General features: G+C 62.7%; 60 protein-coding genes (1 of these 60 only partly in view). 25 read left to right on the top strand and 35 right to left on the bottom strand.

Annotated elements, in window-relative coordinates; genetic code table 11:
- A protein-coding gene (gene typA / locus GR183_RS09300; RefSeq protein ID WP_160775321.1) for a translational GTPase TypA crosses the window boundary here: on the bottom strand, positions 1-60 show its 5' end (the start). It extends 1,758 nt beyond the left edge of the window; the window shows 60 of its 1,818 coding nt (coding positions 1-60); it begins with the start codon at positions 58-60; its stop codon lies beyond the left edge, outside the window.
- A gap of 248 nt (positions 61-308) precedes the next feature.
- On the opposite strand from typA, the gene GR183_RS09295 reads away from it, so the two are divergent.
- The 4 genes from GR183_RS09295 (at position 309) to folK (ending at position 3,591) form a co-directional block, all read left to right on the top strand.
- Positions 309-797, top strand: a complete 489-nt coding sequence (locus tag GR183_RS09295) for a MarR family winged helix-turn-helix transcriptional regulator (protein WP_160775320.1) — start codon at positions 309-311, stop codon at positions 795-797.
- Positions 798-832: 35 nt separating this feature from the next.
- The gene (locus GR183_RS09290) at positions 833-2,029 is read left to right on the top strand and encodes a multidrug effflux MFS transporter (protein ID WP_244313658.1); all 1,197 of its coding nucleotides are present in this window, start codon (positions 833-835) and stop codon (positions 2,027-2,029) included.
- Positions 2,030-2,263: 234 nt separating this feature from the next.
- A complete protein-coding gene (gene folP / locus GR183_RS09285; RefSeq protein WP_202395938.1) occupies positions 2,264-3,106 on the top strand; it encodes a dihydropteroate synthase in 843 nt (280 codons plus the stop codon).
- Entirely contained in the window at positions 3,103-3,591 is a 489-nt protein-coding gene (gene folK, locus GR183_RS09280; protein ID WP_160775319.1) for a 2-amino-4-hydroxy-6-hydroxymethyldihydropteridine diphosphokinase, read from the top strand. The genes folP and folK overlap by 4 nt, the downstream gene beginning before the upstream one ends.
- A gap of 7 nt (positions 3,592-3,598) precedes the next feature.
- Here folK and GR183_RS09275 read toward each other — a convergent pair whose 3' ends face one another.
- From GR183_RS09275 to GR183_RS09265, 3 genes are read right to left on the bottom strand one after another with little or no spacing between them, the layout of a single operon-like run.
- Complete coding sequence (locus GR183_RS09275; protein WP_160775318.1) at positions 3,599-4,534, bottom strand: prephenate/arogenate dehydrogenase family protein; 936 nt, start codon at positions 4,532-4,534, stop codon at positions 3,599-3,601.
- Between the two features lie 35 nt (positions 4,535-4,569).
- A complete protein-coding gene (gene hisC / locus GR183_RS09270; protein ID WP_160775317.1) occupies positions 4,570-5,691 on the bottom strand; it encodes a histidinol-phosphate transaminase in 1,122 nt (373 codons plus the stop codon).
- A 6-nt stretch (positions 5,692-5,697) separates the two neighbouring features.
- A complete protein-coding gene (locus GR183_RS09265; protein ID WP_160775316.1) occupies positions 5,698-6,609 on the bottom strand; it encodes a chorismate mutase in 912 nt (303 codons plus the stop codon).
- A gap of 121 nt (positions 6,610-6,730) precedes the next feature.
- Here GR183_RS09265 and metX point away from each other — a divergent pair, with 121 nt between their 5' ends.
- Together metX and metW are read left to right on the top strand one after the other, a co-directional pair.
- Positions 6,731-7,951, top strand: a complete 1,221-nt coding sequence (gene metX, locus GR183_RS09260; protein WP_160775315.1) for a homoserine O-acetyltransferase MetX — start codon at positions 6,731-6,733, stop codon at positions 7,949-7,951.
- Positions 7,948-8,598 (top strand): methionine biosynthesis protein MetW, encoded by a 651-nt coding sequence (gene metW, locus GR183_RS09255; protein WP_160775314.1) that lies wholly within the window; start codon positions 7,948-7,950, stop codon positions 8,596-8,598. The genes metX and metW overlap by 4 nt, the downstream gene beginning before the upstream one ends.
- A gap of 5 nt (positions 8,599-8,603) precedes the next feature.
- Here metW and GR183_RS09250 read toward each other — a convergent pair whose 3' ends face one another.
- Entirely contained in the window at positions 8,604-9,383 is a 780-nt protein-coding gene (locus GR183_RS09250; protein WP_160775313.1) for a methyltransferase domain-containing protein, read from the bottom strand.
- Between the two features lie 191 nt (positions 9,384-9,574).
- Here GR183_RS09250 and gloB point away from each other — a divergent pair, with 191 nt between their 5' ends.
- Both gloB and GR183_RS09240 read left to right on the top strand, forming a co-directional pair.
- Positions 9,575-10,366 carry a hydroxyacylglutathione hydrolase gene (gene gloB, locus GR183_RS09245; RefSeq protein ID WP_160775792.1) on the top strand — a complete coding sequence of 264 codons (792 nt, stop codon included), beginning with the start codon at positions 9,575-9,577 and terminating at the stop codon, positions 10,364-10,366.
- 24 nt (positions 10,367-10,390) lie between these two features.
- Complete coding sequence (locus tag GR183_RS09240) at positions 10,391-10,852, top strand: cupin domain-containing protein (protein ID WP_160775312.1); 462 nt, start codon at positions 10,391-10,393, stop codon at positions 10,850-10,852.
- A gap of 111 nt (positions 10,853-10,963) precedes the next feature.
- Here the strand turns inward: GR183_RS09240 and GR183_RS09235 are convergent, their stop codons facing one another.
- From GR183_RS09235 to GR183_RS09210, 6 genes are all read right to left on the bottom strand, one after another.
- Positions 10,964-12,529 carry an OpgD/OpgG family glucan biosynthesis protein gene (locus GR183_RS09235; RefSeq protein ID WP_160775311.1) on the bottom strand — a complete coding sequence of 522 codons (1,566 nt, stop codon included), beginning with the start codon at positions 12,527-12,529 and terminating at the stop codon, positions 10,964-10,966.
- Between the two features lie 193 nt (positions 12,530-12,722).
- On the bottom strand, positions 12,723-13,016 hold the full coding sequence (locus GR183_RS09230; RefSeq protein WP_160775310.1) for a YciI family protein: 294 nt from the start codon (positions 13,014-13,016) through the stop codon (positions 12,723-12,725).
- Positions 13,017-13,128: 112 nt separating this feature from the next.
- Entirely contained in the window at positions 13,129-14,712 is a 1,584-nt protein-coding gene (locus GR183_RS09225; protein ID WP_160775309.1) for an MBL fold metallo-hydrolase RNA specificity domain-containing protein, read from the bottom strand.
- Between the two features lie 258 nt (positions 14,713-14,970).
- Complete coding sequence (locus GR183_RS09220) at positions 14,971-16,020, bottom strand: adenylate/guanylate cyclase domain-containing protein (protein ID WP_160775308.1); 1,050 nt, start codon at positions 16,018-16,020, stop codon at positions 14,971-14,973.
- The gene (locus GR183_RS09215; RefSeq protein ID WP_160775307.1) at positions 16,020-16,406 is read right to left on the bottom strand and encodes a DUF1987 domain-containing protein; all 387 of its coding nucleotides are present in this window, start codon (positions 16,404-16,406) and stop codon (positions 16,020-16,022) included. Before GR183_RS09215 ends, GR183_RS09220 begins: the two co-directional genes overlap by 1 nt.
- Before the next feature lie 11 nt (positions 16,407-16,417).
- The gene (locus tag GR183_RS09210; protein WP_160775306.1) at positions 16,418-16,984 is read right to left on the bottom strand and encodes a SiaB family protein kinase; all 567 of its coding nucleotides are present in this window, start codon (positions 16,982-16,984) and stop codon (positions 16,418-16,420) included.
- 228 nt (positions 16,985-17,212) lie between these two features.
- Here GR183_RS09210 and GR183_RS09205 point away from each other — a divergent pair, with 228 nt between their 5' ends.
- The 3 genes from GR183_RS09205 to GR183_RS09195 all read left to right on the top strand — a co-directional run bounded on the left by GR183_RS09205 (position 17,213) and on the right by GR183_RS09195 (position 21,004).
- Positions 17,213-17,491, top strand: coding sequence for a transmembrane 9 family protein (locus GR183_RS09205; protein ID WP_160775305.1), 279 nt, complete (start codon positions 17,213-17,215; stop codon positions 17,489-17,491).
- 6 nt (positions 17,492-17,497) lie between these two features.
- On the top strand, positions 17,498-18,979 hold the full coding sequence (locus GR183_RS09200; protein WP_160775304.1) for a SpoIIE family protein phosphatase: 1,482 nt from the start codon (positions 17,498-17,500) through the stop codon (positions 18,977-18,979).
- Between the two features lie 225 nt (positions 18,980-19,204).
- Complete coding sequence (locus tag GR183_RS09195) at positions 19,205-21,004, top strand: DEAD/DEAH box helicase (protein ID WP_160775303.1); 1,800 nt, start codon at positions 19,205-19,207, stop codon at positions 21,002-21,004.
- Here GR183_RS09195 and GR183_RS09190 read toward each other — a convergent pair.
- Positions 21,001-22,446, bottom strand: coding sequence for an aminotransferase class V-fold PLP-dependent enzyme (locus tag GR183_RS09190; protein WP_160775302.1), 1,446 nt, complete (start codon positions 22,444-22,446; stop codon positions 21,001-21,003). The genes GR183_RS09195 and GR183_RS09190 overlap by 4 nt on opposite strands.
- 113 nt (positions 22,447-22,559) lie before the next feature.
- Here GR183_RS09190 and GR183_RS09185 point away from each other — a divergent pair, with 113 nt between their 5' ends.
- Positions 22,560-23,021 carry an Lrp/AsnC family transcriptional regulator gene (locus GR183_RS09185; protein WP_202395936.1) on the top strand — a complete coding sequence of 154 codons (462 nt, stop codon included), beginning with the start codon at positions 22,560-22,562 and terminating at the stop codon, positions 23,019-23,021.
- A gap of 19 nt (positions 23,022-23,040) precedes the next feature.
- Here GR183_RS09185 and GR183_RS09180 read toward each other — a convergent pair whose 3' ends face one another.
- Complete coding sequence (locus GR183_RS09180) at positions 23,041-23,439, bottom strand: YchJ family protein (protein ID WP_160775301.1); 399 nt, start codon at positions 23,437-23,439, stop codon at positions 23,041-23,043.
- Between the two features lie 74 nt (positions 23,440-23,513).
- On the opposite strand from GR183_RS09180, the gene GR183_RS09175 reads away from it, so the two are divergent.
- Entirely contained in the window at positions 23,514-24,491 is a 978-nt protein-coding gene (locus tag GR183_RS09175; RefSeq protein WP_160775300.1) for an endonuclease/exonuclease/phosphatase family protein, read from the top strand.
- Positions 24,492-24,494: 3 nt separating this feature from the next.
- Here the strand turns inward: GR183_RS09175 and GR183_RS09170 are convergent, their stop codons facing one another.
- Entirely contained in the window at positions 24,495-25,139 is a 645-nt protein-coding gene (locus GR183_RS09170) for an alpha/beta hydrolase (RefSeq protein WP_160775299.1), read from the bottom strand.
- Between the two features lie 140 nt (positions 25,140-25,279).
- On the opposite strand from GR183_RS09170, the gene GR183_RS09165 reads away from it, so the two are divergent.
- Positions 25,280-25,861 carry a VOC family protein gene (locus GR183_RS09165; RefSeq protein WP_160775790.1) on the top strand — a complete coding sequence of 194 codons (582 nt, stop codon included), beginning with the start codon at positions 25,280-25,282 and terminating at the stop codon, positions 25,859-25,861.
- On the opposite strand, the gene GR183_RS09160 is transcribed toward GR183_RS09165, so the two are convergent.
- Complete coding sequence (locus GR183_RS09160; protein ID WP_160775298.1) at positions 25,855-27,144, bottom strand: DUF2254 domain-containing protein; 1,290 nt, start codon at positions 27,142-27,144, stop codon at positions 25,855-25,857. The genes GR183_RS09165 and GR183_RS09160 overlap by 7 nt on opposite strands.
- A gap of 39 nt (positions 27,145-27,183) precedes the next feature.
- Positions 27,184-27,825, bottom strand: coding sequence for a DNA-3-methyladenine glycosylase family protein (locus tag GR183_RS09155; protein WP_160775297.1), 642 nt, complete (start codon positions 27,823-27,825; stop codon positions 27,184-27,186).
- Between the two features lie 87 nt (positions 27,826-27,912).
- Here GR183_RS09155 and gluQRS point away from each other — a divergent pair, with 87 nt between their 5' ends.
- On the top strand, positions 27,913-28,800 hold the full coding sequence (gluQRS, locus tag GR183_RS09150; RefSeq protein WP_160775296.1) for a tRNA glutamyl-Q(34) synthetase GluQRS: 888 nt from the start codon (positions 27,913-27,915) through the stop codon (positions 28,798-28,800).
- A gap of 7 nt (positions 28,801-28,807) precedes the next feature.
- Here gluQRS and GR183_RS09145 read toward each other — a convergent pair whose 3' ends face one another.
- Positions 28,808-29,743, bottom strand: a complete 936-nt coding sequence (locus GR183_RS09145) for an AEC family transporter (RefSeq protein ID WP_208999798.1) — start codon at positions 29,741-29,743, stop codon at positions 28,808-28,810.
- 216 nt (positions 29,744-29,959) lie between these two features.
- Between GR183_RS09145 and GR183_RS09140 the strand changes: the two genes are divergently transcribed.
- On the top strand, positions 29,960-31,135 hold the full coding sequence (locus GR183_RS09140) for a response regulator (protein ID WP_160775294.1): 1,176 nt from the start codon (positions 29,960-29,962) through the stop codon (positions 31,133-31,135).
- 23 nt (positions 31,136-31,158) lie between these two features.
- Here GR183_RS09140 and GR183_RS09135 read toward each other — a convergent pair whose 3' ends face one another.
- The 3 genes from GR183_RS09135 to GR183_RS09125 all read right to left on the bottom strand — a co-directional run bounded on the left by GR183_RS09135 (position 31,159) and on the right by GR183_RS09125 (position 34,663).
- Complete coding sequence (locus GR183_RS09135; protein ID WP_244313657.1) at positions 31,159-33,057, bottom strand: L,D-transpeptidase family protein; 1,899 nt, start codon at positions 33,055-33,057, stop codon at positions 31,159-31,161.
- A 293-nt stretch (positions 33,058-33,350) separates the two neighbouring features.
- A complete protein-coding gene (locus GR183_RS09130) occupies positions 33,351-33,992 on the bottom strand; it encodes a LysE family translocator (RefSeq protein WP_160775292.1) in 642 nt (213 codons plus the stop codon).
- Positions 33,993-34,054: 62 nt separating this feature from the next.
- Positions 34,055-34,663 (bottom strand): 2-hydroxychromene-2-carboxylate isomerase, encoded by a 609-nt coding sequence (locus tag GR183_RS09125; protein ID WP_160775291.1) that lies wholly within the window; start codon positions 34,661-34,663, stop codon positions 34,055-34,057.
- 121 nt (positions 34,664-34,784) lie between these two features.
- On the opposite strand from GR183_RS09125, the gene GR183_RS09120 reads away from it, so the two are divergent.
- Positions 34,785-35,627, top strand: coding sequence for a phosphatase PAP2 family protein (locus tag GR183_RS09120; RefSeq protein ID WP_160775290.1), 843 nt, complete (start codon positions 34,785-34,787; stop codon positions 35,625-35,627).
- A gap of 94 nt (positions 35,628-35,721) precedes the next feature.
- Here the strand turns inward: GR183_RS09120 and GR183_RS09115 are convergent, their stop codons facing one another.
- A complete protein-coding gene (locus GR183_RS09115; protein WP_160775289.1) occupies positions 35,722-36,177 on the bottom strand; it encodes a baeRF12 domain-containing protein in 456 nt (151 codons plus the stop codon).
- Positions 36,178-36,224: 47 nt separating this feature from the next.
- Positions 36,225-36,689, bottom strand: coding sequence for a low molecular weight protein-tyrosine-phosphatase (locus GR183_RS09110; RefSeq protein ID WP_160775288.1), 465 nt, complete (start codon positions 36,687-36,689; stop codon positions 36,225-36,227).
- Between the two features lie 95 nt (positions 36,690-36,784).
- Between GR183_RS09110 and GR183_RS09105 the strand changes: the two genes are divergently transcribed.
- The gene (locus GR183_RS09105) at positions 36,785-37,078 is read left to right on the top strand and encodes a 4a-hydroxytetrahydrobiopterin dehydratase (protein WP_160775287.1); all 294 of its coding nucleotides are present in this window, start codon (positions 36,785-36,787) and stop codon (positions 37,076-37,078) included.
- Between the two features lie 8 nt (positions 37,079-37,086).
- Here the strand turns inward: GR183_RS09105 and GR183_RS09100 are convergent, their stop codons facing one another.
- A complete protein-coding gene (locus GR183_RS09100; RefSeq protein WP_160775286.1) occupies positions 37,087-37,320 on the bottom strand; it encodes a sulfurtransferase TusA family protein in 234 nt (77 codons plus the stop codon).
- Between the two features lie 83 nt (positions 37,321-37,403).
- On the opposite strand from GR183_RS09100, the gene GR183_RS09095 reads away from it, so the two are divergent.
- Positions 37,404-37,955 carry a DUF924 family protein gene (locus GR183_RS09095; protein ID WP_160775285.1) on the top strand — a complete coding sequence of 184 codons (552 nt, stop codon included), beginning with the start codon at positions 37,404-37,406 and terminating at the stop codon, positions 37,953-37,955.
- A gap of 13 nt (positions 37,956-37,968) precedes the next feature.
- Here GR183_RS09095 and GR183_RS22255 read toward each other — a convergent pair whose 3' ends face one another.
- On the bottom strand, positions 37,969-38,751 hold the full coding sequence (locus tag GR183_RS22255; protein ID WP_160775284.1) for an AEC family transporter: 783 nt from the start codon (positions 38,749-38,751) through the stop codon (positions 37,969-37,971).
- A gap of 15 nt (positions 38,752-38,766) precedes the next feature.
- Positions 38,767-38,970 carry a hypothetical protein gene (locus tag GR183_RS09085; protein WP_160775283.1) on the bottom strand — a complete coding sequence of 68 codons (204 nt, stop codon included), beginning with the start codon at positions 38,968-38,970 and terminating at the stop codon, positions 38,767-38,769.
- Positions 38,971-39,372: 402 nt separating this feature from the next.
- Here GR183_RS09085 and GR183_RS09080 point away from each other — a divergent pair, with 402 nt between their 5' ends.
- From GR183_RS09080 to GR183_RS09070, 3 genes are all read left to right on the top strand, one after another.
- A complete protein-coding gene (locus GR183_RS09080) occupies positions 39,373-39,711 on the top strand; it encodes a P-II family nitrogen regulator (protein WP_160775282.1) in 339 nt (112 codons plus the stop codon).
- Positions 39,712-39,737: 26 nt separating this feature from the next.
- Complete coding sequence (gene amtB, locus GR183_RS09075; RefSeq protein ID WP_160775281.1) at positions 39,738-41,084, top strand: ammonium transporter AmtB; 1,347 nt, start codon at positions 39,738-39,740, stop codon at positions 41,082-41,084.
- A 279-nt stretch (positions 41,085-41,363) separates the two neighbouring features.
- Positions 41,364-42,578 carry an ammonium transporter gene (locus GR183_RS09070; RefSeq protein ID WP_160775280.1) on the top strand — a complete coding sequence of 405 codons (1,215 nt, stop codon included), beginning with the start codon at positions 41,364-41,366 and terminating at the stop codon, positions 42,576-42,578.
- Between the two features lie 90 nt (positions 42,579-42,668).
- On the opposite strand, the gene GR183_RS09065 is transcribed toward GR183_RS09070, so the two are convergent.
- From GR183_RS09065 to GR183_RS09030, 8 genes are all read right to left on the bottom strand, one after another.
- A complete protein-coding gene (locus GR183_RS09065; RefSeq protein ID WP_160775279.1) occupies positions 42,669-43,556 on the bottom strand; it encodes a cation diffusion facilitator family transporter in 888 nt (295 codons plus the stop codon).
- Between the two features lie 220 nt (positions 43,557-43,776).
- On the bottom strand, positions 43,777-44,451 hold the full coding sequence (locus tag GR183_RS09060) for a DUF1223 domain-containing protein (RefSeq protein ID WP_244313656.1): 675 nt from the start codon (positions 44,449-44,451) through the stop codon (positions 43,777-43,779).
- Positions 44,452-44,675: 224 nt separating this feature from the next.
- Positions 44,676-45,299, bottom strand: coding sequence for a DsbE family thiol:disulfide interchange protein (locus GR183_RS09055; RefSeq protein ID WP_160775277.1), 624 nt, complete (start codon positions 45,297-45,299; stop codon positions 44,676-44,678).
- Positions 45,296-45,484: a heme exporter protein CcmD gene (gene ccmD, locus GR183_RS09050; RefSeq protein ID WP_160775276.1), complete on the bottom strand. Its 189-nt coding sequence runs from the start codon at positions 45,482-45,484 to the stop codon at positions 45,296-45,298. The genes GR183_RS09055 and ccmD overlap by 4 nt, the downstream gene beginning before the upstream one ends.
- 8 nt (positions 45,485-45,492) lie before the next feature.
- Positions 45,493-46,251, bottom strand: a complete 759-nt coding sequence (locus GR183_RS09045) for a heme ABC transporter permease (protein WP_160775275.1) — start codon at positions 46,249-46,251, stop codon at positions 45,493-45,495.
- Positions 46,252-46,377: 126 nt separating this feature from the next.
- A complete protein-coding gene (locus tag GR183_RS09040) occupies positions 46,378-47,709 on the bottom strand; it encodes an HlyC/CorC family transporter (RefSeq protein ID WP_160775274.1) in 1,332 nt (443 codons plus the stop codon).
- Between the two features lie 27 nt (positions 47,710-47,736).
- Positions 47,737-48,870 carry a 3-dehydroquinate synthase gene (gene aroB, locus GR183_RS09035; RefSeq protein WP_160775273.1) on the bottom strand — a complete coding sequence of 378 codons (1,134 nt, stop codon included), beginning with the start codon at positions 48,868-48,870 and terminating at the stop codon, positions 47,737-47,739.
- Positions 48,867-49,484 carry a shikimate kinase gene (locus GR183_RS09030; RefSeq protein ID WP_160775272.1) on the bottom strand — a complete coding sequence of 206 codons (618 nt, stop codon included), beginning with the start codon at positions 49,482-49,484 and terminating at the stop codon, positions 48,867-48,869. The genes aroB and GR183_RS09030 overlap by 4 nt, the downstream gene beginning before the upstream one ends.
- Positions 49,485-49,674: 190 nt before the next feature.
- On the opposite strand from GR183_RS09030, the gene GR183_RS21660 reads away from it, so the two are divergent.
- Positions 49,675-49,818, top strand: coding sequence for a hypothetical protein (locus GR183_RS21660; RefSeq protein ID WP_202395934.1), 144 nt, complete (start codon positions 49,675-49,677; stop codon positions 49,816-49,818).
- Positions 49,819-49,884: 66 nt separating this feature from the next.
- Complete coding sequence (gene xerD, locus GR183_RS09025; protein WP_160775271.1) at positions 49,885-50,808, top strand: site-specific tyrosine recombinase XerD; 924 nt, start codon at positions 49,885-49,887, stop codon at positions 50,806-50,808.
- A gap of 6 nt (positions 50,809-50,814) precedes the next feature.
- Here the strand turns inward: xerD and GR183_RS09020 are convergent, their stop codons facing one another.
- On the bottom strand, positions 50,815-51,867 hold the full coding sequence (locus GR183_RS09020; RefSeq protein WP_160775270.1) for a hypothetical protein: 1,053 nt from the start codon (positions 51,865-51,867) through the stop codon (positions 50,815-50,817).
- 119 nt (positions 51,868-51,986) lie between these two features.
- Entirely contained in the window at positions 51,987-53,039 is a 1,053-nt protein-coding gene (locus GR183_RS09015; RefSeq protein WP_160775269.1) for a MaoC family dehydratase, read from the bottom strand.
- 208 nt (positions 53,040-53,247) lie between these two features.
- Between GR183_RS09015 and GR183_RS09010 the strand changes: the two genes are divergently transcribed.
- Complete coding sequence (locus tag GR183_RS09010; protein WP_160775268.1) at positions 53,248-53,916, top strand: carbonic anhydrase; 669 nt, start codon at positions 53,248-53,250, stop codon at positions 53,914-53,916.
- Positions 53,917-53,931 lie beyond the last annotated feature (15 nt).

Raw genomic sequence — 53,931 nt, 5'->3', positions numbered from 1 at the left:
GATAAGCGTGGTCTTGCCATGGTCGACGTGCGCGATGATCGCGATATTGCGAAGGTTCATGAAAGCTCCAGGAGCGTGCCGGTCATAATCAGGCCCAAGCGCCAAGGCAAACGGCCATCCGGCCGTCCGGCGGGGCACACTCGAGCGCATGGGATGTTTCGAGATGGCGCCTTCTAGCCCATTTCCGTGACGATTTGAACGCAAAACCGCAGATGGCAGGGCATTGCATAGCCGACATGCGCAAATCGCCGTTGCCATACGGTAAGGATTGCGAATAATAAGGCTGACTTACTATTTTCGGAGTCCCCATGTCGGCAACGCAATATGAAACGCTCGGCTTCGTGCTGGCCGACCTGTCGCGGCTGTTCCGCAAGCACTTCGAAGCCGGCCTGCTCAAGTCCGGGATCGGGCTGACGCCGGGCGCCGCCCGCGCGCTTGCCTATGCCTATGTCTACGAGGGAATGCGCCAGCGCGATCTTGCCGAACGCATGGGCGTGGAGCCGATGACGCTTGTAGGCTTTCTAGACCAGTTGGAAGGCAAGGGCCTGATCGAGCGCGCCGCCGACCCGAACGACCGGCGCTGCAAGCTGATCCGCGCGACCGCGAAGGCCGAAGCGACGATAGCCGATATCCGGGAGGTCGGCGCCAGCGTGCGCAGCGTCGCCACCGAAGGCATGGATGCGGAGGAAGTCGAAACACTGCGCCTCACGCTGCTTCATCTTCGCGACAAGCTCCTCGCAAAGCCGGCAAATGCCGCCAAACGCAGCAAGGTTCCGGAACTCGAGGGCTCGGCATGAACCAGCCAATGCCGGCAACCGCCAGCAAGACTCTGATGAGCGAGCGCAAGACGGCGGTCATCGGCGCGATCCTCGTTGCCCTCGGCCCCGTTTCCATGGCGCTCTACACGCCCGCGATGCCGCGGCTCGTGGAGGTTTTCGGCACCGACATCTCCTCCGTCAAACTCACGCTGACGATCTATTTCGCCGGTTTCACGCTGGCCCAGCTCATCTGCGGCCCGCTGTCGGACGCTTTCGGGCGTCGGCCCGTGGTGCTCGCCTTTTCCGGGATCTATCTTGCCGGCAGCTTCATCGCCTATGCGGCTTCCAGCATCGAGGCGCTGCTTGTCGCGCGCCTCCTGCAGGGCATAGGCGCTTCCGCCGGCATCGCGATCTCGCGCGCCATCGTCCGCGACCAGTTCGTCGGCCAGGCCTCGGCGCGCATCATGAACCTGATCGGGCTGATGCTCGCCGTCGGACCGGCGCTTGCGCCCACGATCGGCGGTCTGACGCTGGAGGCGCTCGGCTGGCGGGCGATCTTCCTGGAAATGGTGATCTATGGGCTTGCCATCGGCGCGCTGGCGCTGTTCTTCATGGAAGAGACCAACAGCTTCAGGGACCGCAAGCACGTCTCGCCGAAGCGGCTCGCCTCTTCCTATCTTCGGCTTTTGCGCGAACCTCGCTTCTTGAAGCCCTCGATCATCCTCGGAACGACGCTCGGCGGCATCTACACGCTCGCGACGATCCTGCCCTTCGTCATCATCGACAAGGTGGGCCTGACGCCGTCGCAATTCGGCTACTCGATGATGTTGCAGTCGGGTTCGTTCTTTCTGGGATCGCTCGTTACACGCAATCTGCTGAAGCGCCACACGGCGGAGCGGATAGTGCCCGCCGGCATGGCGTTGATCTTCATTGCCATCATGGCAATGGCGGTATTGGCCCGTTTCGAGGATCTGACGCTCTGGCACGTGATGGGTCCGGTTGCGATTTTCGCCTTCGGGATCGCCGTCATTCTGCCGTCGATGTCGACGAAAGCGCTTTTCCCCTTTCCCGAGATCGCAGGCGCGGCTTCAGCGATGATGGGTTTCTTCCAGATGGGCGGGGGCCTGCTCGGCAGTTTCGCCGCCGTTCTCATCGGCGATCCCGTAGCCGGCCTCGGCATCGTCGTACCCGTCATGGGCGCGATCGCCCTTGTCCTCTCCCTGATGCCGGATGCGCCCTATCCCGAGCCCGCCGGAGAACCTGGCGAATAGCCGGGCGGCCCGGTTCTCTCCGGCTTCGAACGAACGCGCGACAATACCTGCGATGTCGCTTGGCGACAGAATTTCGACGTTTCGGCGCCTCTCCCTCGAAGGGACCGGCGATATCAAGGAAACGAAACCTCTCGCCCCTTGACCTCACCGGCGTATGGAGCCATCACCATCGGCCTCTAACACGCCGCAGCCGAACGGCGAAGTTTGTCGAAGCCGGCAGGAACGATGGGCGCCATGACGACTTCAGATTCGAAAACGCTCGGATTCGGAGCGCCGAAGCTGGCGCTTCCCCTTCCCGCGATCATGGGGGTGCTGAACGTCACGCCCGATTCCTTTTCCGACGGCGGACGCCACGACGCGCCCGACCTTGCCATCGCGCATGCACGGATCATGGTGGAGGAAGGCGCGGACATCCTGGATATCGGCGGCGAAAGCACACGCCCCGGTGCAACTCCCGTCCCGGCGGACGAGGAATGGCAGCGCATCGCACCGGTGATCGGCAAGATCGTCGCCCTGGGCGTGCCGGTTTCGATCGACACCTACAAGGCGGAAACGGCGCGCCGTGCCGTCCACGCAGGCGCGAAGATCGTCAACGACGTCTGGGGCTTGCAGAAGGACCCCGCGATGGCCAAAACGGTTGCCGAACTGGGCGTTCCCGTCATCATGATGCACAATCGCGAGGCGGCGGATGCGAATATCGATATCCTGGCCGATATCGACCGTTTCTTCGAACGCTCGATGGAACTCGCGGAGAAGGCAGGCATTCCCCCCTCCTTCCGGATGCTCGACCCCGGCATCGGTTTCGGCAAGACGATCGACCAGAATTTCCTGATCCTGAATCGGCTTGAAACGCTCGCCAAACACGGCCTGCCGCTTCTGGTCGGCGCGTCGCGCAAGAAAATGATCGGTGCGGTTCTGGATGTGCCGACCGACGACAGGCTCTACGGTTCGCTTGCCGTCCACACCATCGCCATGCACAAGGGGGCGGCAATCATCCGCGCCCACGACGTGAAACCCCACAAGGATGCGGCACGCCTTGTCGCCGCGATCCACCGCGAAAGCGCTTCCGAAAAATGATTGACACGACCCGCGCGGCACTCGGCCTCGGTTCCAACATCGGCGATACGAAAGCGAATCTCGACGAGGCGCTGCGCCGCCTTTGCGAAATCGACGGTATAAGGTTGAGCGCTCGTTCGAGCGACTATCGCACCCCGCCCTGGGGGCCAGTCGAGCAGGACGACTTCCGAAATGCCTGCGCGGTCGTGGAGACGACGCTGTCGGCCCGTACGCTCCTCGACCGGTGTCTTGACGTGGAGCGCGAGATGGGCCGTGTGCGCGACCAGCGTTGGGGTCCGCGCCTGATCGATATCGACGTTCTCGTCTATGGCGATGCAAAGGTGGACGAGGAAGGGCTTTCCATCCCCCATCCGCGCATGGGCGAGCGCGCCTTCGTGCTGGTTCCGCTTGCCGAAATCTGGCCGGATGCCCCGATAGGCGACGGCCGCACGGCGGCCGAGGCCCTGAAGGATTGTCCGGGCAAGGAAGACGTCACCCGGCTTTGAATGGCACCTATTCTCCGGCTTCCGCCTGTGCCATGTCGCGCCCGAAGTTCGGGACGGCGGTATCCTGCCCCGCCTCGACGATGGAGCGGCGGATTTCGCGCGTACGCGTGAAGATGTCGAAAAGCTTGTCCCCGTCGGACCAGCGGATCGCCCGTTGCAGGGCGGCCAGGTCCTCGGAAAAGCGCGCCAGCATCTCCAGGATCGCATCCTTGTTATAAAGGCAGACGTCGCGCCACATGGTCGGATCCGATGCGGCAAGGCGCGTGAAGTCGCGGAAACCGGACGCGGAATACTTGATCACTTCCGACTTGGTGACCGCCTCCAGATCGTCCGCCGTTCCAACGATGTTGTAGGCAATGATATGCGGCAGATGCGAGACAATGGCGAGCACCAGGTCATGGTGTTCGGCATCCATCGTATCGACAGTCGAACCGCAACCTTCCCAGAAGGCGGTGAGCCTCGCAATCGCGGCAGGATCCGTTCCCTCGGGCGGGGTGAGGATGCACCAGCGGTTGCGGAACAGTTCGGCGAAGCCTGCATCCGGACCGGATTGCTCCGTGCCGGCGATCGGATGACCGGGAATGAAATGCACGCCTTCGGGAACATGCGGTGCCATCTGCTCGATGACGGAACGTTTGGTCGAGCCCGCGTCGGTCAGGATCGCGCCGGGCTTCAGCGAAGGCGCGATCCATTTGGCGACAGCCCCGCTGGCCCCGACCGGCACGGAGACGATGACGAGATCGGCATCCTCTACCGCTTCGCCCGCATCCAGGCAATATCGGTCGCCAAGCCCGAGCTCTTCCGCCCGCCTCAGCGTTTCGGCCGAGCGGGTGGAGATCACTATTTTCTCGGCAAGCCCCTCCTTTCGCGCAACGCGCGCGAGCGAGGAACCGATCAGGCCGATACCGATAAGGGCTAGACGGCGAACGAGCGGAGCTGACATGAGGTGAGCTTCAATTCCTTTTACGGTCAGGCGGTTCAGGCGCCCATGAATTCCTTGAGGGTTGCGATAACGTCGCGGTTGGCCTCCTCCGTGCCGATCGACATGCGAAGGGCATTGGGAAGGCCATAGGCAGAGACCTGACGCAGGACGCAGCCGCGCGCGGAAAGATAGAGATCCGCATCAGCGGCCGTCTGGCCCACGCCCTCGGGGAAGTGGATGAGAATGAAATTGCCGACGCTCGGCGTGACCTTCAGGCCAAGACCTTCGATTTCACGCGTCACCCAAGGCAGCCACTTTTCGTTGTGCTCCACCGCATGCTCGACGAACGCCCGGTCCTCCATCGCCGCGATACCGGCGGCCATGGCAGCCGAATTCACATTGAAGGGGCCGCGAATGCGGTTTAGCGCATCGATGACGTGATCCGGCCCGTAGGCCCAGCCAAGGCGGAGCGCCGCAAGGCCGTAGATCTTGGAAAACGTGCGCGTCATTAGAACGTTGTCGGCGGTCGCCGCCAGTTCCACGCCCGCCTCGTAGTCGTTGCGGCGCACGTATTCCGCATAGGCCGCATCGAGGACGAGAAGCGTATGAGCCGGCAGGCCGGCATGCAGGCGGCGTATCTCGCTGAACGGCAGGTATGTGCCGGTCGGATTGTTCGGGTTGGCGAGGAAGACGACCTTCGTGCGCCCGGTAACGCGCTCAAGGATCGCGTCGACATCCGCGGTCATGCCCTTTTCGGGCGCGACGACCGGCGTTCCGCCGGCACCCAGGATCGCGATCTTGTAGACGAGGAAGCCGTATTCGCTGTAGATCGCCTCGTCGCCCGGGCCGATATAGGCACGCGCGACAAGCTCCAGGATCTCGTCCGAACCGGTGCCGCAGATGATGCGGTCGGCGTTGAGCCCGTTGACGCGCGCGATCGCCGCGCGCAGGTCGGTCGCCGCACCGTCCGGATAGTGCTCCAGGTGATCGAGCGAACGCAGCGCCTCGATCGCGCGCGGGCTCGGCCCCAGCGGCGTTTCGTTGGACGAAAGCTTGTGCAGCTTGTCGCCGCCCGTCGCCTTCGAGCGGCCGGGAATATAAGGCGCAATCTCCAGAACGCCGGGGCGCGGCACGGGGCGCTTTGCCGCGCGGTCGGAAGCAACGTCGGTCATGGTCATCGTCACTCAGCTTTCTTTCTCGTCCCACGTCTCGTCTGCGGCTTCGTCGATATCTATCGGCGCGGCATAGGCGCCAACCCTCCGAAGGGTGTCGGGTTCCGCTCCGGCTTCGGCGCACAGGCGCGCGACATCACCGGCGGAATGATCTCCGCGCGCCGCAATCAGCGCATCCACCCCCTCGGAAGTCCGGTGAAAAGCCAGCACCTCCAGTCCGCCGGCCATCAGCCGCCCGGGCAGCGCGCCCCGCCAGCGCGCGTCATAGGCGGCAACGTCCCGCTCTTCCGCGCCGGTGCTCTGCGCCACGACGATCAGCGGCATGTCGGCCGGGCGCTCCTCCGCGACGAGGAAGGGCAGCCGCGCAACGATTTCCGGCGCCGGCGCGCCGAGGCTGCGCCACCAGGGCAGATCGGCGCGCTCATCGAGCCTGATCAGGCCCAGAGCCCTGTCGTTTTCAGCGACCGCGCGGATCACGTCCGGCGCGTCACCCGCCGCTTCAACAGGAATTGAAAAGCCGAAATGATAGCGCACCGCCTCAAGAAGTGCCGCCGGGTCTTCCGCCGTCTCGCAATGGATTTCAATATCCCCGGCAGCGGCGGCGGCAAGCGCCCGCCAGACGGGCTCCAGCGTCGTTATCGGGGCATCGGCCTTGTAACGCTCCACGCAGGCGCGCAAAGCCTCGTCGAGGCTTTCGCAAAAAAGCCCCCGCGCTCCGCCGGAAGTGGCCGGATTTCCGAGGATTTCCCGCGAAACGGCAAGGCGCTCGCCGATAAGCGCCTGCAAGTCCGCATCGATCTTCTCAAGCCGCAAGGCGGCATCCGCAATCGACGCGCTGCCGCCGCCTCCGGCCCTCAGATCGTTCCTTTTCCCGTCGCTCGGCACGTCGCTCGCCTTCTTCGCCGCGTTTCTCAGGCGCAGCATTCATAGGTAACGGGGGCGGTGAAAGCAAAAGAAAACGTTGACGGGCAGGCAGCCCGGGCCTACCTCAGTTTCCCCTCGCGCCGGTTGCACGGGCGAATAAGGGGTTGTACGAACAAACGCCATGACGAGCACCACCAGCAAAGCAGACGAAAGCGGCAGCGAAGGCGTCACGCGACTTGTCGCGCAGAACGAGGCGGACAACCCCTCGAGCAAGAAGATCGTCTTCGGCGCGGACCAGGCGCTTGCACTCGATGCCGGCGAAGAACTCGGCCCCTGGCAGATCGCCTATGAAACCTACGGAACGCTGAACGCCGAACGGACGAACGCCGTACTCGTCTGCCATGCGCTCACCGGCGATCAATACGTCGCCTCTCAAAACCCCATAACGGGCAAGCCCGGCTGGTGGTCTCATATGGTCGGACCCGGGCGGCCGGTCGATACCGACAAATATTTCGTCATCTGCGCCAATGTGCTGGGCGGGTGCCTCGGCACCACCGGCCCCGCCTCCGCAAACCCTGCGACCGGCAAGCCCTGGGGGCTCGATCTTCCGGTCGTGACCATTCGCGACATGGTACGTTCGCAGGCCCGGCTTATCGACCATCTCGGCATCGACACGCTGTTTGCCGTCATCGGCGGCTCCATGGGCGGCATGCAGGTGCTGCAATGGGCCGCAAGCTACCCCGAGCGCGTATTCTCCGCCCTGCCGATCGCGGCGGCCGCGCGTCATTCCTCGCAGAACATCGCCTTTCACGAGGTGGGCCGGCAGGCGGTCATGGCCGATCCGAACTGGGCCGGCGGCGCCTACCACGAAAAAGGGCTGAGGCCTTCAAAGGGTCTCGCGGTCGCGCGCATGGCCGCACATATCACCTATCTTTCGGATGCCGCACTGCACCGCAAGTTCGGGCGAAACCTGCAGGACCGCGAAGCGATCAGCTTCGGCTTCGATGCCGATTTCCAGATCGAGAGCTACCTGCGCCACCAGGGCATGACCTTCGTCGACCGGTTCGACCCCAACAGCTATCTCTATGTGACGCGGGCGATGGACTATTTCGACCTTGCCGCCGATTACGGAGGATCGCTGGCGCGCGCTTTCCTGCACTCGCCGACGCGCTTCTTCGTCATGTCGTTTACCTCCGACTGGCTGTTTCCGACGGTCGAAAGCAAGGTTGTCGTGAAAGCGCTGAACGCGGCGGCCGCCAACGTTTCCTTCGTGGAAGTGGAAAGCGACCGCGGCCACGATGCCTTTTTGCTCGACGAGCCTGAGATGTTCCGCACGATCCGCGGCTTCCTGACCGGAGCGGCGAACGCGCGGGGTATTCCGGCTCCGGGAGGCGGGCTATGACCGCCGTATCGTCAGCCCTAATCGAGGAAAACGGCACGCTGCAAAAGGCGGTGCGCGGCGACCACAGGCTCGTCTGCGATCTGGTGACCCAGGGCGCGCGGGTCCTTGACGTCGGTTGCGAGGACGGGGCACTGCTGGACCTCTTGACGCGCGAACGCGGCGTCGACGGAAGAGGCATGGAAATCAGCCAGGCCGGGGTGAACGCCTGCGTCGCACGCGGTCTTTCCGCCGTCCAGGGCGATGCCGACAGGGACCTTGTCGACTATCCGGACAATGCGTTCGATTTCGTCATCCTGAGCCAGACGCTGCAGGCGACGCGCGAGCCGAAGACGGTCTTGAAGCAATTGTTGCGCATCGGTTCGAACGTGATCGTCTCCTTCCCGAACTTCGGCTACTGGAAGAACCGCCTGCAACTGCTCTTCTACGGCCGCATGCCGGTGACCGACTACCTGCCCTATTCCTGGTACGACACGCCGAACATCCACTTCTGCACGATTCGCGACTTCGTGGCGCTTTGCGAAGAGGTCGACGCGAGGGTCGTCAAGGCAATGGCGCTCAACGACATGGGCCGCAAGGTCGGCTTCAACGCGCCGTGGTGGGTGTGGAACCTCGTCGGACAGCAGGCCGTGTTCCTGCTGAAACGCTAAAAAACTCAAGTTGATATGCGCGGCTTTTGAGCTTCCGGGTGGCGGCTGCGCCCGTTCAGGCCCGCTGCCCCCTGGGGGATGAAGACGGGCCTTGGAGCGCGCACGCGCTTGCCTTCGCCTGCCGCGAGGCCCCGGAAGAGTTGCTTTTCCGCCTCGATCACGAGAAGCCCGGCGAAAGCCGGCCAGAGCCTGCGGCCGATCCGTTCCCATGTGCGCGCCGACCTCAAGAGAAATCGCGAACGCGTCGGCGGCAGGAAAAGCGCCTCGTCGCTTGCCGAGACCTGAAACTGGCAATCCTTCAGGAGCGCCTCGAGCTGCCCTCGCGAATATGGACGCCCATAGCCGAAAGGCGAGGTTTCGGTGCGCGCCCATAGCCCCCGGCGGTTGGCGACGACCACCACGAGCTTGCCACCGGGCACCAGAACCCGCCAGGCATCGTGCAGGAGCTCCAACGGGTCGCGGCAATGGTCGATGGCATGCACCACGAGAATGCGGTCGAACATGCTGTCGGGAAAAGGAAGGTTGGTTTCGTCCACGAGCGTCGCGGCATTGTCGCGCTCGCGCGGCCAGGCAACCACGCCTTGTGCTGCTGGCATCGCCGCGATGGTGCGCTCCGCCTCGTCCATGAAAGGGCGAAGGTACGGCCCGGCATACCCGAGGCCGAGCAGGCGCTGGCCCGCGACCGTGGGCCAGGCGGCGCGCAGGCGCTGTCCCACCAGGACGCGCAGCATGCGCCCCAACGGCAAATCGTAGAACGTCTTTAGATCGACGACGTCGAGAAACATGGTCAGCCCCTGCCGCTTCCCGGGCAGGCCGGCCGGCAATGCCGAAGGCCGCTTCGGGACCAATGGATTGAACCGTTCCTTACCCTGGAACGCAACATTGAATGCGCGATATCCGCTGCGAGCTTGCCGTGACGCCAATGCTTTGTCAGTCTCCCGAACATCTTTCGACAGTCCTTTACGAGGAGACGACCATGTCCACCGACACACCCCGCTTCGAGATCAAGCAGTTTCCATGCCTCAGCGACAATTTCGGCGTGCTCATCCACCTGCCCGACAGCGGACGCACCGTCGCTTTCGACGTTCCCGCCGCCGGACCATATCTCGAAGCGCTGGAACAAACAGGCTGGAAGCTGACCGATATCCTGATCACCCACCACCATTGGGACCACGTTGAAGGATTGAGCGAACTGAAGGAGGCGACGGGCGCGAAAGTCGTAGCCCCGAACATCTCCAAAGGCAAAATTTCCGACGTCGATTCCTATGTGGAAGATGGCGACCATGTCATGATCGGCGACCTGGAATTTGCCGCGGTCGGCACGCCGGGTCATACACTTGACCAGATATCGTGGTGGGCGCCTGCCGCGAAATTCGCGCACACTGGCGACACGCTGTTTTCCGTCGGCTGCGGACGCGTGATGGAAGGCGACATGGAGATGATGTCGGCCTCGCTTGAAAAGCTCGCCCGCCTGCTGCCGGGCGATACGAACATCTACTGCGGTCACGAATACACGACAGCCAACGTGAAATTCGCCCTGACGGTCGACGCGGACAATCCCGCGCTTGCCCGCCGCGCCAAGGAAGTCGCCGACCTGAGGAATGACGGCAGGTCCACCCTGCCGACGACGATGGAACAGGAACTTGCCACCAACCCGTTCCTGCGCACGAACGATCCGTCGATCCGCAAGGCGATCGGCAAGGAGGGCGCATCGTCGGCGGAGGTTTTCGCGGAACTTCGCACGCGCAAGGACAACTTCCGCGGCTGAGAAAGGCTCAAGCAGGAGGCCGCCATGACGCCGGACCGCATTGCCGCATTGCCCGATCTTTCGGTCGATCAGGTCGTAAAGCTTCTTCAGATGGAGCCGCACCCCGAGGGCGGCTTCTACAAGGAGACGTTTCGCGATCCCCAGTGCGACGAGGCGGGGCGGGCTGCCTCCACCGCGATCTACTATCTCCTGCCGGGCGGAGCCGTTTCCGCCTGGCACCGGGTCGATGCCGTGGAAATCTGGCATTGGTATGCGGGTGGGCCGCTTATCCTGTCTATTGCCGAAAAGGAGGGGAATCGGCAGGAACTTACCCTCGGCCCCGACCTTGCCGGCGGCGAGCGCCCGCAAGGCGTCGTGCCCCGGCATGCCTGGCAATCGGCGAGAAGCCTCGGCCCCTGGACGCTCGTTGGCTGCACCGTCGCGCCCGGCTTCGAATTCTCCGGTTTCGAAATGGCGCCAGAAGACTTTAGAGCGCGTCTTGTTTAATCGAAATCACCAGACGCGCTCTATCTATTTGATATTGCGCATGTCCTTGCCCCAAAACCGGTTCCCACTTTTGGGGGACATGCTCTAAGCCCTGAGGGTTTCTGCGCGAGGTTATTGCAAGGTGGCCTTGTCCGACTTCACATACGAAGGGATAAGCTGGCCGAGCCAGGTTTCCGACAGAACGTCTTCACCCCTCTTCAGGTAGACGCGCGCTTCCACAGGCTCGCTACCTTCGATCTTCGCGTCGAAGATCAGCCGCCAGCGGTCGGTGCCGACGACGGGCAGGAGATAAGGATTGATCGGCTCTCCGCGTGAAAGCTCGACCAGCGGTTCGAGGCCGTCCTCGCGGCCAAGGCCCTTCAGCGCTTCGCCCTCGAAATCGAGGACGACCTTCGCCTGCCCCTTCGGTCTCGGCTGACCCGGCACGCCGCCCTGGCCGATGCGGGTTGCGACGACGCGCGATCCGGCGCCCGCTTGCGGATGGGCGTCGGCCCAGCGCATGCGATAGGAAAACTCCAGAGCATCGCCCTTTTCCGGCATTTTTTCCGGTGACCAATAGGCGACGATATTGTCGTAGATCTCGTCATCCGTCGGCAACTCGACAAGCTGCACCATGCCCTTGCCGAAGGGCTTCAGCGGTTCGATCCAGACCGAAGGCCGGCGGTTATAGAAGACACCGTCGTCCTGATAGTTCTCGAATTCCCGATCGCGCTGCGCAAGGCCGAATCCCTTCACATCGCCGACATAGAAACTGGACGTGCGGATTATCTTCGGATTGTTCAGCGGACGCCAGATGCGCTCGCCATTCCCGGCAAGGATCGCAAGGCCGTCCGTGTCATGCACTTCCGGCCGCCAGTCGGCGGCGGAAGGGCGGTTCGCCTCCGAATACCAGTACATGCTGGTTAGCGGCGCAATGCCAAGGCGCTCCACCTTTTCCCGAAAAAAGAGCCTGGCATCCACATCGACGATCTGGCCCTCGCCATCCCTGTTTTGAAGCTCCATACGATATGCGCCAACGACACTCCTGCTTTCCAGAAGCGCATATATCGTCATGGTGGCGCCGTCTTCCTCCGCCCCGCCCAACCAGAATTCCGAAAACCGCGGGAACTCCTCCGGCGATGCAAGGCCCGTGTCGATGGAAAGCGCACGCGCTGACTGGCCGTATTGCCGTGATGCGCCGTCCGTGCGGAAATAGCTGGCGCCGAGGAAGGATATCCAGTCGGTCTTGAGATCCTTGCGCATCACGCGAAAGCCGGCAAAGCCGATGTCGTCGGGCAACTTTCGGGCCGGACTATCCTCCGGCATGTCGAAGTAATCCGGCGAATAGAGGAGTTCGCGGGCGTTTCCGCCCTCCACCAGATGAAGCTTCACCGGCTCCTTGAAGTAGCGGCCCATGTGAAACATCTGCACCGGAACGCCGTCGGCAATGTCGACCGTGTGCTCCTTGTCGAAGACGATCTTCCAGTGAGCGTCATAATCGATGGCTTCCAGCGCCTCGCTCGCGCGGATTTTCGCCGGCTCATATGGCTCCTCAGCCAATCCCTTCGCCCGCTCGGCCAGAAGATCGAAGGAAAACGCTTGCCGTTCCCCGAGTTCAACCGATGCCGCGGGCAGAACTGCGACGGCGGAAATGAAACCGGCAACACAGAGCCGGGCAGCGGCGCGGAAAAAGCGCATGGAAACCTCGTAACCTGAAACGATCCAAATTATCGTCAGGCCACTGTGAAGCGCGCGATTGTGGCGGATCGTTGTTTTCGCTACGTCAGAGACGAGGATTTGCTATGTGAACCTGCTGTTCGAATGGTAAGCCCCGCGGTACTCGCCGGCGCAGAGCCAATTTCTAAAAAAATATTATCGGGACTATCGCCCCTCAGATCGTGACCTCTTTGTCGATTGCCTTTCCCCAAAAGAAGATTTTGAAACGGCGATGATCCGGGCAAAAATACGGGTCTTCCAAGACAAGTTGCACGACTTCGTCATAAGTTTCTGCCTCGACAATCCACAATCCACCAACAAATGGCGCATCCGGAACCGGTCGAAGTCCGCCACCAACAAGTATCTTATCCGAGTTCTTCTCCAGATAGGCGATATGTTCACCGCCGAATTTACGGCGATGAACGAGCATTCCCGGAGTATCCTCGAAAACTACAGCCCAACGCGTCATCTTAAACCTCCGAAAATTCGATATTTCTGTAATCTCAGAGGTCTATAATTGATTCCGCCCCCAACTACAAAACTCGCCATGGTGAGACCGCTCGGGCTCACTCAACATCGGCTCAACCTCCCAAGGCCTCCTGCAACTCTTTCAACAGCGCTTCCCGCTCGTGCGGATCTTCCATGCCCTCAAGACGGTTCGACAGCGCAAGGCTGAATTCCGCGTACTGGTTGTGCCAGTCGTGGGCAAGTGCTGCGTCGTCGATACGCTGCGCCGCGCGGCCCTTGGACTGGGCGGTGCCGGCCACAAGCTCGAAGGTCTCGTCGAACATCGGCAGCAGGATCTTTTCAAGCTCCAGCCCCTTTTCGCCAAGCAACAGGCGCAGGTTCATGCGCGCTTCCTGTTCGCCGTGATTGAGGAAAAGCCCACCGACGATGGGGCTGCGCTCCATTATCCAGTCGACAAGCTCGCTGCGGTCGGCATGGGCTGAGTAATTGCCAATCTGGCGGATGGTCGCGCGCACCTTGTACTCCCGGCCATGGATGCGAACATCCTTGCGGCCCGACAGGATGATCTGCCCGAGCGTTCCCGGCGCCTGATAGCCGACGAAGAGAATCGTCGCCTCCTTGCGCCAGATATTGTTCTTCAGGTGGTGCTTGATGCGCCCGGCCTCGCACATGCCGCTGGCCGAAATGATGATCGCGCCGCCCGTCACGCGGTTGATCGCCTTGCTTTCCTCCACGCTTTTGACGAGCCGGAAGCGCGGATCGCGGAAAAGCTCCGCCTCGTCGATATCGATATCGTCGAAGGTGTGGGCATAGCGAATGAAGACCTCCGTCACCTTGTTGGCGAGCGGAGAGTCCAGGAAAACGGCTGTCGGGGGAATTTCCTTTTGCTTTAGAAGCACGCCGATGTCGTGCAGCAGCTCCTGGCTGCGTTCCACGGCAAAAGAGGGGATCACGACATTGCCGCCCCGCTCCAGCCCCTCCACCAGTTCCTTTCTCAGGGCCTCGCGGCGCTTTTCAAGCGTATAGTCCTCCCGGTCGCGGTCGCCATAGGTGCTTTCGCAGATCACGTAGTCGAAGCCTTCGCCGGCTTCAGGTTCGGGGTAGAAAGCCTTTTCGTCCGGGCCGATGTCGCCGGAAAACAAAAGGCGCAGAGTGTGCTCGTCCCCGTCTTCCAGGATCTTCAGTTCGACGGAAGCGGACCCCAGGATATGACCCGCGTTCCAGAAGCGGGCAGAAACGCCGGGCGCCGGCTCGAACCATGCTTCGAAATCGCACGGCTCGATCTGCTTCAGCGCCTGTTCGGCGTCCTCCATGCGGTAGATCGGCTGGATCGGCGATGCGTTGCGCCGCTGCTTGCGCCGGGAGATGCGCTCGGCCTCCGATTCCACGATGGAGGCGGAATCCGGCAACATGAACTCCAGCAGGTCGCGGGTCGCGGCCGTTGCATAGATAGGCCCGCGAAAGCCATGGTGGATGAGCTTCGGCACCAGCCCGGTGTGGTCGATATGGGCATGCGTCAGAATGACGAAATCGAGCGAGGCCGCCTCGAAGGGAAAAGGCTTTGCATTGAGTTCACGCACCGAGCGGTTGCCCTGGAACATGCCGCAGTCGATCAGGAACCGGCAATTCCCGGTCTGAACCTGCGAGCAGGATCCCGTCACCGTTCCCGCCGCACCGAAGAAGGAAAGCTCCGCCATCTCCACCACCCCGCATGTCGTTCCTAGTGGTTTGCTTCCATCACTTGCATCCCCCTGCCGCAATCTCGGTTGCAAATGATGGAAGCTCTAAAACCACTATGTAACTATTTGTTTCTAGTGGAGCTTTTGAATTCGACATTTGAGCGAGAGCATCGCTGCAACCGGGACTCAAATGTCAAATTCGCTCCACTAGCATCCGAAGTCCGACAGCTTGCGATGGTTTACGTTACGGAGCAATCGTTCAAGTATCGCCTGTTCTTACCCGCCCAGCGCGTCGAGCGCCCTGCGCAGGAGTGCGGCACTTTCCTCCCGTTCGTCCGGGCCCATTCTTTCAGGCTCCAGATGCATGCGGAAATGGGGGCTGTCGGCAACGATCCGGCGGGATCGTTCTGCCTCGCCCGCAAGGCCTATCACTCTGTAGACGGCGACGGGATAGGCCACGCCCTTGACGCGGAGCGAACCGACCTCCTCGCATTCAACCTCGTCGCGGATATGCGCGTAGGTTTCGTAGGAAATATAGATCTCGCCTGCACCTGCCTCGTGCTCGAGGCGCGAGGCGACGTTCACCGCCCCACCGATGATCGTATAGTCCATCCGGTCTTCGCTGCCGAAATTGCCGACCGTGCAATATCCGGTGTTGATGCCGATCCGGCAGGCGAGCGCTTCGCGTATGCCCTGGTCGTGCCACTCGCCTTGCAGGTCCTGCAGGCGCGCCTGCATGGCGATCGCCATTTTCACGCAGGCAAGCGCATCCTCGCGCACGCCGCGCGTTTCCGGATCTCCGAAGAAGATCATGATCGCATCGCCGATATATTTGTCGATCGTCGCCCCGAATTCGAGCGCGACCCGCGACATCTCGGTCAGATACTGGTTGAGAAGGAGGGTGAGGTCCTCCGACTCCATTTTGTCGGTCAGCTCCGTGAAGCCGGCGATGTCGGAAAAAAGCACCGTCAGCTTTTCGCGCCGGCTCGCAAGCTTCACCTCCTGCCGTCCGGAGAAGATCGATCCATAGACCTGCGGCGAAAGATACTTGGAAAGCTTGGCCGAAAGCGCCTCCAGCTCCTGATTCTTGCGTGAAATCTCGTCAGCCGCTTTCTGGCGCTGTTCCGCAAGGGCGTTAAGCTCGAGTTCGTTGCGGTCGCTCAGCCGCATCATGCGCCGGGTCGTCTTGAAAAGCTTGCGGTATTCGGAAAGCAGCTTTTCGAAAGCCGCGCGGGCTTCTGCATCGGCAGGCGCGGTTTCCGCCAGCAGCCTTTCCGCCGCCGCGATAACCTTCTCCTCCCTGGCAAACAGATCGGTGGTCGCCATCAGCGTGAAATGTTCTCGAGGTGGAAAACCGCGTGTTGCAGATCTTCGCCGAACTCCTCTCCAAGTTCGTGCATCGTCTCGTCCTGCGGATCGTAGAACCAGTGAACGTCGACGCTCATGCCGGCACCGGCCGCTTCGTCGAGCTTTTCCATCAGCATCATGATCGCCTTGGCGCTGCTGCTGTTGAAATAGATAAGTTCGAAATCGAAGCGGCAAGCCCCGGAGGTGCGCCCGTCGAGATAACGGTCGAGCGCTTCCAGGAGCGAGCTGTAGAAACTCGTCACGTCCTCCGGATAGGATTCGCCGCTGATCCTCAGGTGGTTGTTGCGAAAGTCGAATTCGACAGCCGGCGTGCGCGTCGTGGCGGGAATCTCGAGATTTTCCATATCCACCCCGCTCAGATCGTGGCTTTCAACGCGAAGAAAGCGAGCTTGCCGTCGATATCCATGAAATCGAACTCGATCGGGCTCGACGCCCGGCGCGCGATTTCGATAAAGCCGATGCCCGCACCCTTGCTGTGTTCGTCCGGTCCGCTTCGAAGTTGCTCCTTGTAGGCGAATTTCAGCTGCTCGCGGTTCATCGCCTGGATGGCTGAAAGCCGCTCGCGCATGCGCGGCACGTCGGACTTCATCACCAGATTGCCGGCGTGGACGACGTAATCCGCCCCCTCCTGCCCGATCGTCAGGATACCGTAGCGCAACTCCGCCGGGTGGTCGGCCGACGGCGGCAGGTCGGGCGAGGGAAGCTGCTCCACCGAGTAGCGGATGATATTCTGCATCTGCTCGACGAAAACGGCGAAAACGCTGCGGATCGTCTTGGTGTCCGCATCCTCTATCGCAAGCTTCTTCTTCAGCGCGTCGCCCACGCCGCTCAGAACGTTTTCAGTAACATAGCCGCTATAGGCGAAGACTATCCCGCGCTCGCGGAGATCCTTTTTCAGCCCGTAAAGTTCATTTGCAAGCATCCACCTTCTCCGGGCCGGCCATTCGCGCAGGAACGGACTGGGATCCACTTTGCCAGTCAAATCCAGGCTCGCCGTCTTCGCAAGAAAATGATAGCATAAAAAACAGTCTAAGACGCGAGGGTCGTAGAAATGAAAATACTCGCACTTCTCGTCTTCGCTTGGCTGGCGATTTCCCCTGCTAAATCAGAAGAACTCAACACAGAACTTCAGGTTAAGTTGCAGACAGCCATGCTGCAATTTACGGAATCAATCCTCCTTGACGGTGGATACAGCTACGTCGACACAAAGGAAGGCGCACTGAAGACCGTTTTTCCGGCAAACGTTCACCCGTTCATCGTCACGATGGGAGACGACTATTTCGTCTGCTCGGAAATGATCGACGACGCCGGCAACACGATCAACGCCGATTTCCTCGTGCGCCGTATCGATGACCAGTACAGGGTCGTCCAGCTGATCCTGGACAATCGGCAGGCCGTCCAGGGCGCGATCTCCAAGCTCGGCAAGTAGCGTCTCGTGAAGACGCTGGGGGGCGGTATCACCGGGCTCGTTCGCCGACGGATATTCTTCAAGTATATCCTGGCGACGATCCTGATTGGCGTTGCGATGAACACGCTGATCCTCGCCTTCTACTATCAGCAGCGGCAGGCGGAACAGACCGGCGAGGTGGCGGCCGAAATCGCCACGATTTCGAACCGCGTCGCAGGTCCCGCCGCCGCGCTTGCGCAAAGGGGCGAGGCGGCGGACGCGCGCGAATTGCTGTCGGTCTTCGCCGCTTTCTACTATGTCATCTGCGCCGATCTTTATACCGCGAACACCGACACGCCGGCGGCATCATGGCCCGTCGTCGGTTGCTCCCGCATCAAAAAGCTTGGCAGAACGCTCGATGTTCCCCTTCCCATCGTCGGCAAGGACGCGCGGATGCACGTCAGGATCGATCCCGACAAGCTGGCGATGGATCTGCTCTACGAATTCCTCGTTCTGGTGGCGCTCGGTGTCGCGGGCGGGCTTGCGCTGACGTTCGCGGGCGTGGCCGCCTTCCTCTGGTTCATCAATCGCCCGCTTTCGCTCATGCTGGGGGCAATCGAGAAGTTCGAGCGCTTCGGCGACCCGCAAAAGGTCGACTATCGCGCCGAAGACGAAATCGGCAAGGTGGTCGCGAGCTACAACATGATGCTCGACCGCGAGGTCGAGCGGGTGAGCGAAATCCGCGAAGCACACAAGGCCATATTGGACAGCGTGACCTATGCCACGCGCATCCAGCAGGGCCTCTTGCCCACGCAGGAACAGGTTTCGGAGGCCTTCAGCGAGGCCGCCGTGCTCTGGCAGCCGCGCGACCTCGTCGGCGGCGACATCTACTGGGTCTTTTCCAGCGGGGAACGCACTACCGTGGCGCTCCTGGATTGCACGGGCCACGGCGTTCCGGGCGGGTTCATGACGATGCTCGCCATCGCCACGATCGAACGCATCTTCACCGAAAACGAGAGCCTGACCCCAGGCGCGATCCTGACCATGCTGAGCGACCTTACACGGGGTCTCCTCAACCAGGATACCGAGGAAGCCTCATCGAACGACGGAATGGACGCCGCGATCTGCCAGATCGATTCCGGCACCGGAAAGGCGACCTTCGCCGGCGCGCGGCTTTCCCTTCTTGTTCTAAAGGAGGGAAAGGTCGAGCGGATCAAGGGCGACAAGATCAGCCTCGGCTATCCCGACACGCCGAAATCGCCCCGCTTCACCGAAAGGACATTCCCTGTCGACGCGAACTCCACCCTCTTTCTGATGAGCGACGGCATGACCGACCAGATCGGCGGGAAAAAGCGCATCGCTTTCGGTTATCGGCAGGCGATGAGGCTGATCGAAACGCACGCCACGCAGAGCCTTGAGGAAATCCTGAACGCCCTGGAAGAGCGGCTCAACGACTATGCGCGCAATGAGCCACGCCTCGACGATCTCACGGCCGTCGCCTTCCGACCGCGCGTCACATCGGGCGCGTAACTTGCCAAACGCTGAAAACCTCCCGGCGGTTGCCCGGTCCCCGGCGCCGACGCGTCATTGACGCTTCCGCCCACAACCGATAGAAGCCAAGGCATCATGCCGGAATATCCGGGCTGGCAAAGCGGTCTTCCGGGCGGCGCTCCACATTGGAGCGATGAGCCACTCGAATATCATCTGCGCCGATGCAAACCTTGCACGCATAACGTTTCCTGAAAGCGAAAGACGATGCCCCTCATCGAAGGTGCTCACCCGGCGCTCGCAAGAGCGCTTGAAAAGCGCGGTTATACCGAACTTACGTCCATCCAGGCCGCGGTCCTCGAGATAGAGACGCCGGACGCCGATCTGCTCGTCTCCGCGCAAACCGGCTCGGGCAAGACGGTGGCCTTCGGGCTTGCGATCGCTCCTACCCTGCTCGGGCGGGAAGAAAGCTTTTCCGGCGCCGGGGAGCCGCTGGCCCTGGCGATTGCGCCGACCCGCGAACTGGCACTTCAGGTCGCGCGCGAGTTCGAATGGCTTTACGCCGGGACGGGCGCCAGGATATCCACCTGCGTTGGCGGCATGGACATGCGCAAGGAGCGGCGCGCGTTGGCGCAAGGCGCGCATATCGTCGTCGGCACACCCGGGCGCCTGCGCGATCATGTCGAGCGCGGCTATCTGGATCTTTCCGCCCTTCGCGTCGTCGTCCTGGACGAGGCCGACGAGATGCTCGACCTCGGATTTCGCGAAGACCTCGAATTCATTCTCGACGCAGCGCCCGACAACCGCAGGACACTGCTGTTTTCCGCGACCGTCCCGCGCCCGATCGTGCAGCTCGCCAAGCGTTTCCAGAAGGATGCGCTGAGGCTGTCGACGATCGAGGAGCAAGCTCCGCATGGCGATATCGACTATCGGGCCTATCCGGTCGCGCCGGTGGATCGCGAAAACGCCATCGTCAACGTGCTGCGCTTCCATGAAGCGGAAAGCACCATCATTTTCTGCGCAACGCGCGAGGCGGTGAAGCATCTTTCCGCGCGGCTCGCCAATCGCGGTTTTTCCGTCGTCTCGCTGTCGGGAGAACTGAGCCAGAGCGAGCGTACCCATGCCCTTCAGGCGATGCGCGACCGGCGGGCCCGCGTTTGCGTCGCGACCGATGTCGCCGCCCGGGGTCTGGACCTGCCGAACCTCGATCTGGTGATCCACGCCGATTTGCCGACAGGGCGCGCGGCACTCCTTCACAGGAGCGGACGAACCGGGCGTGCGGGCCGCAAGGGCGTCAGCGCGGTCATCGTGCCCTATACCCGGCGGCGCGGCGCGGAGCGGCTGTTTGGCGGCGCAGGCGTGGAAGTGAACTGGACACAGACCCCGACGGCGGACGATATTCGCGTCCGCGACAGGGCTCGTATCCTGGACGATCCTTCGCTGATCGGAGAAACCGGCGAAGAGGACGCCTCTCTCGCCGCCGAGCTTTTGGAAAAGCATGGCGCGGAGAAAATCGCCAGCGCCTACCTGCGTCTTCTTCAAGCGCGCTACCCGACGCCGGAGGATCTTATCGAGGCCGTTCCCGCCAGGCGGGAGGAAGGCGAGCGCCGGCGCGGCAAGGACCGGCCGGACAGGGCCGCTGGACAGGGATCCAAGGGGGATGGCGCACAGCGCCAGCCCAATTTCGAGGGCGGCGTGTGGTTTCGTGTATCGCTCGGCCGCAAGCACCGCGCCGATCCGCGCTGGCTGTTGCCGATGATCTGCCGTGCCGGACACGTTACCAAGCGAGACGTAGGCACGATCCGCATCAACGAGGCGGATACGCGTGTGGAGATATCGCCCGAGGCGGCAGACCGGTTCTGGCAGACCATCGTCGTGAACGGCACGGGCGAGAAGAACGTGAAGATCACCCTTTCCGACGAGGGCGAGCACACACCTTCCCGTGGCCGCGCCGGACACGGGAAGCCGAAGGGTCGCAAGCCAGCCGGGCAGGAGAGAACATCCGGAAAACCTTCCGCCAGGAAATTCAAGGCCAAACCCCGCCGGAAGAAGCCCGCGAACGACTAGGCAATCGCCTCGGCTTCGTTCTCGTGCCGAAAGCGGGCAGTGGCCTCGTCACAGCGATAATACGGCCAGTATTCTCCTGCCACTCTGGTCAATTCGGTGACAGAGCGCAGAATGAAATCGACGGTTTCATCGTCGATCAGATAGCCGAAATTAAGCCGGCACCAGCCCGGCTTCTCGATCTCGCGACCTGAAAGGATGGCCTCCCGCATCACATCCGACGCCTCGCGGCCGATGCCGAGCAGGCGATGAGCGTAGGGCCCCGCGCAGGCGCAGCCGCCACGCGCCTGGATGCCGAACAGGTCGCTCAGCATGCGCGTCGCAAGCTGCTGATGGATCGGCTGGCCGTTTTCCTCAAACAGACGGAGCGAAAAGATCGGCAGACGGTCGCGCCGGTCCGAGGCCAGTATCTCGATGCAAGGGTGGCCTTTCCACGCGGCGAACGCGCGTTCGGCCAGTTCGCTGTCACGCCGGGCGATGAAATCCTCGCCGACGGCATCCTTCACAATGAAGGCGAGCGCGGCGCGGATATCGCCGATGACATTGGGTGTGCCCGCTTCCTCGCGCGCAGCAAGCGAGCCTGCGTAGTCATGCCCCCATGGCGAAACGAACGAGACGGTGCCGCCGCCCGGCCATGTCGGGCGCGACCGGCTGACTGCGGTGTTTCGTACGATCAGCACTCCGGAGGCGCCCGGTCCACCCGGAAACTTGTGCGGCGAAAGAAATACCGCATCCTTTTCAAGCCCCTCACCGGGGTTCATGTCGATCGGCAGATACGGCCCGCCGCCTGCGTAGTCCCAGACGGCAAGGGCGCCATAGCGCTTCAGGAGCGCGGTGACGGCGTCCACGTCGGCCTTGATGCCCGTCACGTTGGAAGCAGCCGAAAACGCGCCGATCACGAGGCGCTCGGCCGGTTGGCGCACGAGCATGAGTTCCAGCTCGACCAGATCGGGGCCGCCGCCGTCCGCTTCCGGAATTTCGACGACCTCGGCACGGGATTCCCGCCATGGCAGGATATTCGAATGGTGCTCGTAGGGCCCGATCAGTACCAGCGGGCGGATCGCCCGTGAGCCGTCGAACGCCAGCAAAGAGACCAGGCGGTTGACCGCACTCGTCGCACCTGCACCGGTGAAGATCACCGTTTCGCCCGGTCCGGCATTGACGGCCTTGGCGATAATGCTGCGCGCCTCGTCTCTCAGCGCCGTCATCCTCGCGCCGCAGAAGGAGGCTTCCGTATGGCTGTTGGCATAATATGGCAGCACATGTTCGGCGATGAAATCCTCCACCGGCCGAAGAGCGCGGCCCGACGCCGTATAATCCGCATATACGAGGGGATGTTCGCCGAAGGGGCCGGGCACGGGCACGCCTTCGCCGATAAGGCCGCGTCGCAGCCTTGCGACGACGTCATCTGCATCAAGTGAAGAGCGAAAGCCTGCCAGATCCATTTTCGACCGTCCTGTCATCGAATTGCCAGGATCAGGCTATGCGAAACAGCGTGGGATTGATTTTACATTTTTAGATCAATTACGCTGAAACATGTGAATCTATTCGACGGAATATGGATTTGTTCGATCAATTCAACAAGGCGATCCTGCGCCTGCTGCAGCGGGACGGATCGCTCACGCAGCGCGAAATCGCCGAGAAGGTGAACCTTTCCGCCAACGCCTGCTGGAACCGCATCCAAGCGCTGAAGCGCGACGGCATCATCCTCGGCCAGACCACGCGCCTTGACCGGGACAAGCTCGGTCTCGGTCTCGTCGTCTTCGTCATGGTGAGGACGCGCCACCACTCCATCGAGTGGCTGACGGAATTCCGCCGGCACGTGTCATCGATCCCGGAAGTGATCGACTTCTACCGGATCGGCGGCGACTACGACTATCTGCTGAAGGTCGTGGCGGAGGATATGGCAGGCTACGACGCGGTCTACCGGCGCCTGATCTCGGGCGTGGAACTTGATTCCGTTACATCCTATTTCGCCATGGAAGCGATAGAGGAACAGCGTCCCTTCCCGATCGATTGAACACACCGTCCTGTCTCAGTCAGCTTTCCGGCAGGCCCTCGACGTAGTACCAGCGCCCGCTTTTCTTTCGGAAAAGGCTGAGTTCTCGGTGTTCGTGCATGTCGCCGCCGGCAAAAAAGCGGGCGATGAAAAGCACCGTACCCCTTGCGTCGTCCTTACCCCCGGCCTCCGATTTCAGGACCGAAAGCCCCACCCATGCGCTCTCGGTTGCCCAGCGCTCGGCCGCCTGCTTGTCGAAATGCCGCCGCTTCGCGGGCCACAGCGTTTCTTCCAGATAGTCCATCTCCCGGCGCACATAGGCAGAATATCGCGAGCGCATCAGCTCTTCCGCCGTTTCGGGCACGCCTTCGCCTGAATGAAAGCGCCCGCAGCAGGCGTCGTAATCGCGTTTCGAGCCGCAGGGGCAGGGATCAGGCATGCCGAATGCTTCCGATTTGCTATCATGGCTTTAAGCTACGTTTGATTTATCGGTTCGCGGGCGTGCGGGGCAAGATGCGGGCAGCCACTTTCAACCTGGAATCCTTCGGCTCCGAAAAGCTGGAACCGGAAGAGCTTGCCCCACGCATCGCGGCCCTTCGTCCGCAGCTGGAGGCGCTTGAGGCCGACATCCTCTGCCTTCAGGAAGTGAACGCCCAGCATGTGGACGGGCAGGACATTCGCGCCTTCACCGCGCTCGACGCACTGCTGAAGGGCACGCGCTACGAGACCTTCCACAGGGTCTGGAGCCTGCGCGCCGACGGCAAGGGCCCGGCGGACCGGCACAGCATCGTAATAGTCTCGCGCCATCCTCTGGAAGCCGCGCAATCGCTCTGGTGGCAAAGGGTCGACCCCCCGCTCTGGCGCCCCGTCCAGGCCACCCCCGCTTTGCCCGGGCGCGAACCGTTTTCCTTCGACCGGCCGATCCTGCAAACGGCGGCACGCCTGCCGGACGGGCGGAAGCTGCATCTCTTCAGCGTTCACATGCGCGCGCCCATCGCAGCACCGATTCCCGGCGGCAAGGCAAGCGCCCATGCCTGGAACACCGCCCCCGCCTGGGCGGAGGGCCTGTTCCTCGCCTCGATGAAGCGTATCGCCCAGGCCCTGGAACTCCGGCTTGCGATAGATGCGGTTTTCGATGCCGAGGACGACCCGCTGATCTTTGCCGCCGGAGACTTCAACGCAGGCGGGGTCGAGCCGGCGCTCAGGATCATCGCGGCCGATCCGGAGGAAACCGGAAATCCGGCGCTTCGGCATCGCCACATGCGCCTCCTGGACCGCGATATCGACAAGCGCCTGCGCCACAGCGTGCTCCATCACGGGCGCGGGCGGATGCTCGATCATATTCTCGCAAGCCCCAGGCTTGCGGAAACCGCCGGCACGGTCCGCGTGCTCAACGCGCGGCTTGAGGATGAAGCGGACAGCGAAAGCACGGTCGGCTCCTACCATGCCCCGGTCGTTGCCGAGTTCGATCTCAATTCCGGAGGCTCATAGCGCTCAGGCAAGCACCCGCCGCAGGAAGGCCGCGCCCAGTTGCGTGCCCGTCGGATCGATGCCGTGGCCCAGCCCTTCGATGCCGTGGCTTGCGACCTCGAAACCGGCATCTTCAAGCGCCGCCTGCGCATTGCCACGGTGAAAGGGAGGAACGACATCGTCCTTCTCGCCGTGCACCAGCAGGATCGGCGGCCGGCTGGCGGCCTCTTCCGCCACGAACTCAGGCCCCGCCAGCAACCCCGAATAGGCTGCGATCCCGGCCAGGCACTTCTTGCGACGAAGCCCGGCGTGAAGGGCCATCATCGCGCCCTGGGAGAAGCCGACGAGCGCGGTCTCGGCCTCGCTCAGGCCGTGGCGGGCAAGCTCGGCATCGATGAATTCGTCGAGAACGGGCCTCGCCGCCACCACGCCGCGCCAGTATTCGGACGGATCGCGCATGGTCAACGGAAACCACTGCCGTCCCGCCGCCCAGATATCGCAGACATCGGGCGCATTCGGCGCGACGAACGCCGCGTCGGGAAGCGCTTCGGCCCAGGCGCGGCCCAGTTCGATCAGGTCGGCGCCGTCCGCGCCGTAGCCATGCAGGATGACGACGAGCCGTTTCGCAGGCTCGCCGGAGAGCGGAGATAAGCGCGGTCCGTCCAGCATGTGGTCTCCATTTCGGCCCGGTTATCGAAGTAAGCCAGAAACCGGAAACCACCTTTGTAGCGTCCTTTGAACCGACACTCGACCCCGATCCGAACCCGTCCTAACATGGCTCCCGATTGAAATGCGGCAAGGGCATGACCATGCAGAAGATCCAGACACAAGGCGTGCACCACATCACGCTGAACGGGGCGGACCGGCAAACATCGATCGACTTCTGGGAGGGCGTGCTCGGCATGCCCTTCGTCTTCGAGCAGCCGAACCTCGACGATCACGACGTAAACCACCTCTATTTCGATCCGGGCGACGGACGCCTCATTACGATCTTCACCGACGAAGCGCGCAAGAAGGACTCCTCACCCAATCCGAATGCGCCGGGCACGGTACACCACATCGCCTTTTCCGTATCGCGCGCCACCTTCACCCAGGTGGAAAGGCGGCTTGAGGAGCGCGGCATCCCGAATTCCGGCCACAAGGACCGGGGCTTCATGGATTCGATCTATTTCCGCGATCCGCTCGGCCATCTTCTCGAACTTGCCTCCTACAAGTTCGAGCCGCCGGTGGGCTTCACGCACGCCCAGGTCCTTCTGGAGGCCCATCGCATCCGCGTGGCGCGCGGCGATATGGCGATATCGGATGTGCATCTGGCCGATGCGATCGAGGACCTCGTCAAGCGCTCGCAGGAGTCTCTGTCGGACGACCGGGGCCCGAAACAGCCTTATTGATCGGGCGAAGGGCCGGCCATCATGGCTGCCTTCAGGCGTACCCGGTCGCTCTCGTAGGCAAGAGCCTTTTCCGCTCGTTTGGCAGCCTCCGCTGCGTGCAGGCGCACTTCGCGCCGCACGGCTTCGTCGTCCGTCGCATCGAGTGCCGCAAATGCGCGCTGGAGCTTGAGGCCCACTTCGATGAAGCCCGCACCGTCGCGCGAAATCGCCATGAAGGCATCGTCGAAGAGCGCGGACACCGAAACATTTGGCGCAAACACCCTGTCGAACTGCGGTTTCGGCCTTTCCTCGCGCCTGCGTCCGGCCCAGTCGCTCAAAAGGCGCGTGATACTGCCGATCACCTCGATTGCCGTTCCGGGGTCGTTCACAGCCGGCGACATCGCACGGCTCGAAATCTCCGAAAGCACCACGAACCCGAAACGCGGATCGGCCGTAAAGGTTCGTTCATCCCCGGTGATGAACGCTTCTCCGATTTCATCCGTGCCGGGCGTTTCTTCCATCTCCTTGTTGAAGCGGACGAAAGCAGCCGGGCGCTCTCGCGTCATGAAGGTTCCAGGCAGGCTTGCGACGGTGATTGTGGCGTCATGCGTTTCCGCGAATTCCTGCAGGGCGGGCATGTCGACCATCTGGACAAAGCCGATCCGCCCGATCGTCACGGGCTCGCCGGGGTAGGCACGATCTTGTGCCGGCACGCCGCCAAGGTTCGGATTGTCGCCCCAGAAGTTGAGCGCGGCACTTGTCGCTCCCTCGACCTTCCGGATCGTGTGACCCATGCGGCCAAGGCGCGCGATCCTGTCCACCCAGCGAATGAAGGTAAGCACCACCCAGGCGAACAGGCTGAGCGTCATGAGGAAAAGCACGAACAGACCGGAACGCCCGAAGTAACCCGTCTTCACGGCGATCACGCCGACGACAGAGAAGATGAATGCGCCGATGAAGCTTGAAAGCGCCGTCTTGGATACGTCATCCGCCACGACCACGGAGAAGGCGCGCGGCGTGGCCGAAGTGCTTGCCGAGGCATAGGCGGCGACCATGGAGGAAACGGCGAAGGTCGCCACCGCCAGCATGGAGGTGGACAGGATGGTCAGGAGCTTTTCGACCATTTCCGGTTCGACGGAAGGCGTCGGCCAATCCGCGCCCTTGAGATCGGCGAAACGGGCAAGCAGCACGCAGGCGACCGCCGAAAGGCAATACGTCAACGGCCTGACCCAGAGCCGCTCGTTCAACCGCGTAAAATAGAAGCGGACTTCGGTGAGAAGCGATTCCAGCCAGTTTTCCGTCATACGCAAGGCTCCGGGTTGTCCTGGAACCATTATGCATGATTATACGGGCAGGGTTTCCCGACCTTGACGTAGCGTCCGATAATAAGCCCAGAACAGGCGGGCGGCGACGCCGCGCCAGGGCGCCCACAGCACGGCGATCTCGTCAAGCGCGTCGGGCGTCGGGCGATCTTCCAGGCCGAAGGCATCCCGCACCGCGTTTTGAAGCGCGACATCGCCGCTCGGGAAGATGTCCGGATGGCCCGCGCAAAAAAGCAGGTAGATATCGGCCGTCCAGCGGCCCACGCCCTTGATCTCGCAAAGCCTGGCATGCGCTTCCTCTGGCGGACATGACGCGAGCGCCGCGAGGTCGAGGCCGCCATTTATGGCGCCCGCTATCGCCCGCATTGTGCGTATCTTGGGCCGCGAGAGGCCGGCCTTTCCCAGCTCCTCGTCAGTGATGCCGGCAAGCGTCACCGCTTCGAACGGGCTGACGAGTTCCTCCACGCGCGAATAAATCGCATTCCCGCTTGCAACCGAGACCTGCTGGGAGACGACGATATTCACCAGCCCGGCGAAATCCGGCGCGCGCCTCCTGAGCGGCACTTCGCCCGCCATTTCCACGACAGGCAGAAGACGCGGATCGGCCCGCTTCAGATGCTCGATCCCCTCCAGAATGACGTCAAGCGAATCGATCGGCTTCAAAGGGCGTCCTTTCCGTTCATTCGCAGCATTGATAGAAGATTGACGGAAGAAAGAACCTTCACCATCCCTCACCGCGCTTCAAGCCCCATGCCCACTTCCTCTCGCCCTGTTTACCGCTTCGCGCCCTCCCCGAACGGGCATCTGCACCTCGGCCATGCGCTTTCGGGCCTGCTCAACTACGAAGCGGCGCGGGAGGCCGGCGGGCGTTTCCTGCTGCGGATAGAGGATATCGACATCATCCGCTGCACGCCGGAACTCACCCGCGAAATGCTGGAGGATCTTGCCTGGCTCGGACTTTCGTGGGAGGAGCCCGTCCGCCGCCAGTCCGACGATTTCAACGATTATCGCGCGGCCCTCGCCCGGCTCGACGAAATGGGGCTCATCTATCGCGGCTATCTCACACGAAGCGAGATCAAGGCACATGTCGCCGCCCATGAGGCGGGCGCCAGGGACTACCCGCGCGACCCCGACGGAGCGCCGATTTATCCCGGAGACGAAGCCGTGCTAAGCGCGGAGGAGATTAAACGACGCAAGTCATCCAATGCGCCTTTCGCCCTGCGGCTCGACATGGAAAAGGCGCTCGCGCGGATCGGCAAGCCCCTGACATGGCGTGAAGCGGGTAGCGGACCAAACGGCGAGCACGGGCTGTTGGTCGCGGATCCCGCAAGTTGGGGCGATGTGGTGCTCGCGCGAAAGGACACGCCCACGAGCTATCACCTTTCCGTCGTGGTCGACGATGCTCTGCAGGGCGTCACCCACGTCATGCGGGGGCAGGATCTTTTCTTCGCCACCGCCGTCCATCGGCTCCTGCAGGCACTCTTGGATCTGCCCGAACCGGTCTACCACCATCACCGGCTCATCCTCGGGCCGGATGGGCGCAAGCTTTCCAAATCCTCGCGCGACACGTCCCTGCGCGAGCTTCGCGCCGCCGGCCACACGCCCGCGGACATTCGCGCGATGATCGCACTTCGGTAGTTGTCGCTCAAAGGCCGAGGAAGGCCATCCACAGACCTGTCGTGACGACGGCCCCCGCCGTTGTGAAGGTGATGGAGTTTGCCGACATCGCATGCCCCGTTCCGTAGCGGCTTGCGAAAAGAAAGGCGTTGATGCCCGTCGGACAGCAGGCGGTGAGCGTGGCAACGGACACCCAGAGCGGCGGAAGGCCGACGGCGTAGCGCGCCATGACATAGACGACCGCCGGCATCACGAAGGCCTTCAGCGTACTTAGAATGATCGCCGGCCCCACGTTTCCGCGTATGCCGTAGCGCACCATGCTCATGCCGAGCGAAAAGAGCGCCACGGGCAGCGCCGCACCGCCGATCTGGTCGAGGATCACCTTGAAAAGCCCGTCGACCGGCAGGCCGACGATCTGCCAGAAGGCGCCGGCGAGAATGCCGACGACGATCGGGTTGGTGATCAGGTTGTTCAGCACCGTCTTGAGGATTTCCCCGATCGGGCGGCCCTTCTCCGTCCCGTCGACGACCGCCGCGCGCTCCATCACGATCGCGCAGACGATCGTCAGGAGCGGCAGATGAATGGAGATCAGCACGAAGAGCGGCACCAGTCCCGGTTCGCCGAAAACGGCGGTGATCAGCGGAATGCCGACCATGACCGTGTTGGCGAAGGCCGCGCTGATGCCGGCGATCACGCCGGCGCGCGCCTCACGGCCATAGAGTTTTCGGATGATCAGCGTGCCAAGCGTCCAGACCACGGCGACGCCGGTGAAATAGGCGAACCAGAAGCCCCAGGGCGATACGCCGCCGAGCGAGCTGGTCGCCAGCGTCTTGAAGATCAGGACGGGGATCGCGATCACGAAGACGAATTGGCCGAGCGCGTCGCCGATCCTGGCATCCAGAAGCCCGATCCGCGCGGAGCCGTAGCCGATCCCGATCAGTGCGAAGACCGGCAGCACAACCATCAGAATTTGTGTGATCATTGGCGTTGAATGGCATGTCGCCAGGTGTTGCGCAAGTGATTGCCGCGCCGGAACGGTACGCGGAGCTTGATTCTGGCGCCCGCCTCACCGATAGCTAGATTGACCGTGCAGGCGCCGCACGAATCCAGGCGCTGAGCATATTGTATCTGGAGCGGTCTTCCCGGCCCGGGAAAGCGCTCCGGAACGCAGGCGGGGCCGGTGAGCGACAAGAAACCGACGGACATACGCCCGCACGAAGACGACCGCGACCGGCAGGCCGCCCTCGTTCACGACCTGCGTACGCCGCTTTCGGCCATGCGCACGGCGACCGAAATCGCCATGCGCGAGCCGATGAGCGATACGCAGTCCCAGGCGCTCGGCACCGTTCTGGAAGCGATCGACGCCCTGCTTGCGATGACGACGAACCTTCTCGATAGCGCGCGGGCCAATGCCCTTGAGCGGGCCGACGCCGGAACGCCGAACGTCCACGCGCTTCTGAGCGGGGTCGGCAGGCTGTTCGGTGCAGCGGCAAGGGAAAAGGGCCTGGATTTTCACTTGCGGATAGACGGCGCGCTGGCCGGCTACCAGGTCGCCGATACCGCCGCGCTACGCCGGATCGCCTCCGTTCTTGCCGACAATGCGGTCAAATATACGGATGCCGGATCGGTCGTCCTCGAAGCGAAGGCGGTGGCGGACACGCAGTCCCCCGTCCTGATATTGGACGTTGAGGACAGCGGCGGCGGGATTTCGGAGGATGACCGCAGCGGTCTCTTCAAACCCTACCGCCGGGGCGAAGACGCCGCAGGCAGGCAGAGCGGGATGGGTCTTGGCCTCTGGAATGCCCGCCATCTTGCGGCTGGCGCCGGCGGGCGCCTCGAACTCGCAAGTACTTCGGCCTCGGGCAGTCGTTTCCAACTCACGTTCCCGATCTACAGGGAAAAAGAAGGTTCAAGCCCGGGCGGCTCGCAACAGCGGGAAATGCCGGTGCCGGAAGGCGGCGTCCTGCCCAGGCGCGTGCTTGTCGTCGACGATAATGAGACGCATCGGCGCCTTCTCGCCACCGTGCTCAAGGCTTTCGGCGTCGATGTCGCGATTGCCGCAAGCGGCGAGGAAGCGCTCGCCCGCTTCGAGGCCGCGCGAGACGATCAGCGTTTCGACGTTGCGCTAATCGATCTCACCATGCCGGGAATGGACGGTTTTCAGACCCTTGAGGCGCTGCGCGATGAGGAGGGGGGCAGATCCCTGCCCGCGATCGCCGTTACCGCGGCCTCCAATGCGGACCGCAATGCGCTTTCCGCCCGCGGCTTCAGTGCCGTGATCGAAAAGCCCGTGGATCCCGCGGCACTCCACAGGACGCTCGAGACGGTCTATTCGGGCGTCAAGCCCGGCGGCTGAGAGCGCATTTCGGCCGTGCTCATTCAGCTTCGCGCGGCTTGCGTCGCCTCGATCGCCTTCTTCAGATACTCGTCGCGCTCATAGACGTCCGCGTAATAACCCATGCTGCCGTCGGGCTCCGGCCAGGCGGTGAAATAGGCGACGTGGACGGGGATGTCACGCGTGACCGGATCGCTGTCGTTCCGGCCCTGGGCGATGCGCGAGCCGATATAGTCGAGCGGCTTGCCAAGCACGGCGGCGGCCATGGCGCGCGGGTCTTCGAGGCGTACGCAGCCGTGGCTGAAGGCGCGGGCATCCTTCTTGAAAAGCCGCTTGGCCGGCGTGTCGTGCATGTAGATCGCGTGCTTGTTGGGGAAGAGGATCTTCAGTTCGCCCAGCGCATTGTCGCTGCCCGGACGCTGGCGCACGTTGATCGGTTGCCGCTTCTGGGCAACCGCATACCAGTCGACGGAGGCCGAGGAGACCTGACGGCCCGAGACGGTCGAAACCTCATAGCCGATCCTGTCGAGGTAGGAAGGGTCCTGCGCGAGCTTCGGCAGCATCTCGTTGACGATGATGGAGTAGGGCACGCCCCAATAGGGGTTGTATTCCACCGTTTCGATCTTGTCGGAGAAGAAATACGTCTGGTTCGATTTCTGGCCGACGACGACGCGCATGGAAAGCGGGTCTCGCTCCTCGCTCATATAGGTCGCCGTAAACGCGGGCTGATTGATGAAAACGTAGCGCGGCCCGAAATCGCGCGGCAACCAGCGCAGCCGCTCCATCGCGAGCTTCACCTTCTCGATCTTGTCCGCGTTCGAAATCCCTTCGAGCGCGCGGATCGTGTTCTTGCCGATGATGCCATCGGCGGTCAGGCCGTTTTCCGCCTGGAAATCCTTGAGGACCGCCACGAGTTCGGGAGTATAGTCCTCTCCCCCGTCATAGGCGCCAAGCGTATCGGCATGCGCCGTCTTGAGATCGTCGGACCCTTTCAGGCCAATCGCGGCGATAACGTTCTTGAGTTCGATGCTCTTTCCGCCGGGCCGCAGGAAGGTGTCCTCGGCGATTTCCACCCGCTCGCCCTCATCGGCCTCCTTCAGTTTCGCCAGCGCCCGTATCAACCGCACGAACTGCGGGTTCGACGGGCTGCGCCCCTGCAGATAGGCGTAGACGTCATCCGTCGCCGCGATGCTGCCCATCACGAGCTTGAGGTCCACCTCCTTGCGCGGCAGGTCGTGATAGCCAGAGATGCGGTTGGGATCGATGCGCCCGCGCGCGGCATCGAGCGAATAGGTGAGCGCGGCCGCCGAAAGCTCCATCTCGAAGCGCATGAGTTCGGCCTGCCGCGCGGCCTTGTCCACAACGCCGTCAAGGGAAGGGAATGCCACGCGATAGTCGGCCGGATCGAGGCCGACCTGCGCCGCCTCGCTCATCGTATTGACGGCGGAAACCGCCTTTTCGGTGATCATGCCGTTCATGATCCAGACGAACGCCGGATGCGTCGCATAATAGGCCTCGATCGCCTCGATCACCTCGGGCAGCGCCCTCACCTGCGTCCGCTTCAATACGCCGCGTGCATCGAGGAACGCCGGGTCCGCGATGAAATTTCCAGCCGGACTCCGCACTTCCAGCGATGCCCTGATCACCGGCGCATCAGCCGTGCCTTTATGCGGGATGCGCCTGTCTTTCAGCCGCGCCTCGTCCTCCAGGCGCGTTTCCAGCGCTTGCGCATATGCGTCGAGCTCATGGCCGAGACTTGCAAGATCGGCCGTTTTGAGCCTGTCGGGTTCATAGGTGTAGTAGCGCGGGCCGCTGACGCGCACTTTCGGGATTTCGCGGCGCACCGGTTCCTGGGCGCGGCGCTGTCCGTTGTCGTAATGTTTCGGGTTGAACAGACGGTCCAGAAAGCCTTGCGCCTCCGCCGGCGCCGAAGAAACCAGCATCGCGCCCGCGGCGGCCGCGCACGCAATCGCTGAAACGGAAAATTTCCTGATCGAAGACATCTTCGGTCCTTGGTTGCCCGGTCGAATTGGATCCGCCTGCCCGCATGTTGGCCGCCCGCACGTTTGCCCCCGAGCCGGCTCGCATTCGGGTAGAATCACCCGCAGATTCACTCACCTTATTGTAAATCTGGGGCGAATCGAATCCCTCGCCAGTAAGGTAAAGCAGCGGTTTTACGTTTTTTACGCCCTGTTGCCTTAAGGCAGCGTTGACGCCAGGGCGCCCGACAGCCAGGTCAGCTTCGGCTTGCCAGAACGAGCTTGACGGCGAATCCGCCGATCACGGTGGCGAACAGCCAGTCGAACACGCGCATGACCTTCGGCGAGCGTCGCAGGGTGCTCGAAAACGCATCCGCGCCAACCACCATCGCCGCGCAAATCGGGATCGAGAGAGCCACGAAAAACAGGCCGAGAAATATCAGCTTGCCGGCCGCATCCGGGTCGCTCGCCTCGACGAACTGCGGCAGGAAGGTCAGGAAGAAGAGCGCGATCTTCGGGTTGAGCAGATTGACGAGCAGGCCTGTCATGAAAACGCGCGACATGGATTTTCGTTCCGTCTTCTCCCGAGAAACGGTCAGCGCCGAGCCGTGCCGGATCGTATCGACGGCAAGCCAGACGAGGTAGAGCGCGCCGACGATCTTGACCGCGAAGAAGGCCGAAGCAGATGCGGCGATCAGCGCGGAAAGGCCGAAAGCGACCATCATCGTATGCACGACGCTGCCTGTGAGTGCGCCCGCCATGGACATGAAGCCTGCGCTTCGTCCTTGCGACAGCGCGCGGCTCACGAAAAGCGTCATGTCCGGACCAGGCGTTACCGCCAGCACGATGCAGGCTATCGAGAAAGCGAACAGGACAGGTGTATCAGGCACGAAATTCATGGTTGGACCCGGTCTGAATTGCGGGTGGAATCTACTCTTTCGCCTCTTCAAGGGCCACGAATTTATCCTGGGTGGCGAAGCGCCCAGTCCAGAGCTTCGTCCAGCCGGTCGTTACCCCAGAAAAGTTCGCCGTCGGGCGTGACGAAACTCGGCGCGCCGAATATGCCGAGACGCTTCGCCTCCTCCACCTCCGCTCGCAGGGCGTCCTTCACCTCACCCGTTTCGATACGTTGCATGACGTTCTTCGCCGGCGCGCCTATGTCGACGAGAACGCAAGCGAGGAACGCGGCATCCGAAATATCCTGCCCCTGTCCGAACTCCGCCGCATAGACGGCCCGCACGAAGCTGCCGATCCATTCGCTTTTCCGCAGGCACCAGGCGATGCGCGCCGCCTTAATGCCGTTTTGGGGGAACGGCACGGGGTGCGTGAACGGCAGGGAGAAGCGCTCGCACTGGCGTTCCATGTCGCGCCACATATAGGCGCCCTTGGCGGGCTGCAGGTTGAAAGGCGATGTCGACCAGCCAAGCTCCGCGAATATCGGACCGAGCAGGAATGGCCGCCAGTCGATATCGACGCCTCGCTCGCGTGCAAGCGTCTCGATGCGCATTGCGCTCAGGTAGCTGTAGGTCGACGCGAATTCGAACCAGAAGGAGATTGCGGGCTTCGTCATGGGCACTCTCGTTGATCGATCCGTCGGCAAGGGCGTCAAATCGGCCATTGGACGGTTACGTCAATTGGGTTAGTGAAGCTTTGAAGGCAATTTGGGTAAAAGCAGGATTCCACGGCACGAAATGCAGCACACCTCCGCCAAAGGCCCATGGAAGAAGACGGTCGGGATCGCGGCGCGCCATCCCGTGTTCGCAACGCTTGTCTATATCGTGCTCGTCTCCGCCTTTTTCCTCGTCTTTCCGGGCGTGGACCGTGCGGTTTCGGCGATATTCTACGACGGCAACGCCGGCTTTTGGGCCACCCGGTCTCCCTTCCTGAACGATTTGCGCCGCCTGGGTCTGTTCCTCGTCAAGCTGGTTGCGGTCGCCAGCGTCGCGGTCCTTCTCCTGAAGCTCGCCTTCCCGGACCGCAAGTCCGTCGCCCCCTTGCGCGCGCCGCTTTTTCTTCTTTCAACGCTCATCCTCGCGCCCGGCATCGTCGTCAACGCGATTCTGAAGGACAACTGGGGCAGGCCGCGCCCGCGCAATGTCGATATTTTCGGCGGCGACATGCCTTACGTTCCCGTCTGGCATGTGACGGACTATTGCGACGCGAACTGCTCGTTCGTGTCCGGCGAGGCATCTTCCAGCATCTGGCTCCTGTCGCTGGCGTTTCTCGCGCCGAAACCCTGGCGGGCGCCCGTCGCCGCTGCCGTTCTAGTGCTAGCCGCCGCCCTTTCGCTGAACCGCGTCGCCTTCGGCGGGCATTTCCTCTCCGATACGCTGATTTCCTGGGGGATCACCTTCCTGATCCTGCTGATCGCCTATCGGATCTTCTATGCGCACCCGCCTGAATTCCTCACCGAAGCTGCCCTGGAACGCGGGTTCTCGCGCGCGGGACAGGCGCTCAGGCGCGGCATCGCAAAAACGGCGTCTCGCATTCGCTCCGGGTTCGCAAGGTGGGCGGGGAAGTTCGGAAAAGAATAAGCTCCGGCCGTCGATGTCCGCCATGCCGGACGCGCCGCGGCATGAAGGGCCATGGCGCAGCTCCGGTCTCCATCTCCCGGAACGATTTCCGCCGTCAATCCTTCGTCGAGAGTATCTGCTCGATCTTCGACGGCGGATGGCCGGTCAGCGTCTTGTCCACTTCAGCTACGATGCGGCTCAATACCTCCTTGTGGAACGATTTGCGCAGATCGCCCAGCGTCATGGGCGGAGCCGCCACCACCAGCTTGGAATACCGCCCCTTGTGCGCCGCCTTGTAGAGCGCATCGGCGATTTCCTTGGCGAAGCGGTGCTTTTCAAGCTTGTGCCAGTCGGTGACCTCGACGGCACTCTTGTGTTGGCTCGTCGGCCCGTCGCTCAGGCGCCCCGGCGCATCCGTCCCCTGTTCGCGCGTCGCGGGGTTTTCATGTTCGAGGATCTGCACCACCTGCAGGTTCGGGTAGTCGGCATCGCCCTCGTTGCGGAAGACAAGCGCCTTCTCGCCGTCGCCGACGAGCACCCACGCGTCGTGGTCGATACGCACTCCGCTCATGTCATGTCCTCCTTGTTTTCGGTGCCAGGCTCAAAGCCCAACAGTTTCTACCCCGCCACGGTTCCGTTTCGTGCGCGAATTTCATCGATCAGCGCAAGCGAGCCGCCCCGGACCATCCGGTAGACATCCGTGAAACCGTCATCCCCGCCATAATAGGGGTCGGGCACGTCCACCGCGAGAAACCGGCGAAGCTCGGCGCTCCCGTTTGCGGGCCGCAGGCGTTCGAGCGCGGCAAGGTTGGAGCCGTCCATCGCGAGGATAAGATCGAAACGGGAGAAATCCTCGGCGCTTACCTGCCGTGCCCTCAGTCCCGTAATATCGATCCCGTGCCGGTGCGCGATACCGATCGAGCGCGGGTCGGGCGCCTTGCCGATGTGCCACGCGCCCGTACCGGCGGAATCGGCCGCGACATCGCGCTCCAGTCCGGCTGCTTGCGCCTCGTGGCGGAAAATTCCTTCCGCCAGCGGCGAGCGGCAGATGTTGCCAAGGCAGACGAACAGGACGGAGTACATTGGATGATCGACCTTCTCTTGCCCGCTGTTGGAGTAGGATATCCAATCAAGCTCATGTGGGGAAAGGGGCGTAACGACGCAACGGGAGAAAGCGAATGGCCGAATTGCTGGACCGGAATACCCGCGCCGAAGCGCTCGATACCCTCAAGGGCTGGTCGCCCGTCGAGGGGCGGGACGCCATCACAAGGACCTTCGAATTCAAGAACTTCGTCGAGGCTTTCGGCTTCATGACGAAGGTCGCCTTGAGGGCCGAAAAGATGAACCACCATCCCGAATGGTCGAATGTCTACAGGACGGTCGTCGTCACGCTTTCGACCCACGACGCAGGCGGACTTACGGAACTCGATGTGAAACTCGCAAGGGCCATCGACAGGCTCGCGGGCGAATAGCTGACCGATCAGCCTTTTTCGATCACGAAGCGCGACAATTCGCCGTCCACTTCCTGGGAGAGAAGCCGGTGGCCTGCCTCCTTGCAGAAGTGGGGAATGTCGATGGTCGCCAGCGGGTCGGTCGCCTCGATCGAGACCCGAGCCCCGGTTGAGAGCCGCGACATGGCCTTGCGTGCCTTGAGCACCGGCAGCGGGCATTTCAGCCCTTTCAAATCGAGGTGAAGATCGTTTTCGCTCAACATCGGCCCCATGGCGGAAAGTATGCTGCTATATAGTTCGGAATCGCCATATTCGAAAAGACCTTAATAAGATCAGAGTCGGCCCGATGAGCATGAGCCTTCCCTCGCCTTTCGAAGTTCTGGATTTCTGGTGGCGGGCCGGTCCGTCCAAATGGTTCGCAAGGAACGACGCTTTCGACAAGGAGATCCGGACGCGTTTTTCCAGTGCGGTTGAGGCCGGCCTGAACGGCGATCTCGACGATTGGGCGAATGCGCCGCATTCGGCTCTGGCGCTCATCATCCTGCTCGACCAGTTCCCGCGCAACATCTTCCGCGGCTCGCCGCGCGCCTTTTCGGGCGATGCGAAAGCGCTGGAGGTTGCGACGCGCGCCGTGGACGAAGGCTTCGACCTGGCATTTCCCAAGGAAGCCCGCACCTTCTTCTACCTGCCGTTCGAGCATACGGAGGATATTGCCGCGCAAGAGCGTTCGGTCGATCTTTTCCGCCGCAACGGCAGGGAAAACGAACAGCTCTACGCGCTCATCCACCTTGACGTAATCCGCCGCTTCGGCCGCTTCCCTCACCGCAACGAGGTTCTTGGCCGCAAGACGACCGAGGCCGAGGCCGCCTATCTCGCGGACGGCGGTTTCTCCGGCTAACCGGGGTTGCAGGTCATATCCAGTAGGTCAGGGCGAGCGGCAGCACGACGATCGTGAGCAACGTGGAGACAAGCACGAGGCTCGCCACGTCCGGCCCGTTTTCCGGCATGTGCTTCATCGCCATGAGGTAGGAAAAGACGGAGCACGGCATCAGGCTTTGCAGGATGAAGATCGCCCGCGCCGTGCCGGTCAGGCCCGCAAGCGCGACAACCGTTGCCGCGACGCCGCCGGCAAGTGCCAGATGCAGGAGCGAAAGAACCGCTCCGCGCCGCACGTTTTCAAGCGTCAGCGAGGCGATGGTGACGCCGAGCGTGATCAGCATCAGCGGGATCGCCGCTCCTCCCAGGATCGACAAGGTGTCGCTCAGGATTGCGGGCAGCTTCAGGTCGAACGCCATCAGGCCGACCCCGATGACGACCGAATAGAACATCGGCGAGCTGGCGAGGCGGGAAAGGCTCATCGTGCCCTGGGGTATCCATTCGCCTACCGTGAAAACACCGATGACCACGACGATGTAAAAGCCCATGGCATAGGAGAGCCCTTCTTCGCCGAAGGCGAGCGAGCAGACCGGCAGGCCGACATTTCCGACATTGGCAAGCATCATTGCGCCGGTATAGGTGCGCACGGACAAGCCCATAAGGCGAAGCACGATCGCAGCCAGAACCCCGACCGTGCCGATCGCCAGCGCGGCAAGGCCGGTGAATGCCGCGAGCTTTTCGAAGGAAACATGCTGCTCGGACAAATGCGATATCAGCAGCGCCGGAACCGCAATCGTCGTGACCACGGATGTGACCACCTAGAGCATATTCCGTCAAAACATAGCTGTTTTGACGACGAGAATATGCTCCAACATATTGATCCTGGAGCGATTTCTTATCACGAAAGCGCCTTCGCTTTCGTGGAAAGCGCTCGAGGTGTCGAAAGGCATCTTCGCCTTCACAAGGGCAAAGCCGCATGCCGCGCAAAGGAACACCGGACCGATCACGTTGAAAAGATGGCCGAGAAGTTCCTGCATCCGTGTCTCCCGGCATTTTCCCGCTTGAATGGCTCTCTGCCGATCTTCCCGAGATTGGCCGCTACGTAAACATGCATTTACGTATGATTTGCATATTGTTTAATCATATCTGCAATTTTAATTTGCTCAAAATTTAGGCAATCAAGCAAGTCGAAGCCTCCCAGCCATACTCCCCCCGCCGGGAATATTGCGCTGCAGTATAGCGCCTTGAGAATCCACGCCGAATCGCGCTGAGAAATCCCGTAACGCCTCTGATTTCGCCCACATTTGCCGAGTTGGCACGGTCCTTGAAATAACGCATGGGCATCGGCCTTTCCCGCCGCTTCCGGCGGCCGGGTTGAACAAAGCCGGTCCGCAAGAGGCGCCGGCGGAGAAAGTTAAGAAAAGGATCGGGAAGCGAGCATGAAAATTGTGATGGCTATCATCAAGCCGTTCAAGCTCGACGAGGTGCGCGATGCCCTCACGAGCATCGGCGTCCAGGGCATCACCGTCACCGAGGTGAAGGGCTACGGGCGCCAGAAAGGACATACCGAGATTTATCGCGGCACCGAATACGCGGTGAGCTTCCTGCCGAAGCTCAAGATAGAGGTCGCCGTTCCGTCCGAGGCCGTCGACAAGGTCGTGGAGGCGATCGCCTCCGCCGCCAAGACAGGCCAGATCGGCGACGGCAAGATCTTCGTTTTCCAGATCGACCAGGCACTGCGTATCCGCACCGGCGAATCCGACGCCGAAGCGCTTTGACCGCACGACTACCGAAGGAAACTCCCATGAAGAACCTCACCCTCCTTACAGCCGCAGCGGTCGGTGGCGTGCTCGTCGGCCTCGACCCGGCGCTCGCCCAGGACACCACCGCTGCCGCTGCCGAAACCGCTGCGGTCGAATTCGCAGCGGCCGCCGACACGGCCTATATCTTCAACACGCTCCTGTTTTTGATCGGCGGCTTCCTCGTCATGTTCATGGCGGCGGGCTTCGCCATGCTCGAGGCCGGCCTTGTCCGCTCCAAGAACGTGTCGATGCAGTGCCTGAAGAACATCGCCCTTTATTCCATCGCCTCGCTGATGTTCTGGATCTTCGGCTACAACCTCATGTACGACGGTGTCGACGGCGGCTTCATCGGCTCGTTCACGCCGAAGGCGATCCCCGCTCCCGACGCCGATCCGGGCGACTATGCGGCGGCTTCCGACTTCTTCTTCCAGCTCGTCTTCTGCGCGACCACGGCATCCATCGTCTCGGGCACCTTGGCCGAGCGCATCAAGCTTTGGCCGTTCCTGATCTTCACGGTCATTCTCACCGGCTTCATCTATCCGATCGCCGGTTCCTGGCAGTGGGGCGCGGGCTGGCTCTCCGAGATGGGCTTTTCCGATTTCGCGGGCTCCACGCTCGTGCACTCGGTCGGCGGCTGGGCCGCTCTCGCCGGCGTCCTCGTGCTTGGCGCGCGTAAAGGCAAGTTCGGTGCGGACGGTCAGGTCCATGCCCTTCCAGGCTCGTCGATGCCGCTCGCCACGCTCGGCACCTTCGTCCTGTGGCTCGGCTGGTTCGGCTTCAACGGCGGCTCGCAGCTTGCCATGGGCACCATGGCGGACGCTTCGTCAGTCGCCCGCATCTTCGTGAACACGAACGCTGCCGCAGCAGCCGGCGTTGTGGTCGCCATCGTCGCGACGCAGATCATGTACAAGAAGGTCGACATCACCATGGCGCTCAACGGCGCTCTGGCCGGCCTCGTGTCCATCACGGCGGAGCCGCTGATGCCCAGCATCTTCATGGCGGTCGTCATCGGCGGCATCGGCGGCATCATCGTCGTCATCGTCGTGCCGCTGCTCGACAAGCTGAAGATCGACGATGTGGTCGGCGCCATTCCGGTCCACCTTGTCGCCGGCATCTGGGGCACGCTGGCCGTGCCGCTCACCAACGACGGCACCAGCTTCGGCACGCAGATCGTCGGCATCGTCTCCTACGGCGTCTTCGCCTTTGTCGCGAGCCTGGTGATCTGGCTCATCCTCAAGGCCACCATCGGCATCCGCGTTTCCGTAGAGGAAGAGGCGCTCGGCCTCGACAAGGCGGAAATCGGCGTGGAAGCCTATCCGGAGTTCGGCGTCGGCAGCCAGCGCGTCTGACACCGCAACATCTCTACCCGTCGCGCTTTCCCGATCCGGAAAGCGCTACCTTCGGCCCCGGCCATGCGCCGGGGCCTTTTTCACGTTTGCCTGCGTATTCGCCAGTTTGCCTAGCGAATGTGCCTCGTTTTTTGGCAAATGCGATCCTTCGCCGCAAATCGATACGAACTGACGCTGCGTTTGCCGACGGAAACGGCACCTTGCCCAAATGGCATGCCTCTTGAATTCGTATCTGCCCGAAATGCCGGCAAACGGCGAAACGGCAGGGGGCATTGTTTTATGAACGAGGGTGCAAACGTCTTTTTCGTGCTTTTGGGCGCGATACTGGTCTTTGCCATGCACGGCGGCTTCGCGTTTCTGGAGGTTGGCTCGGTCAGGCACAAGAATCAGGTGAACGCGCTCGTAAAGATCCTCGTCGATTTCGCGCTGTCCACGCTCGCCTATTTCATCATCGGCTACACGATCGCCTATGGCACGACCTTCCTTGCAAGCGCGGCCACGCTTTCGGGTGAGAACGGCGGCGGTTTCGAGCTTCAGGGCCTGACGCTCGTGAAGTTCTTTTTTCTCACCACCTTCGCCGCCGCGATTCCGGCAATCGTCTCGGGTGGTATTGCGGAACGCATGAAGTTCGTGCCCCAGTGCCTGGCGACACTCGCTCTCGTAGGCCTTGCCTATCCCTTCTTCGAAGGCATCGTCTGGAACGGCAATTTCGGCTTCCAGGGCTGGCTGGAGGCCGCTTTCGGCGCACCGTTCCATGACTTCGCGGGCTCCGTCGTCGTCCATGCGGTCGGCGGCTGGATTGCCCTTGGCGCGGTGCTTCATCTGGGCGCGCGCCTCGGCCGCTACACGGCGGATGGCAGGGCTATCGGCATCCCTCCGTCCTCGCTGCCCTGGCTTGCGCTCGGCTCCTGGCTCCTGTGCGTCGGCTGGTTCGGCTTCAACGTGATGACGGCCGGCTCGCTGGAGGCCATCTCCGGCCTCGTCGCGCTCAATTCGCTCATGGCCATGGTCGGCGGCATTCTGGTCGCGCTTGTCGTCGGGCGCAACGATCCCGGCTTCGTCCACAACGGCGCGCTCGCCGGGCTTGTCGCGGTTTGCGCGGGCTCGGACGTCATGCACCCGCTCGGCAGCCTTCTCGTCGGCGGCGTCGCGGGCGCGATCTTCGTCAAGGGCTTCGAGTGGTGCCAACTCAAGCTGAAAGTGGACGATGTGCTCGGCGTCTGGCCGCTGCATGGCATCTGCGGCGCCTGGGGCGGCATCGCGGCCGGCGTCTTCGGGCTGGAGACGATGGGCGGCATCGGCGGCGTCAGCTTCGCCTCGCAGGTCATCGGCACGTTCGCCGGCGTCGTCTTCGCCTTCGCCGCCGGATATCTCGTCTACGGCGTGCTGAAGGCAATCCAGGGCATACGCCTGTCGCCCGAAGAAGAGCGGCGCGGCGCGGACCTTTCCATCCACAAGATCGGCGCCTCGCCCGAGCATGATATCGGTCGCTGAAGCGGCTTTAAATGTTCTCCCTGAGGGTGCAGCCGCCCTCGAACTTGGCCCGGAACGAATCCGTCCCGGGCCTTTTCTTTTGGGCAACCGCTAGAGAACAACGATGCCGGAGTGCTTGGCCTTCTGTTCCGGCTCCACATGGATCGTCGTTTTCGCACCGGCCACTTCCTCGCCGATCGCCGCCTCGATCCGGTCGCAGATGTCATGCGCATCGACGACCGTCATCTCCGCCGGCACCACGAGGTGAAAGTCGATGAAGGTCACCCGCCCCGCGGGCCTCGTCCTGAGGTCATGCGCTTCCAGCGCGCCTTCGCCCGCCGCGGAAATGATATCGCGGATCTTGTCCTGAACCTCCTGCGAGGCCGCTTCGTCCATCAGCCCGCCGATCGATTCCTTTACGAGCTGCCACCCCGACCAGAGGATGTTGAGCGCCACGAGCGCACCTAGCAGCGGATCGAGCGTGAGCCACCCCGTCAGGAACACCAGCGCCACGCCTGCAAGGACGCCAAGGGATGACACCACGTCGGTGACGAGGTGCTTGCCGTCCGCCACCAGCGCCAGCGAGCGCGCCTTTCGGCCATGGCGGATCAGCACATAGGCCCAGGCCGCGTTGATCAGGCTCGCCCCGCCGTTGACGGCGAGCGCTTCGATGGTGAAATCGACCGGCTTTTGCGCGTTGAAGGCGAACCATGCCTCGCGGGCGATCGAAAGGGCGGCAAGCACGATCATCACGCCGACGAAGACGGCGGCGAAATATTCCACCTTGTGGTGGCCATATGGGTGGTTGCTGTCTGCGGGTTTCGATGCGTACCAGACGGCGCCCAGTGCTGCGATGGCGGAGGCGACGTTGACGACCGATTCAAGCGCGTCGGAATAAAGCGCCACCGAGCCCGTCAAATGATAGGCCACATATTTCAGCGCCAGAACGACGATGCCGACGACGACGCTGCCGAAGGCGATGCGCAGACGAACTTCCATCGACGCCACACTCTTTGCCGGGCAGGGCCGAGCTCCGCGAAACGGAAATTCGGCGCATCGCCAGTGAAAACTGGCAATGGCCTATCATCTTTTTCCGCTCACGCAAGGTAGGGATGTGCTCAATCGGGCGGCAATCCATGGAAAAACCGGCGGAACCGTCTGATTCCGCCGGTCTGATTGCGGCGCTTCAAGGTCCGGATCACGTTGCCTTGCGGCAGCCTCAGTGGATCGCGGCACCCAGAATCGGGCCCGGCCTGCCCCGCTCCTCGATCTGGACAAGGGCCGCGAACCGGTCCGTCTTCATGCGCTCGAGTTCGCTGGCCGGCAGGCTGAAACTCGCCTTTCCGCCTTTCCACATACCGACGGCGCGCATGTCCCGCACGATATTCGTATAGGTGATGGTTCGGCCCGTGTTCTCGCCCCTGCCGATCTGCACGGTCTCGCTGCTGTCGACGAAGAGGAAGAAGACGGTCGCGGATTTGGTGCCCTCCGGCAGGTCGCCGTCGATCTCGATCTCGATCAGTTCGCCCGCGGCCTTTACATCCACGTCGCAAGGCATGGCGGAAGCGGCGCGAAGATGGGCCGCGATGGCCCGCGCGTCGGAGCCGACCATATGCGGGCCGCCGTTCACGACGATCTGCGGTGTATAGACCGAACGGTCGCCACGCCGCTCCGCATAGCCGCGCTGGCGTGCGCTGTAGGCGGGGGAGGCCAGTGTGTCCCGCCACCCCAGGTAGTCCCAGTAATCCACCGGGAAGGAAAGCGCCACGATTCCCGGTTGATCGGCAACCTTCTCAAGGAGCTTGTCCGCCGGCGGGCAAGATGAACACCCTTGACTTGTGAACAACTCAAGCACTGCCGTTTCGCCGGCGCTTGCCGGTACGCTGAAAATCATTGCCAAACTCAATATTGCCGCCCCTAACCGGGCGGAAGCGTTGAATATTCCCATCGAAAGTCCTGCTTACGATCTTGGTTCGCTCGGTTGAATAAAGGATATGCAAGCAGGGCAGCCGAGACGAGTCACGAGCCGGTGAGACGATGACGGCAGTTTACCGCGAATCCCGCCGGCTGTCGCTCAAGGCAACATTAAAACAACGGTTTTCCTGAGGTTTCGGGCAATCAGGAACCGGCTGACGTGCCCGCGGGCGAGGCGATCACTTTTTCGAGTTCCGGCAGAAAGGTGCTCGCGTAGGTTTCTTCCGAGAGCGGGCCGATGAACTTGAAGCGGATGGTACCGCCCGCATCGACGATAAAGGTCTCCGGCACGCCGTAGACGCCCCAGTCGATCGTGGCGCGCCCGGCCTCGTCGGCGCCGATGAGGGCATAGGGGTTGCCGAGGCTGCCGAGGAAGCGGCGCGCGTTCTCCGGCTTGTCCTTGTAGTTGATGCCGACCACCTGCACCCGATCATCCTGCGACAGCCGCTCCAGCAGCGGATGTTCCTGCCGGCACGGCACGCACCATGAGGCGAAGACATTCACCACGCTGACGTGCCCGAGCAGGTCCGCGCGCGAAAGGCCTGCCACCTGTTCGCCGGCGCGTTCCAGCTCCGGAACGGGCGCGAGCGAGAACTCCGGCGCTGGCTTGCCGATCAGCGCGGAAGGCACCTCGCTCGTGTCGCCGCCGTCCAGAAGCTGGACGAGGAAGAGGCCTGCCAGCGCCGCGAAAACGACAAGCGGCAGGAGAGCCACGACGGGCAGGCGGCGCTTGCGCGCGCTTTCGCCGGTTGTGTTGTCAGCGCTCATTTTCGACTCTTCACTCCGTCTTCGGCGGAGCGGCGCGAAACGCCGCGCCTTTCAAGTTCGCCGAGCGCGCGCTTCTGCCGCGTGAAATCGATGCGGATCCACACGATCAGCGCGAGTGCGACAAGGACCGTGATCGCATAGGACGCGACGATGAAGGTGCTGTGAGGTCCGAGATCCAGCAGCATCGTTCGTCTCACTCCGCAGCTTGCGCGGTGGCCGCCGCCGGCTGGACCTGCGCTGCGCGCATTTGCAGGGTGCGCACGCGCCGGCGCAGGATCTCGTTGCGCATCGCCATGATGTGCACCACCAGGAAGAACAGCGTAAAGGCAAGCGCCATGACCAGAAGCGGCCAGAGGATCGTGGGGTGGATCGTCGGCCCGTCGAGGCGGATGACGCTTGCCGGCTGGTGAAGCGTGTTCCACCAGTCGACGGAAAACTTGATGATCGGCAGGTTCACCGCACCCACCAGCGTCAGGATCGCCGCCGCTTTTCCCGCGCGGATCGGGTCCTCGATCGTCCGCCACAGCGCGATCAGGCCGAGGTACATGATGAAAAGTACCAGCACCGAGGTCAGCCGCGCGTCCCACACCCAGTAGGTGCCCCACATCGGCTTGCCCCAGAGCGAGCCCGTCAGCAACGCGATGAAGGTGAACGCGGCACCGATGGGCGCCGCCGCCTTGGCGGAGACGTCGGCCAGCGGATGCTTCCACACCAGCGTGCCGAGCGCCGAGAGCGTCATGGTGGCGTAAGCAAACATGGCAAGCCACGCGGCGGGAACGTGGATGAACATGATCTTCACCGTCGCGCCCTGCTGGTAGTCGTCGGGCGCGACGAAAAAGGCCATGTACAGGCCAACCGCGAAACACGCGATGGTGAGCGCTACCAGCCACGGCAGGATGCGGCCTGCGAGCGTCATGAACCGTGTGGGGTTGGCGAGATCGATAAGAGCCATGGAACCGTTCTAATCCGCGTCCGTCGCGCTTTCAATGCAACGTTCCGCGACCAATCGCCTTGATTGGCGTCAAGATCGGATATGGCCGCTTTCACTCCCTCATTCAACCCGGAGGGCTTGAAACGCTCACCCCCGCCCCGCATTGGCGGACGGGATGACGGCGCTCTTGACGCCGAAGACGCGGTCGTTTTCGGCAAGCGGCATGATCCTGAGGCGGGTGATGCGGTTCTTTTCGCGCCGAAGCACCGTGATGCGGAAGCCGTAGAAGGTGAAGACCTGCCGCTCGTCCGGGATCATGCGCGCTTCGTGGATGACGAGCCCGGCGATCGTCGTCGCCTCCTCGTCCGGCAGGTCCCAGTCGGTCGCGCGGTTGAGGTCGCGGATCGCCACCGACCCGTCGACGATGACCGAGCCGTCGGGCTGGGGGCGCACGCCCGGAAGCTCCACGTCGTGCTCGTCCGAAATCTCGCCGACGATCTCCTCCAGAATGTCCTCAAGCGTCACGAGGCCCATCACCTCGCCGTATTCGTCGATGACGAGGGCGAAATGCGCCTTGCGCTTCAAGAAGGCGTTGAGCTGGTCCTGAAGGCTCGTCGTGTCGGGCACGAACCAGGGCGGGCTGGCGATGTCCTCGATTTTCAGGTCGTCCGCGTTGCCGTTCGCCCGCGCCAGCGCGCGCAAAAGGTCCTTCGCGTGCAGGATGCCGATGAAATTGTCGCTTTCCCCGCGCCAGAGCGGCAGGCGCGTATAGGGGCTTTTCAGCGCCTCCTCGACGATCTTGTCCGGTGCGTCGTCGGCGTTGAGCGCCATGACGTTGGTGCGGTGGACCATGATGTCGGAAACCTCCAGCTCGGCGAGGTCGAGAAGCCCGCCGATCCGGTCGCGCTCGTCCTTCACGAGCCCGCCTTCCTTGTGCTGCAGGTCGACCGTGCCGCGCAGTTCCTCATGCGCGGAAAGCACCGCCTGGCCTTCCTCCACATTGACGCCGAAGAGGCGCAGGATGAAACGCACGATCTTCTCCACGCCCGCGACGATGGGGCCGAAGGTGCTGACGACCGGACTTACGATGGGCGAGACGGCAAGCGCGAAACGGTCGGGGCGGGAAATCGCCCAGGTCTTCGGCAGGACTTCGGAGAAGATCAGCACGAGGAAGGTCATCACCAGCGTGGCGTAGACGACGCCGGCATCGCCGAAGAGCGACAGAAGCACGTTCGTGGCAAGCGCGGAGGCGAGGATGTTGACCAGGTTGTTGCCCAGAAGCAGCGCGCCGATCAGCCGTTCGCGGGCGGCAATCAGCCTCGCCACAACCCCGGCGCGCTTGTCGCCCGATTTCTCAAGCTGGTGCATGCGCGCGCGCGATGCCGCCGTAAGCGCCGTTTCCGAGCCCGAGAAAAAGCCGGAAAGCACGAGCAGCACCAGGATCGCCAGCGTTGAAATCCAGAGTTGGGTATCGCTCATGTCAGGCCCTGTGGGTCTCGGTTCGGGTCAGTTCATTTCCTTTTCGAGGAACGCCAGCACGCTTTCGCGCTCCACGTTGCGCTCCACGAAGGATCGGCCGATGCCGCGCGTCAGAATGAAGGTAAGCGCGCCTTTCGTCACCTTCTTGTCCTGGGCGATGATGTCCAGAAGGGTCTCGGTGGGCGGTAACTGACCGGGAATATCGCTCATATGGGTGGGCAGGCCCACTTTTTGAAGGTGCGCCTCCACGCGGCGCGCGTCATCTTCGGCGCAAAGGCCGAGCGAAACGGAAAAATCATGCGCAAGGCGCATGCCGATCGCGACACCCTCGCCGTGGACGAGACGTTCGCCGTTGTAGTCTACCGCCGCTTCCAGCGCGTGGCCGAAGGTGTGGCCGAGGTTCAAAAGCGCGCGTGCGCCCGTCTCGAACTCGTCTTCGGCAACGATACGCGCCTTCGCCCGGCAGGATGTTGCGACGGCATGTTCGCGCTCCGCCCCGCCGGAGAAGATGCCCTCGTGGTTTTCCTCAAGCCAGGCGAAGAAGTCCGCGTCGTCGATCAACCCGTATTTCGCAACTTCGGCATAGCCGGCGCGGAACTCGCGTGGCGACAGCGTGTCGAGAAGCGCGGTATCGGCAAGGACGAGGCGCGGCTGGTGGAAGGCGCCGATCAGGTTCTTGCCATGGCGCGAGTTGATGCCCGTCTTGCCGCCGACCGAGCTGTCGACCTGGGCTAGCAGGCTCGTCGGCACCTGGATGAAATTCATGCCCCGGCGTACCGATGCCGCCACGAAGCCGGCAAGATCGCCGACGACGCCGCCGCCGAGCGCGACCACCGCGTCGCCGCGCTCCAGCTTCGCGGCGAGAACGTCGTCGCAAAGGCGCTCGAACATCGAGAAGCGCTTGGTGGATTCGCCCGCGGGAACCTTGAAGGTCACATGCTTCACGCCGGCTTCGTCAAGCGAGGCCTGAAGCGCTTCGAGGTGCGTTTTCGCAAGGTTCTCATCCGTGATGATCGCCGCGCGGGAACCCGGAAGCAGCGCCTTCAACCGTTCGCCGGCCTCCGCAAGAAGGCCGCGGCCGATGAGGATATCGTAGGAGCGCTCTCCCAGGTCGACACGGACGGTGTCGGGTGCTTCAGTTTCGGTGACTTGTGCGGTCATTGGCGGCTTTCCTCCCGGTCCGCCGGAGCGGCGATGCCGAGGTGGTTTTCCAGGGCGTCCAGGATTTCCAGGACGACGGTTTCATGCGGCACGTCGCGCGATTTCACGGTGATGTCCGCTAGCGCATAGACGGGGTAGCGCTCGTCGATCAGCCGGCGCATGACGCCTTCGGGATCGGGCTGCTGCAGGAGCGGGCGGTTGGAGCGCCGGCGCACGCGCATCATGACCACGTCGAATTCGGCCTTCAGCCAGACGCTGATCCCCGATCGCGCGATCGCCTCCCGTGTCTCGGGGTTCATATAGGCGCCGCCGCCGGTGGCCAGCACGCCCGTTCCCTCGTTCAGGAGACGGGCGATGACGCGCTGCTCGCCGGCGCGGAAATAGGCCTCGCCATGTTCGGCGAAGATTTCCGGGATCGTCATGTTCGCCGCCGTCTCGATCTCGTGGTCGGCATCGACGAAAGGAACGCCCAGCGCATTGGCCAGCCTGCGCCCGACGCTCGACTTGCCGCAGCCCATGATGCCGACGAGCACGATGGCGCGTTCGCCGATCGCCGCTCTCAGGCGGGCGATGCGCTCGCTCGTGGCAAGCGGCAGGGCCGGGGCCGGTGTCAAAGGCGCTACTCCCTTCGCGCGTTACATCCTTTTACGGACATGTATCTCCCGAAAGGGGGCTTTGCCCGTCTCGCCCGCGTTCTGTCAAGCATAAGCACGGTGAGTTCGAACCACGACAGGCTTTTTCTTGCATGCGCGTGGCGGATCGACCAAAAGGGGGAAGCTAGAGCTTCCACCCGACCGATGGCCGATGCCCACCCTTTTTCGCCTCATCCTGACGCTTTCGATCATCGCCGGCATCGGCTATGGCGCGGTTTTCGCGCTCGGCACGTTATATGAGCCCTCCCCGCGCGAAATCACCGTGCGCATCCACAAGGAAGGCTTCGGGCGCTGAAGGCGATGGTTCGTCGCGCGGGGTTCAAGTAGAATCCGCTGACGAATCGGAGGCCCGTCCCGGCCCATGGCAAGCGACGCCGTCCATATCGAAAGCTTTCTGGAAATGCTCGCCGCCGAGCGCGGTGCCGCGCTCAACACGCTGGAGAGCTACGCCCGCGACCTTGAGGATTTCGCAAGCTTCCATGCAAGCGGCGTGCTCGATGCGTCGAGCGAGGATATCGCCGCCTATTTGCGTGACCTTGCCCATCGCGGCTTTGCCGAAAGCTCGCAGGCGCGCAGGCTTTCCGCGCTTCGCCAGTTCTACAAGTTCCTCTATTCGGAAGGCCTGCGCGGCGACGATCCGACGCGCAAGGTGAAGGCGCCGAAGAAGCGGGCCTCCCTTCCCTCGGTCCTGTCCGTGGAAGAGGTCGACCGGCTGATCGAGGCCGCGCGCTTCAACGCCGAGCTTGAGCACGGCACGCGCGGAGCGGCCCTTCGCGCAAGCCGCCTCCACACTCTGCTGGAAGTGCTTTACGCGACCGGCCTTCGCGTATCGGAGCTGGTCGCCCTGCCGATAAGCGCGGCCCTGCGCGACGAGAGGCTGATCCTCGTGCGCGGCAAGGGCGGGAAGGAACGCGCGGTACCGCTTTCGCAAAGGGCGCGGGACGCCATGCGCGCCTATGTGGCGCTGCGCCGCGCGGAAGGGGCCTATTCGCAAAGCCCCTGGCTTTTCCCTTCGCATGGCGAAAGCGGCCATTTCACCCGGCAAGCCTTCGCACGCGACCTAAAGGCGCTCGCCGCGAGCGTCGGCCTGAAGGCGGCAAGCGTCAGCCCGCATGTTCTGCGTCATGCCTTCGCTTCGCATCTATTGCAGAACGGGGCGGACCTGCGCGTCGTCCAGCAGCTTCTCGGGCATGCGGATATTTCCACCACGCAAATCTACACGCATGTGCTCGACGAGCGGCTGCGCGCGCTCGTCGAAAGCCACCATCCGCTGGCGAAATCCTGATCCCGGTCACACTCTTCGCTTGCCGAACACCGTGCGCGAGCCGTAGGGCCGGCGCTCGGGCCTCGCCGGCGGCGAGGGGCGCATACCCGAGGGCGGATCTGTGCGAGGTTGCGGCGCGGCTTGCGGGGGTGCGGGCGGTGCGGACTGCGGCACCGGCGAAGGGTTTGGCTCCACATCGCCGATGCCGAATTCCGGGCATCGCTCGAGCGAGAGGCCGATGAACTCCTCCGGATCCTCCGGCGACGGCGTATTGTAGGAGATGCGGATGACCTCATCCGCGCTCAGGCCGAAACTGTCCCCCGCCGGGGGAAGCTCGCCCCTTTCGCGCATCGTTCCCACGAAGCTGTACACGCGCGACAACATCCAGTCGAGCGGCACCGGCGCCTCGTTGAATACGATTTCCTTGCCGAGGAAATGCGCCGCGCCAAAGGTCCTGAAGCCGATCACCTGCCGGCCCCTGACCACGGCGCGGCTGGAGAAGAGCGAGGGGTGGATGTAGAGCGGCATCGGGTCCGGCTGCTGCGCGAGTGCGCCATAGGCTTTCCCGCTCAGGAGAATGTTGGACTGGCCCCAATGGACCGCCATCGGCTCTGCCCGGTGGAAGAAGAAGTTCGTCGCCACCTGCGCGAGCGTCAGCGCGATCGAAAACTCCCCTTTCGAAAGTGCCGCGTCCGGCAGATCGATGCCGGTGATCGCGGGCATGGGTATGCCCTTGCCGATGTTTATCAGCACATGCGAGGTGTGGGAGCGCACGGCTTCGCCCGCTTCGGGAAACGATATACGCGTGAAGGGAGAAGACAGCGTCTGGTGAAAACCGCCCGCGGCCAGCGGGTTCAGGCTTTGCTCGACCTGGATGTAGAGCCCGCCGCCCACGATAAAGAAGTTCCGCCCGTGGCCGTGTATCGTGCTCTCGAATTCCAGGCCGGTGAAATCGATGACCTTGTTGATATGCTTGATAAACTCATCCGGGTCGGCAGGCTTGCAGGCCTGATACAGCAAGGCGGTCTGGATGTTTTCGGGCGGCGATGGTTGCACTGCAAGCCTCTTGGGAAAAAGCATTACACCGTTTGCCGGAAGATTAAGAGCCGCCGCCTTACCGCTCCTTTAATTTTCATGTATCGGCATTCAAATTTCCGCAAGCAGCAAGCTTCGGCCAGGAATTCCTTCGAGTGAGGTCTTCAGCGCGGCAAGAGAACCCAGTAATCGAAGTCGAGGATCACTTCGGGCTCGTATTTGCCGTCGTAATCGGTCAGCGGATGGTCGGCGCAGGGCCGGTTCTTGGTGGCGATGGTGCGAAGGCGCAGCGCGCCGACATCCGTGCGGCCCTCGATCTCCGCTTTTTCGCGCACGCCCGACCACGCATAGACCGTGTCGCCCGCGAACAGCGGCGCCACATGCCGCCCGCCGTTGATCGCCGCGATATGGAACGCGTTGGAAAGTCCGTTGAAGGAAAGCGCGCGGGCGAGCGAAATCACGTGCCCGCCGTAGATGAGCCGCCTGCCGAAACGGCCCTGGCCTTCCGAATGCTGGTTGAAATGCACCTTGGCGGTGTTCTGGTAAAGCCGCGTCGCGATCTGGTGTTCGGCTTCCTCCACCGTCATTCCATCGACATGGTCGATCCGCTCGCCCACCTCGTAATCGGAAAAGCGCCAGGGCGAGCCGGAAAGATCGTAGTCCCATTCGCCGTTGTCGAGGATCGGGCAGGCATCGCCCAGAGCATCCGCCTCGATAGCATCGGGCAGCACGGGAACGATCGGATCGGGCGCGGGCGAGGCCTCGTCGCGCTTTCTCACCATCACCCAGCGCACGTAATCCAGAACCTCCGTGCCGTCCGACCGATAGCCGGTGGATCGCACATAGACGACGCCGGTTTTTCCGTTGGAGTTCTCTTTCAGGCCGATCACCTCGGATACGGCGGACAGCGTGTCGCCCGGATAGACGGGGGAAAGAAAACGCCCGCCCGCGTAGCCGAGGTTGGCGACGGCGTTGAGCGAAATATCGGGCACCGTCTTGCCGAAGACGATGTGGAAGACGAGCAGATCGTCGACAGGCGCCTTCGAATAGCCGGCCGCATAGGCGAAGGCATCCGACGACTGGACCGCGAAACGGGACCCGTAAAGCGAGGTGTAGAGCGCGACATCGCCTGCGGTTACCGTGCGCGGCGTAGCGTGGCGAATGACCTGGCCTATCGAAAAGTCCTCGAAAAAGTTGCCCTGATTGGTTTTGGTCACTGTCTTCGCTCCTTCGAGGCTTCGCAACGCCGTGCGCGTTGGCAGTGCAAGATTAAGACAAAATCCTGCCGTGCACCGCAACACATACCAATGGAGATGGTCCCGCTCGCCGACCCTCCGCCATTCGGCGGAGTTGAAGGGCTTGAGCGCGGGCGCCATTTGCCGGTAATTCGTTGCGGAGAAAAAGTTACGAAAGGGCAGAACGACAATGACGACTGTGCAGCCTGCCGCCCCGGCTTTCCCCGATGCCCTCCTCGAAGGATACGGGCGTTATCGCGAAAAGGGGTTCGTTCGCTACCGCGAGGAGTACGAACGGCTTGCGGTCTACGGCCAGACGCCGGAAACCATGGTGATTTCCTGTTGCGACAGCCGCGTCACGCCGGAGGGCATTTTCGGTGCCGGACCGGGCGAGCTTTTCGTGGTGCGCAATGTCGCGAACCTCGTGCCGCCCTATCAGCCGGACAACGACTATCACGGCACGAGCGCGGCGCTTGAGTTTGCCGTTCAGGCGCTCAAGGTGAAGAACATCGTCGTCATGGGCCACGGGCGCTGCGGCGGCGTAACCGCATTCCTGAAGAAGGATTTCGAGCCGCTGTCGCCGGGCGACTTCATCGGCAAGTGGATGACGCTTCTGGAGCCCGCCGCCGAAACCTTCGCCTGCCTCGAAATCCGCGACGAGGACGACCGCCAGCTTGCCATGGAATACGCCGGCATCCGCCAGTCCATCGAGAACCTGAGGACATTTCCCTGCATCAAGATCCTGGAGGACAAGGGGCGGCTTACGCTGCACGGCGCGTGGTTCGACATCGGCCTTGGCGAATTGCGCGTGATGGCCCCGGAAACGGGCGATTTCTCGCTCGTCGGCGACGAGGGGTGATTGGCGGCATTCCAT

The sequence above is a fragment of the Stappia sediminis genome (genome assembly GCF_009826895.1).
In the GTDB taxonomy this organism is placed as follows: Bacteria; Pseudomonadota; Alphaproteobacteria; order Rhizobiales; family Stappiaceae; genus Hongsoonwoonella; species Hongsoonwoonella sediminis.
The sequence above is the reverse complement of the archived record's forward strand: the minus strand, read 5'-3'. Positions and strand labels throughout refer to the sequence as shown.

What these genes read in the sequence shown, in the direction of transcription:
- GR183_RS09220 (WP_160775308.1), bottom strand. Translation starts at nt 16,020, where the DNA reads ATGGCGACCACCGATCTGTTTGCCAGGGAGGAGAAGGTTATCGCGGCG.
- xerD (WP_160775271.1), top strand. Translation starts at nt 49,885, where the DNA reads ATGGCAAGCGACGCCGTCCATATCGAAAGCTTTCTGGAAATGCTCGCC.
- GR183_RS09210 (WP_160775306.1), bottom strand. Translation starts at nt 16,984, where the DNA reads ATGCTTGCAAATGAACTTTACGGGCTGAAAAAGGATCTCCGCGAGCGC.
- GR183_RS09165 (WP_160775790.1), top strand. Translation starts at nt 25,280, where the DNA reads ATGCAGAAGATCCAGACACAAGGCGTGCACCACATCACGCTGAACGGG.
- GR183_RS09010 (WP_160775268.1), top strand. Translation starts at nt 53,248, where the DNA reads ATGACGACTGTGCAGCCTGCCGCCCCGGCTTTCCCCGATGCCCTCCTC.
- GR183_RS09105 (WP_160775287.1), top strand. Translation starts at nt 36,785, where the DNA reads ATGGCCGAATTGCTGGACCGGAATACCCGCGCCGAAGCGCTCGATACC.
- amtB (WP_160775281.1), top strand. Translation starts at nt 39,738, where the DNA reads ATGAAGAACCTCACCCTCCTTACAGCCGCAGCGGTCGGTGGCGTGCTC.
- GR183_RS09145 (WP_208999798.1), bottom strand. Translation starts at nt 29,743, where the DNA reads ATGGTTGTGCTGCCGGTCTTCGCACTGATCGGGATCGGCTACGGCTCC.
- GR183_RS09120 (WP_160775290.1), top strand. Translation starts at nt 34,785, where the DNA reads ATGCAGCACACCTCCGCCAAAGGCCCATGGAAGAAGACGGTCGGGATC.
- GR183_RS09185 (WP_202395936.1), top strand. Translation starts at nt 22,560, where the DNA reads ATGGATTTGTTCGATCAATTCAACAAGGCGATCCTGCGCCTGCTGCAG.
- GR183_RS09205 (WP_160775305.1), top strand. Translation starts at nt 17,213, where the DNA reads ATGCTGCAATTTACGGAATCAATCCTCCTTGACGGTGGATACAGCTAC.
- gluQRS (WP_160775296.1), top strand. Translation starts at nt 27,913, where the DNA reads ATGCCCACTTCCTCTCGCCCTGTTTACCGCTTCGCGCCCTCCCCGAAC.
- GR183_RS09080 (WP_160775282.1), top strand. Translation starts at nt 39,373, where the DNA reads ATGAAAATTGTGATGGCTATCATCAAGCCGTTCAAGCTCGACGAGGTG.
- metW (WP_160775314.1), top strand. Translation starts at nt 7,948, where the DNA reads ATGACCGCCGTATCGTCAGCCCTAATCGAGGAAAACGGCACGCTGCAA.
- GR183_RS09055 (WP_160775277.1), bottom strand. Translation starts at nt 45,299, where the DNA reads ATGAGCGCTGACAACACAACCGGCGAAAGCGCGCGCAAGCGCCGCCTG.
- GR183_RS09115 (WP_160775289.1), bottom strand. Translation starts at nt 36,177, where the DNA reads ATGAGCGGAGTGCGTATCGACCACGACGCGTGGGTGCTCGTCGGCGAC.
- GR183_RS09215 (WP_160775307.1), bottom strand. Translation starts at nt 16,406, where the DNA reads ATGGAAAATCTCGAGATTCCCGCCACGACGCGCACGCCGGCTGTCGAA.
- GR183_RS09040 (WP_160775274.1), bottom strand. Translation starts at nt 47,709, where the DNA reads ATGAGCGATACCCAACTCTGGATTTCAACGCTGGCGATCCTGGTGCTG.
- GR183_RS09240 (WP_160775312.1), top strand. Translation starts at nt 10,391, where the DNA reads ATGACGCCGGACCGCATTGCCGCATTGCCCGATCTTTCGGTCGATCAG.
- GR183_RS09230 (WP_160775310.1), bottom strand. Translation starts at nt 13,016, where the DNA reads ATGACGCGTTGGGCTGTAGTTTTCGAGGATACTCCGGGAATGCTCGTT.
- GR183_RS09265 (WP_160775316.1), bottom strand. Translation starts at nt 6,609, where the DNA reads ATGCTGCGCCTGAGAAACGCGGCGAAGAAGGCGAGCGACGTGCCGAGC.
- folP (WP_202395938.1), top strand. Translation starts at nt 2,264, where the DNA reads ATGACGACTTCAGATTCGAAAACGCTCGGATTCGGAGCGCCGAAGCTG.
- GR183_RS09295 (WP_160775320.1), top strand. Translation starts at nt 309, where the DNA reads ATGTCGGCAACGCAATATGAAACGCTCGGCTTCGTGCTGGCCGACCTG.
- GR183_RS09195 (WP_160775303.1), top strand. Translation starts at nt 19,205, where the DNA reads ATGCCCCTCATCGAAGGTGCTCACCCGGCGCTCGCAAGAGCGCTTGAA.
- GR183_RS09190 (WP_160775302.1), bottom strand. Translation starts at nt 22,446, where the DNA reads ATGGATCTGGCAGGCTTTCGCTCTTCACTTGATGCAGATGACGTCGTC.
- folK (WP_160775319.1), top strand. Translation starts at nt 3,103, where the DNA reads ATGATTGACACGACCCGCGCGGCACTCGGCCTCGGTTCCAACATCGGC.
- aroB (WP_160775273.1), bottom strand. Translation starts at nt 48,870, where the DNA reads ATGACCGCACAAGTCACCGAAACTGAAGCACCCGACACCGTCCGTGTC.
- GR183_RS09130 (WP_160775292.1), bottom strand. Translation starts at nt 33,992, where the DNA reads ATGAATTTCGTGCCTGATACACCTGTCCTGTTCGCTTTCTCGATAGCC.
- GR183_RS09125 (WP_160775291.1), bottom strand. Translation starts at nt 34,663, where the DNA reads ATGACGAAGCCCGCAATCTCCTTCTGGTTCGAATTCGCGTCGACCTAC.
- ccmD (WP_160775276.1), bottom strand. Translation starts at nt 45,484, where the DNA reads ATGCTGCTGGATCTCGGACCTCACAGCACCTTCATCGTCGCGTCCTAT.
- GR183_RS09070 (WP_160775280.1), top strand. Translation starts at nt 41,364, where the DNA reads ATGAACGAGGGTGCAAACGTCTTTTTCGTGCTTTTGGGCGCGATACTG.
- GR183_RS09095 (WP_160775285.1), top strand. Translation starts at nt 37,404, where the DNA reads ATGAGCATGAGCCTTCCCTCGCCTTTCGAAGTTCTGGATTTCTGGTGG.
- GR183_RS09275 (WP_160775318.1), bottom strand. Translation starts at nt 4,534, where the DNA reads ATGTCAGCTCCGCTCGTTCGCCGTCTAGCCCTTATCGGTATCGGCCTG.
- GR183_RS09100 (WP_160775286.1), bottom strand. Translation starts at nt 37,320, where the DNA reads ATGTTGAGCGAAAACGATCTTCACCTCGATTTGAAAGGGCTGAAATGC.
- GR183_RS09170 (WP_160775299.1), bottom strand. Translation starts at nt 25,139, where the DNA reads ATGCTGGACGGACCGCGCTTATCTCCGCTCTCCGGCGAGCCTGCGAAA.
- GR183_RS09250 (WP_160775313.1), bottom strand. Translation starts at nt 9,383, where the DNA reads ATGTTTCTCGACGTCGTCGATCTAAAGACGTTCTACGATTTGCCGTTG.
- GR183_RS09135 (WP_244313657.1), bottom strand. Translation starts at nt 33,057, where the DNA reads ATGCTGGTTTCTTCGGCGCCGGCGGAGGCGCAAGGCTTTCTGGACCGT.
- GR183_RS09225 (WP_160775309.1), bottom strand. Translation starts at nt 14,712, where the DNA reads ATGGCGGAGCTTTCCTTCTTCGGTGCGGCGGGAACGGTGACGGGATCC.
- GR183_RS21660 (WP_202395934.1), top strand. Translation starts at nt 49,675, where the DNA reads ATGCCCACCCTTTTTCGCCTCATCCTGACGCTTTCGATCATCGCCGGC.
- GR183_RS09180 (WP_160775301.1), bottom strand. Translation starts at nt 23,439, where the DNA reads ATGCCTGATCCCTGCCCCTGCGGCTCGAAACGCGATTACGACGCCTGC.
- hisC (WP_160775317.1), bottom strand. Translation starts at nt 5,691, where the DNA reads ATGACCATGACCGACGTTGCTTCCGACCGCGCGGCAAAGCGCCCCGTG.
- GR183_RS09290 (WP_244313658.1), top strand. Translation starts at nt 833, where the DNA reads ATGAGCGAGCGCAAGACGGCGGTCATCGGCGCGATCCTCGTTGCCCTC.
- GR183_RS09085 (WP_160775283.1), bottom strand. Translation starts at nt 38,970, where the DNA reads ATGCAGGAACTTCTCGGCCATCTTTTCAACGTGATCGGTCCGGTGTTC.
- GR183_RS09045 (WP_160775275.1), bottom strand. Translation starts at nt 46,251, where the DNA reads ATGGCTCTTATCGATCTCGCCAACCCCACACGGTTCATGACGCTCGCA.
- GR183_RS09235 (WP_160775311.1), bottom strand. Translation starts at nt 12,529, where the DNA reads ATGCGCTTTTTCCGCGCCGCTGCCCGGCTCTGTGTTGCCGGTTTCATT.
- GR183_RS09160 (WP_160775298.1), bottom strand. Translation starts at nt 27,144, where the DNA reads ATGACGGAAAACTGGCTGGAATCGCTTCTCACCGAAGTCCGCTTCTAT.
- GR183_RS09175 (WP_160775300.1), top strand. Translation starts at nt 23,514, where the DNA reads ATGCGGGCAGCCACTTTCAACCTGGAATCCTTCGGCTCCGAAAAGCTG.
- GR183_RS09110 (WP_160775288.1), bottom strand. Translation starts at nt 36,689, where the DNA reads ATGTACTCCGTCCTGTTCGTCTGCCTTGGCAACATCTGCCGCTCGCCG.
- metX (WP_160775315.1), top strand. Translation starts at nt 6,731, where the DNA reads ATGACGAGCACCACCAGCAAAGCAGACGAAAGCGGCAGCGAAGGCGTC.
- GR183_RS09060 (WP_244313656.1), bottom strand. Translation starts at nt 44,451, where the DNA reads ATGATTTTCAGCGTACCGGCAAGCGCCGGCGAAACGGCAGTGCTTGAG.
- gloB (WP_160775792.1), top strand. Translation starts at nt 9,575, where the DNA reads ATGTCCACCGACACACCCCGCTTCGAGATCAAGCAGTTTCCATGCCTC.
- GR183_RS09065 (WP_160775279.1), bottom strand. Translation starts at nt 43,556, where the DNA reads ATGGAAGTTCGTCTGCGCATCGCCTTCGGCAGCGTCGTCGTCGGCATC.
- GR183_RS09020 (WP_160775270.1), bottom strand. Translation starts at nt 51,867, where the DNA reads ATGCTTTTTCCCAAGAGGCTTGCAGTGCAACCATCGCCGCCCGAAAAC.